Raw genomic sequence first — 44,144 nt, forward strand, 5'->3', positions numbered from 1 at the left:
TTATTCACGAGTGATAGGCTTTGCACGTAATCAGTTGAAAGTAGGTATGATGAATATAGTTTATAACATGAGGCGGTTCGTGACATTAAGTAGGAAAAGTGCGCCTGCAATTTGAAAAAAGTATGAACTATCTCTTTTTGTGGGATAGTAATTAGCACTGTAGAGCCCATAAAATGTGAATTTTGGTGTCAAATAATAAGCAGTCGTATTTACCTTCGATAATTTAAGATCTTGCCTAAAAATATTGAAATTTTGGTAACATTTTTAGAGGTGCCCCCTAGTTAATTACGCATAAAGTAAGCGCATATTACTGCGCTTACTCATCATTGATTAAAAACAATTTGCATTGTGAGGCTGGACCCTACCATACCTAGCCTTTCACACAAACAATTTGCTTTAAGGTATAAACCACTTCGATTAAATCTGACTGAGCAGCCATCACGTTATCAATAGGTTTATAAGCAGCTGGTGTTTCATCAATCACAGCCTCATCTTTACGACACTCAACCCCTTGAGTTGCCACCAAGTGTTCTGCCAGTGAAACTACTTTCTTCGCTTGAGTACGCGACATAACACGTCCAGCACCATGACTACAACTGTTGAAACTTTCAGGATTTCCTTTACCTCTTACGATAAAAGATTTTGCCCCCATACTTCCTGGGATAATACCTAACTGCCCCTCTCTCGCACTCACTGCCCCCTTACGAGTAATCCAGACATCCTTTCCATAGTGATGCTCACGATTTACGTAATTATGATGGCAGTTTACTGCTTCAACATGCGCCTCAAAGGTACGATTCAGTGCTTTTTGTACTGCTTGAATCACACGCTGCATCATGACTTCTCGGTTAATACGAGCATAGTTTTGTGCCCATTCAACACTTTGCATGTAGTCAGTAAATAAATTTGACCCTTCGGGCAAGTAAGCCAAGTCACGATCAGGCAGTTGAATTTGCCAGCGTTCCATTTCTTTTTTAGCAAGCTCAATAAAGTGAGTACCAATTCTGTTACCTACGCCACGGGAACCGCTATGTAACATAAACCAAACACTGTTCTGCTCATCTAAACAGACTTCTATAAAATGGTTTCCTGTACCAAGAGTTCCTAGATGATTTACGTTATTGGTTTGCTTCAAGACCGTATGCTTTTCCTGCAGCTGATCAAACACAGGCGCCAGTGCACGCCACGCATTAGCAACATCTTGCGGAATATCACCCCAGGCACCTTTATCCCGCCCTTTTCTGGCTCTAGCTGAACGCCCATGAGGAACCGCTTGCTCAATTGCACTTCGAATTCCACCAAGGTGTTCAGGTAAATCACTGGCGTTGAGTGATGTCTTACATGCCATCATTCCACAGCCTATATCAACACCAACAGCAGCCGGGATCACACAGTCAACCGTAGGTACCACACTACCTATTGTGGCTCCCTTACCTAAATGGACATCCGGCATTACCGCCAGCCATTTATACACAAAGGGTAACTGAGCTATATTCAATAACTGTTGTTTAGCGGCTTGCTCAAAGGCAACATCACGGGTCCAAGCTTTAATGGGAACACCTTTTTGTCCTTGAACAACTTCATATTTTCTACACATTGGAATGCTATCTCATTTAGTCAAAATCAGGTAAGGTAAACCATATATAACAAAGACCATGCCAAAAATTTTTTTACACTAAATTCAATAGGATAGCAGTTAGCCGCTCAATGGGGACTATCAAAAAAGATAGATAATTATCAAATAAGTGAGTGACATATGCCTACCCATACTACCCACTTCCCATTACTGCATCACCCTGTTATTCGCAAACTCTATGGAGCCTGGCGAAAATACCTTTATGCAATGAATGCACAGTGTGACAGCCAAACTCAGCATAAGGTTTTTGCCCAGCTCATTTCCCAATATCAGCAAACCCACCGCCATTACCATAACATTTACCATCTTGCACATTTAATGACACTTGCGGAACGATTTGCCGATTTAAGTCATGACTTACCAACAATTATGTTGGCCATCTTTTATCATGATAGTGTGTATAAGCGGTTTAGTCGGAGAAATGAATTAGCGAGTGCGAATCAAGCAAAAAATGAGTTATTGGATTTGGGTGTGGCACCAGCACAAGTAGAATGCATTAGCCAGTGGATACTTTCGACAATACATCACCAGCCCTCCTCAAATAGTAAAGACGAGCAATTATTTCTCGACCTGGATTTAGCCATTCTTGCAGCACCTGAAGCGCTTTATCAACGATACCAGCAGCAAGTACGCATGGAGCACCGCTTTATACCTTATCGTTTATATAAACGCCTAAGAAACCAAGTGCTTTCCAAGCTGCTATCACGTTCAACCCTCTACTTTACACCAGCACTACAAGCACGCTGGGAGCAACAGGCCAGAAAAAATATCATGCAGGAAATTAATGGAGAAGTTATAACAGAGTCTAGCTTTAAAGAGTGTGGCGCCTAGCCCAATACACCTGAGTTTCCTCCAAAAAAAAGCTACCTTACGGTAGCTATAAAATGTTGTTGGAAACAATATCTTCGTTGGGCTGATATTTTCAAGCCAACAGCGCTAAGAAGCCGCCTGACGTATATTTTCAAGCGTTTTCTTGCCTACTCTTGGTAGTGAAGTCAATACTTCTTCTGGCGCGGCTGCAATCGCACTTAGTGACGTATAACCTTGATTAAACAATGTTTTAGCATTTGCCAGCGATAACCCCGTAATCACTCGCGTCTCTTCCTTAATAATCAAGTCACTTATCCAGTCTTCTTTGTTTTTAAGCTTTTTTTGCCCCCAGCTATGCCAAAGTGGGTTTTCTTCCATCTTGGCGCTCAAATCTTTAAGCTTTTCTTCATAGCCTAAATTACTCTCAACAACTTCTCGACATGCTAGCAAGAACGCCAAATACTCAGCCTCTTTAACAAAGCCAATATCACTTTTTAACATGCCATTTTCGTCAACACGAAGGGCAAAATCTGCAGCCTTTAACCACTCACCCTCTTTCTTCGAAGTCGACGCTTCAGGCAATTCAGCAATCTGTTTACCATGTTGTTGAAGCACATCTAACGAGGTATATAGTGTTAAGTTAGCAGCAAATACAAAAGTCTCTTCTTTCGTCACACTTAATGGTGCTTCTGGTGACTGATCAAATGTCTCTTGCGTCTCTGTAACCGGCTTAATTTGCTCATCACACTCGCTTGATTTCTCATTAACTGAGTCAGACTGTATTGAGTTATCATCAGGCTCATTCACAAAGGCTTTGGTTTGTGTCTCCTCAGTAAACTCTCTATCTGTTACTGAGTGAGTATTAGCCTGATTATTTTGGGCCTGAAGCGTTGTGTGCTGTTGATCATCGGAATGACCGTTATTATTCGCTTTATCGCTAGCGTTATCCTCACTAGCTTTTCCACTAAACCATGAAAAAAGTTTTTTAAACATTCAGCCTCCGTCATTAAAACGTACTGAAAGTATCTTCAATAATGACTTGGTTATGATTTCCATTTCGAAAAAATGTATTTACTTATCAGCCAAACCACACACTTAATTTAGCTTCATCCAATTCCAAACCAGCAACATACTACTGATACACTTATGGCACTAAATATCAGCAACAATTAATACTTGCTTTTTGTTCATGAATTACACACCGTATAAGTCTTAGCCTCATCATCTTCTTTAATATACCTTGTCAACGGCATATACTGCTTATGGTGGATGACAAGTGTCATAAAATTCAAGTCCCTATTGAAAATTTAATATATTACAGTGAAATATACCCAGTACGAAGTTTTTTTGGGGTGGCCGTCAAGTGATGAAGCCCCAGGCGCTTATATTAATAAGTGACTGAGGTGAAGAGCACCGACAACAAACCCTTAAAATAATTCGTGAAGGGTATAAAGTTACACGGGGTAAGAATTCAATAGTACTCTATGATAAAAAGCCTTGACCAGTTAGAAACCAAAAATCAAACAAAAAAACACTATATTTATGAGACAACTCACACTAAAAAATAGCACTTAAGCATTATAGATATCACAACAATACACAATAAAACATAATGTCACATGGATATATACAGTGATTAATCCTCGTAACCTACAAACTTCGACAAATAACCAAAACCACCTAATTGCTTTACTTGCCGTCTAATCCAGTTGCTGCGCTTAACAACATAGTTGGATGGCCGATCGGCTCTATATATTACCGGGTTCGGTAAAACCGCTGCTAATCGCGCAGCTTGCCAGCCATTCAGTTCACTGGCTTTAATTCGATAGTACTGTTGTGCTGCTTGCTCTACACCGTAGGTACATTCACCAAACTGAGCAATATTCAAATACACCTCTAAAATACGCTTTTTTGGCCAAAGCAACTCAATCAGCATAGTAAAGTAAACTTCTAACGACTTTCTAAACATGTTTTTTGCCGGCCAAAGAAATACATTCTTTGCCACCTGCTGTGAAATAGTGCTACCACCACGTATTTTCCCCGTCTTTAAACGGGTTTGTAACGCGCTTTGCAGAGCTGCAAAGTCTAAGCCCCAGTGTGTTGCAAACTTTTGATCCTCTGCAGCTATTACCGCAATGGCAAGGTGTTTCGATGTTTGAGACCATGGAACCCACTGATAACGAAGAGTTGAGCAAGGAGAGTGAGCAGACAACCGCTGTTGTAACATAAATGACGTTGTTGGTAAGGGTAACCAACGAAAAAGTAAAACCAACAATACCGAAAAGAAAACCCAGATTAGCACTAGACGCTTTATGAAGTGCTTTACACGCTCCATTAAGCCTTGCTTTTTGCGTTTATGCCGAGCTTTTTTAGTCACCATATGTCTTAAACTGTTAAGTCTGGAGTTGACAAAAAATACTCCAAAAGGGTTATTTTCCTGGTTCACCTGCGAGCTGTTGGGCTCACAAAAACATAAATAGTTCCTAGTGGTCCTCGCGCCAAATATACCCAATACGAATGGTTTTTAGGTGCGGCCATCGAGTGACGAAGCCCCATGAGCCTATATTAATAGGTGATTGGGGTGAGGAGTGAAGATAACAAAACCTAGAAATCATTCGTGAAGGGTATAGGATAGCAGCTTCTTTGCTTACAATGCAGTATTATACGAACCAATCACCAGGGCCTGTTAACAGCCTCTAAGATACCCAGATATAAAAAAGTATGAGTTATATCATACTTTTAAAACTTCCGCGAAACCCCAACGATGACGAAGTGACTAACCCTAGAACATATTTTCTCCATATCAGTGGTATAACCTGTCCGCTGAGTCAAAGCTGTTAACTACTGCTATAGGGGATAATACTAAGCTAACTCACTAAACCAATAGAAAGGCCTATAATGAAAAATACGTTAAAACTTACACTTTTAGCTACCGTACTTTGCTTACACATACCTGCACATGCCGATACTGCAAGTCATCAGGCAGCAGCAGAAGAATTACTGAAAGTGATGAAAGTGGAAAACATGTATGAACCTTTGTTCAGCCAATATAAAACAATGTTTACTTCCCAATTAACTCAATATGCTAAAGATCCTGCTACTAAAGCTAAAGTGGAAAAGCATGTTACCCAAATCACATCAATTCTTCAGTCAGAACTTACTTGGAGTGCTATCAAAAAAGATTTCGTTAACATCTATATGAAGCATTACAATGAAAATGAATTAAAAGAAATGACTAAGTTTTATCAAACACCTGTCGGCCAAAAAACTATTAATATCATGCCAACAATTTCCAAAGAGTCTATGCAAATAGCTCAAGAACGTGCGAAAAAACTAACCCCTCAAATTCAAAAAATATCAATGGATCTCATTAAATCATTAAATACTGAAAAAAAGTAACCGCACCACTCGGTTATAAAACTCACGATAAGTTTATACCCTTAAGTCAAAGGGTATAAATTATTTCTCCACCTATCCCTTCATACAATACTTTCGATAAAGGTTTATACTTACCAATGAGTGTTGCAGACCAGGATAAACACTCATGTAAAACACTTGTTCACTTTATGAAACATATTGACAAGTAATGCCTTTAAATCACAGCAATTTCTTGCTACATGACTAAGTTTTTGATAAAAAATGACTTAACCAAGACCGTCTCAAGCCAAGCGACTAGCAACTGTAGTCTTGCAATTTGCTTACCTTGCAACAACATCGGATAGGTATGAAAACGTTAAAACCCTTATTTGAAAAGAACCAAGCATGGGCAGCTCGGGTTACTCAAGAAAGTCCAGATTTTTTTGCTAACTTGTCAGCCCAGCAGTCACCTGAAATTCTGTGGATTGGCTGCTCAGATAGCCGAGTACCTGCTAACCAGATTGTTGATATGGAGCCAGGCCAGCTATTTGTCCACCGCAACATCGCTAATCAAGTAATACAAAGCGATCTTAACTGCTTATCTGTTGTAGAGTATGCCGTCAATATTTTAAAGATTAAGCACATCATTATTTGTGGGCATTACGGCTGTGGCGGTGTAAAAGCTGCTTACGATAATGTACAAGATGGCTTGGTCTCATATTGGCTTGCCCACATTCGAGATATTCACTTGAAGCATCAAGAAAACCTGGCAACGTTTAACAAAGAAGATCAGCTTGCTAAGCTTTATGAACTCAATGTCATTGAGCAGGTCTACAACCTTTGTCGCACACCCGTCATACAAAAAGCCTGGCAACGAAACCAAACGCTTTCCATTCATGGCTGGATTTATAGCCTACAAACTGGCTTATTAACCGATTTATCCGTATGCGTTAACCATGAACATGAGCTAGATCAAGAGTACAATAGTGCAATCGAAGCCTGCTACCGATCTGCAACAAAGTCTTAAACCTCTATGGGATCTACTCTTGAGATACTTTAGGGGTCCCCGGTGCAGTATACCGGTCATACAGTGCATGATAAAAGTCTGTTTGTTTAGCTTGTTGAATCACTTTATTTAAGTATTTTACATCTGACTCAGACACACTGGCTCGACTGAAGATGATAAATAGGGGATTATCATGCACATTATAAGGATGAATATCGACTGAGTCAGTTATCCCCATTTTTTCTACCTGATGCTTAAGAAAAATCACATCATTAATCACACCATCTGTGCGTCGATTAACCAATCGATTTAGATGCTTATCCGTTTCAGCATCAAGGGTAAGTAAATACTTGTACTTTGTATTCTTTTCTATTTGATCGAACTCAGTACCATACCATGCACCCAACAACCCTGTTAGATGCATGTCAAAGTTAGCAATATCACTTAATTTTTGCAGTGGCCAACGCACTACTTCCCCTTTTCTAACCACAATTCTCATCTGTTCCCAACGATACTCTTCGGAGTAATACGCATACTGGCTGCGCTCTTCAACCCATGAAGATGCAGCTGTGAGGTCTACTGAGCCATGCTTAATCTCATATAACACTCTATTCCAGGGAAGTGCCTTAAATATTAATCGACACTTCGCCAGACGAAACACTTCTTTAACAAACTTGATATCAAGTCCAGTGACTTCTTCATTGACATCGTAATACATCAACGGCTCATAGTCGTCGCTCCACCCCATTATAAATTCTTTCTTTTTACAGTTCGCAGAAACACTTAGTGAAGCGACAATACCGACTATCGTTAACACCAGCCATCCAAAACTAAAACAACTATCATTCATTTTAACCGCCCTACAAGTATTTCTTAATTATAATATCGAGTGGCGAATAAATACCGTCTTTTGATTTACCTTTAATAATATCTACTCCCTTTTGTAATAACTTTACTGCTTCTGGGTTTGATTGTTTATTAAAGGAAAAATGGGTTTTCGTTTTAGATACCACATATACAACTTCAAAATCTTTTGAGTTATAACCTAAATTATCTAACACCCAGTAACCAACAATATCATCATAAGACCATACGTGAATACGCCTTTGTGCAAGCATTTTGGCTAAGTTTTGCGGATAGCTTGCGATATAAATCCCTGACTTTGGTATACCCAAGTTAACGATAACTCGTTCACCAATATCATCTCGAACGACACCTATTCGTAAATTGTGTAAATCGGCGACATTAGTAACGTGCAGCTTACTGTCTTTACGAGCAATTAAACTATTATTAACCTCCATAATAGGTCCGACCCACGTAAATAGGTTTTCACGTTCTACAGTTTTACTCATTCCAAAAAGCACAACATTTTTTTCTGACAGTACACGCTTATACCCCCTTGCCCAGGGTAAAACTCTAATTTCAGAGCGTTCAACTTTACAATTAACTGAGGTTGAAGCGGCTATCAAAATGTCAACAACAATACCTTTCAGTACATTTTGCTCAATATAGCTATGTGGAGGGTATTCTTCTGTAATAAAGGTAATATCCTGCAAAGGACAGGAAATTGTCGAAATTGAATAGGTAATTAAAAAAAATATGCCAACAAATCTAATCATTTAAACAAATAATCATACAAAAATTATTTACTTAGCTTGTTTTTATTTTAGTCTTTATTTGATAAGAACACATTGCTACCTCCCTGCAAGAATACATTACATGTATAAACAGTATTTTTTAAACAAGGAGGCAAAGTTGTTTTGTCAATATACCCGTAAGCAAAGAATTTTTAGCAATAATCGCTCCCCTTGGAGTATAAAGATAAGTTTACAAAACACCCTCTGGTAACAGCTGCCCACCATCAACAACCAATGTCTGACCTGTAATAAAACTAGCATCTTTACTCGCAAAAAAAGCAACAGCTCGTGCAATATCATAAGGCGTGCCAAGCTTGCCTGTTGGAATAGCCTGTGCTACAGATTCGATGTAATCATTTCCCTGTTCCAGAAGAGCTTCCGTTATAATATTACCTGGCAATACAGCATTAATCGTTACATTATGTGATACCAACTCCAATGCCGCACTTCTCATAAAACCCAGCATTGCCGCTTTACTGGCTCCGTAATGTGTCCAACCTGGATATCCTGTAAAAGGCCCTGTAATTGATGACATTAATACCACTCTTCCAAATTTTTGCTGCTGTAATAATGGTAAAAACCCCTTAATTGTGAAGAAAACACTTTTCAGATTGGTATTTAAAACAGTATCCCACTCTGACTCCGTTATTTTATCCATCGTATTACTCGGGTAAATACCGGCACAACAGCACAAAACATCAAGCTTGCCATAAGTATTGCAGATATAAGCAACCAGCTCTTGTTGACATTGCTTTTCGGTTAGATCAGCTTGAAAAAATACAACTTGCTTACCCTGCTTTTTATACAACTCAGTTAACTGCTCACCTTGTGTTTGGTCTCGGCCGACAAAAACAACAGTAGCATTTTCAGCAGCAAAGTAATCAACTATTCCCTTGCCAATCCCCTTGGTACCCCCTGTAACAACAACCACTTGATGACTAAACTGACTCATGAGAACTCCCTTTTCTTAAAGTACTACATCGCTATTTATACTTATACTGATGTATTTTTTGGGAGCAGGTCAAGTAATACATTATCGGTAATAAGCTATACCAAACTCCGTACCCGATGAAAATTCTGCTTACTGAGCACTCTTCAAGTTTGAGAAAAAGTAGTGCAAATCACTATTTAACCTATGTTATGCTTGTTCGCCCTGATGGTTTGTACACTGTCAGTACCTATGGCTAGGTGCTTGTGTTGGTGGTTTCGTACCCTTACTTTATTCCGGTAGAAGATAGCCTGAGAGGCTTAGCTATCACTTTTATTTTATAGTGGTAGCATTATCTGCTATAGAATATAGATATAGAGAGTAATAACAGTACCATCTCAGGTTCCATCTCAGTCACTATACTAGATGTATAGTGGGTCAATAGTCACAGACCTTAGGTGTCTGCCTGTAACGAGTGGCGCACCAAAGGATTGAGTCAGATCTGGTATCGTTTCCACTTTACTGGGTAATGTTTAACCAACTAATCTAAAAGCTAACTTATGTCATTACTGATTGAAAAGAACACAGTTGTCAGCTTCCACTATACCCTGACGAATGCAGAGGGTGATGTACTGGATCGTTCAGAGCAAGATGCACCTATGACTTACCTCCATGGTGCAGGAAACATTATCCCAGGGCTTGAAAGCGCACTTGTAGGTAAAACAACAGGTGATCAACTTAAAGTAACAGTAGCCCCTGAAGAAGGATATGGTGAAAAGCACTCTGACCTAATCCAAACTGTTTCCAGAGAACTGTTTGAAGGTGTTGAAGATATCCAGGCTGGCATGCAGTTTCAAGCTCAGTCTCCAGATGGTAACGTTCAGGTCATTCGGGTTGTAGGTGTTGATGGTGATGAGATCACAATTGATGCAAACCACCCTCTGGCAGGTGAGACACTTCACTTTGAAGTAGAAATCACGCAAGTACGTGAAGCTGCTGCTGAAGAGCTAGAGCATGGGCATGCCCACTAGTCGTTAATCTAGCGCTATACCCATTGCTGTGTCTGTAATGGGTATAACCCTGCTCTTCAAGCTTACAACATAATAGCCTAATGACTACCCCTCCTCCCAGTAACAATCTCCAACAACCTTTCACCTTCCCAACTCAAACACTGTAAACCAGACCTACTTATACCGCCCTCTCATCACAAAAAAATAAACCATCATGATATTTGAGGTAAGGCCTGACATGCCACAGCCTGAGTAAAGTACACTTAACCATTTACCACAAAAGCATCAAGAAAATAACTCACAATGAGCTCAACAGCTGTTATGCACTCTTTGGACAAAGTGTGCTTTAAATACGGTTAACCTGTAAAACTCTGCCAAGTGTTTTTTTAAACCTATAAAAAATCACTATTTTTAAAAATAGCCCAATACCAAAATTTTATTACAATTTATACATCTTTTATTCATATTATTTAAATACATCAATCTATTTAGTTAAGGAAGTACTAATTAACAATTAAGCCCATTTCTATTTACAAGTCCATTAGTTACTAAAAAGTATTGAAATTTTGTGATTTTTTTTATACTTTTAGTTTCACGAATAAAAACTCCCTAAACGCGATGTAAAAACCCACTTAATGAAGAAAGTTTTTTAAGAAAGGTAGTACGGTTTTAGTCAACAGTTACTGACTTATTAACTAACTACTATAAACTGTTCTATACAGAGACTCTAGAGACAAGATAATTTACAAACTTCAGAGAGTTTGTTAAAAGTTATTATAGCAAGACATAGATACCTAATTTATTTAACACGAATATAGCTAAACTGTTATTTTTTATAAAATATAAACCCTGATTATGGGAACTCGTTTTTTTATTAAGCAACACTAGCACAACATAATACATTTCAATAAAAACAAACCATATTATTAACACACCATTAATAGAAAATTAAAAATTAGAAAGCAGGAGTTATGCATTTTTTTCTACAACCGCTAATACCCCTCTTTACTCATCAATTAGGGTGTATAAAAAGCCTTAAGCAAAGTGTTTACCCTGTAAACATGAAAGAATTTATTTTTTAGCACAACCCTGCAATTGCCTATTTATACTTACTATTTACCCTTAAAGGTCAATTATGACGTGGTCTGCCAAAAGTATTAATCCTGATCATTTTGTTGTTCCTGCCGATCTTAAAATAAATGCTGAGATTACTTCTATTCAACAACTGGCAAGCGATAAGTACACCACTACATGGATTCTTGACGAGTACGGAAAAATACATTTAGTCAATTACCATGATGGCCAACGAAAACACCCTGCAGACCTCACCTTCTTACATACCATATTACAAGAATCCAGTTATTCATTTTCCCAGATTCTTGCCAAAGATTCCGGCTCAATTTACGCGCTTGATACAAACAACCATATTCACCATTTTCAGTTGGATGACCAAAGCCTTACTTGGCAAGTTGCACAATCAACAACAGGTAATGATTCTCCCAGTAATTTACATCAAGCTATTCAACGCACAGACTTAACCTATACAGACTTATTGACATTTAAATCCAACCCAGCAGAAACCTTTGCTTCAGTCAATGCACTCTGGCAGCGATTAAAATCAGGTGAAACTAGCGTTAGCATTCCTGGAACAGGTAATAGTGTAGATATCTCTAACAATGTTTTAACTGGGCCAGCACCCTTCCCTAACAACGCATCTAAAAGCCTCACTGCTCCTCTAATTAATTACTTTAAAGCACACCTAATTAATATCGATCCCAGTAAACCTTGGTCCTCACATAGCTTCCCCCGTCCCATAAAAACGCTCTCCTATTTTCTGCAACACAAACTGACCGGACGAAAAGGATTATCAAACCTCTATCAAGCGACTAAAACGCTCTATGCAAGTCTTACCAATAAGTCCCATACTGCTGCCAGCAGCGTTAATATCAATACACTATTAAACCAGTTAAGCAGTGATGACCGTCCCAATAACCACCGACTAAATAACACGCAAGTTACTGACGCTAAAGAATTCCTAAGCTCATTATACAGTCACTCTGAGCAGCAGCTGACTCGTTTAGAAAAAAAACTGGGTATCTTAACAGAAGCTGGAACTCTTAACCCAAACTACAAGCCCAACAAAGCAGCACATATCACAGCAGCGTTAAACCCTAGCAGTACAACAGAAAACTTAACACACATTTGGAATAATTATTGGTCAACTTTTACCGATCAGGGTATAGAAAACTCAATAACAAACGTTAAACGCATTGCTCTGTTATTAGTTAGTAAGGAGACTTTTTTAAAAACGCCCTCTTCAAAAAATAACTTCCTGAACAGGGATCAGTATGACAATGTGAGCCTAATTAATGCTGACATTTCTCTCGATTTAAATACGCATCAACAAGTTATCGCCTTACTTAGAGAGGTTCAACTGAGAAAAATTACTGCTGTTGAATTTTCGTCCAGACTAGAATCAATAAAAAATAATTATACGAACAGTCCAATTAAAAAAGTCGCAGATTTAGGTTTTTCTAACTTTGATCGACTTGAAGCGGCCTACGACAGTTTTAAGTACTTTAGTAAAGTGCTAAACAAATCTCACCATGCCGTGAATGTCGCAGCAGGAACATCACTCGAAACAACAGATAGTAAAAGTACTATCGAAAAACTCCACAAGATTGTTAAAGATCTTTCACCAGGAGAGTCTATGTCCCTGGAGCGGAATTATGGCTTTGGCCTAGGCACAAGACTGGTTGTTAAAGGGGTTCCAGATCATCTTGACCCTATTCCTGTGGTAGCTTCAGGTATGGACCGCAGTTACCAACTGATTATTTCCAGAAGCGACAAGGGCTACAACGTCATTGTTGGTCGCGATGGCACTATTCCTCTCTTTTTAGGCTACAGTCGAGGAATGTCACATGAGATTAATGGCGATACAGGTAACAGCGCCTCTACAGAAGGTAGTGATTGGCAAACCAGGATAAGATTACCAGGTGTTTATGGTAAATTTCTCTTCCGGGCCAAGTTCAACAATGAAACAAATCTTGAACTATCAGAAGATGAGTTCGACCAGTTCTATAAACTCCTCACCAAAAAAGATGCAAATCCCCTCGAGTTAATGACCTATGCCCAAAAACTTGAGTTTAAACGTGGCCGAAAGCTGGCTTTCGATGCCGATGTAGGCGCTGGCACCGACCTAAATGTTGATAACAAGACTTTGCTGCCAGTTGACAGTATAAGCCAAATGTTGCGTTTTCGCGGACGTGCTCGAATTATGGTTAATGTGTTATCTGGCACTAAGGAATGGTCAAGCACGACAACGTCAACAGGAGAAAACAGTCATAGTCACTCGAATAACAGTCTTAATGTTGTTAATAAAGCAAAGGCTGAAATAGGTGTTGGCACAGTAATCCGTGGCGGGCCAGAAGCAGACCCTGTTGGTGGTGGAGGTATATCTAAAACAGACATAGCCATTGAAGCAGGTATTGATAATAAGAGTGGCAAAAAATACGACTGGAGCTTTGTTAAAGCAGACTCGGTCGAGCTGGAAAAATGGTCAGAAACAGCAACCAAACTACTTACCCAACGCCAAAGTCAGCTCAATAGTTCATTACACAATCATTTAATACTGCTTGAAAGCGTTCACTCCAGTGATGAAGTGAGTATTCTTATTCCCAAACTGCAAAAGGGAATTGACCAACTGTTAGCAACTGATAATATCGCACCTCAATTACGTAGCCAGCTTAATGAGCTTAATCTACTAATTCAACAGCAAACCCTTGCTGACAAGGGTTATAGCCAACTAAGTAAAGTCAGTTATAGTAAAACATACTCCAATTTAAATCGTATTGATCAACCCTCTTTTTGGCGCCAGCTTTTTCCCAATAGTGAAAGCCATGTACACGGTTTACAGCAGCTAATAAAAGACGATGCAAAGTTTCGTGTTATTGTTGCAGCATTACAGGCTTCTGAAGGAACAGAGTTAAAAATTAAACTGAGCCTAACAGATGACGCTAGAGTTAAACTTCAAGACTTATTACTTAATAATGAGTCACAAATGAATGAAAATTTTGGTGATGAATTAACAAAAATTATCAGCCAAGAAAGCAATTATCGTATTCAGTCGATGGAAGTGGCTGCAGCAACTCAAAATCAAACATCCTTTGATGTATTTGTCGGCGCTAAATATAAAAGTACTGCTTCATTTGGCGTAAAAAGGCAATTAGGCAAAGTAGAATTTAATTATCAAGATGGCGTTCTTACCGGTTATCAACTATCGGGTGATTTAAATGAGTTATCCGCCACCAACTTAACCCGTGCTATCAATAACTTAAATAATAAACGCCATATCGCAGATCCTAAACTCCTGTCTGACTTAACAGAATCATTACAGCAGACAAGGGCTGATCCAGACACACCTTCTCACTCAAAGCTCATGAAAAGTGCTCGAACCATCGGCAAATTCAATATGGGCTTACAATTAGCACAATTACCAGGGGCAATTTACCAAATACAGGACGCCATTAATCGTGGCGATGTCAAAAATGCAGTTAAAGGAGGACTTGCTACAGGCTTTGATACGCTAGACTTGTCTCTTGACCTTATTGCCAATAGCCGACATATGCAGCATTTATCTCAACGGCTAGCTAACTCAGCAGGCAAAGCGGGTGCTTTTACCAGTTTTGTTGGCGCCGGGTTATCTGCTTGGAGTGCTGTTGACTCCTTCAATGAAGCAAGTAGAACTACAGGTCAAGCCAGAGTTGATGCCATCGTCAATGGATCATTAGCTATCGCCAGCAGTTTAGTGGCAATTGCTACAGGTTTAGCATCATTAGTCACTGCTGCTGCGGGACCCATAGGTGCAGCTATTGGACTGGCCATAGGTATCGCCCAAGGAATATATAATGCAGTTCGTGTTACCCAACAATTACGCGAGGCGGGTATCAGCGAGGGTGATTTATGGCGAGCTGGTGCTGCAACATTCTTTGGTTTCCCTGTACCTGAAGATATCCAAAATAAGGCTGTTCGTAATCAGGTTTTCAAAGCGTATCAAGACCAAATGAGTAAGCAATTTGAGCAATTAAGCCGCTCTGGAATTGATAAGTTGGTCTACAGCGAAGGACATGTCGAAACCAGCTATGGTAAATATATTGCTCAAGCAGATCGCCATGACTATCACAACTTATCAAGTGCTGAGTATCAGGAATATTTACGGCATGTACCTAACAATAATGAAGGTCTCGTATTTGGTCACAAGCCTAAAGCAGCATTAGTCATGGAAAAGGCAAACTTGAGCAGTACTGGTACTACCTTATTTATGCTAGGAAAAGGCTACGATGCTGCAAATGGAGATTTAAATCGTAAAAATATTTTTCAAATAAATGGCTGGGGTAGAAAACATTTAACCGGTGGTAATCAAAGTGATTTTTTTGAATTTAATGGATGGCGTCATGGCGAAGGTAATGCAGATGACGGAAAATCAACATTTAACGGCGGCAAGGGTGAAGATACAATCTCATTCCGCAGTTACTTTAGTCATCGTCCCTCACGCTACAGTCATGGTATAACAATTGATTTAGCAAAAGGTACCGGTGATACCCCTGCCACCTATAATTTTCAAATCAGCCAAATTGAACACGTGCTAGGTTCAGAAAAAAATGACCAAATAAAAGGTAATGACTTAAATAATGCACTTACCGGCTTTGAGGGAGATGATATATTAGAAGGTCTGGCTGGCGATGATACACTGGCAGGCGGTAAAGGAAATAACCAGCTTAAAGGTGGTCAAGGCCATGACTCTTACTTAGTTCAAGCTGATGATATTGAAGGTACTGAGTCTGGCAACCTCATTAATAACTATGATAATCACTACCAAAAGAACTGGCAGGAGTTATACGACGATTATTATGCATCAGGAATGCGTCTTAGAGAACGCGGTATTTCCTATCTTGATGATGACTCATTAAATACCCTTGCAACACAGTCACGCTGGCATGCAGATCATCATATCAAAAAACCCAATACTTCATTACCTGTTAACCCTGCTGAAGACTTTATAGTTACCAATATTTATAATCTGGAGCTTATACAGCAAGATAAAAATTTAGTGGTTCAAACTCAGCAATCATCATTACGCTGGCAACAGTTATGGCAACAATTACAACGTGTCAAAAATCAAAACAATGAGCAAGCAAGCTATTATACTGCGTGGCAAAAACTACTTACTCAACGTTTACCCTCCGTAAATATTAGCCAGGCACTGTTAACTGCTATTGATCAAACTATTGAGCAACCTGCAGCAATAGCAGGCCGAGATCCTCATCTTGTAACTATAAAAGCTCAGCTGGGAGATACATCCCAATACCAAGCTATCGCAACGGTTGAGAATTATTATGAAGGACGTGCCTGGCAACATTTATCATTAATGGACTTACAGGGTAATCGTTATTACTTTTCAGCATTGGAGGAAAACAAGCCTCTTACCGTAAATCAAGTACAACTCAGTGATCATCAGGAACTAACAGGGTATAACATTAATTTACGCACAGGTTTGGTAGAACAACAGCTTACTTCTGGAAAACAGGTGAGCAGCTTACTCAGTAGTCAGATTAACTTAGTTCAAGGTAGTAAAGGCAATGATGAAATTCGTGGAAATGAACAAGATAACTGGTTAGTAGGTGGAGCAGGTTTTGACAGAATATTTGGTGGGGCTGGTGATGATATATTAAATGCAGGTGAAAATGGTGGTCGACTCATTGGCGGGAACGGTCGGGATTTATACCAAGTCAATGGAAACCAACAGCAGGTTTTTATCAATAACAAAGCTGACGATGGGCTTTCCGATATACTTGAATTAACCAGTGGTTCTCACTCTTTAACAACGTCATTTTCCAATAAGCACTTAAAACTGCATTATCAAAACACTCAGATTATTTTGCGAGAATGGCGCTTAAATAGTGAAAATCAGCATCTTGCTGTTAAAATCACTGACTCAGAACAAGCATCATTTGGAAACCACTATTATCAAATTAATAATGAAGGCACATTGAGACTAAACTATTTACAGCTAAACACGGCCAATGTTAATTATTCTGTAAACCTGTCAACACATCAGCTAAGCTGGAATAATAATCATCAAACATTTTCATCGTCGATGGGCATGTTAGCCGATCAAGTCTTTATCACTTTAGGTGATGGAAATGATCACATTGTTGTTGATCAACAGCTTACATACTTAACCCTTGGTAAGGGACAAGATACAGTTGAAATGAGTGAAAAAAGCTCTGTTGTGGTAGTCGATAATTCGGCTACTGACAAACAACAAGACGCTATTAAATGGCAGTCACTCCAACAAGAGCAGCTAGAAGGCTACTTAGTCAATGATGATTTAGTGTTATTAAATCAAAGTAAACAACAGACGCTTATTGTTAAAGACTGGGCGGAGAAGGAAAACAATCAGCACATTACAATTACTACAGGAAATGGCGACCAACTGGGTACAAGGCAGCTAGAACAGTTAGTCCAATCAATGAGTCATATGCCTGAAGAGTCATCAGCATATGATACATTGACGAGTATTTACAGCAGGCTCAATACTGACAATATACTTACTGCTAACAGGTAATACTTTACAGGTATCCAAATGACTATTGTTTATTTGGATACCTTTTTCAACACAGAAGTTAACTAGGGCCTGTTAACACTATTTGAATATCACTAAAAATAGCGAAATCAAGGAATGAGCTAATATGGAACTACAACCTACCATTCAGGCTGATCCACTTTTACTACAAATTGTTGAAAACTTTATTCAAAAGGATATGCGCCTTAATATAACAGTCAGCATTAATGGGCTATTAATCAAGGGCCAGGCTATAAGCTTTCAAGATTACTTAAAAGAACTGGAAAATAGTTTTCTAAACCATGTCACTCTCGACCTAAGCGGCAAAGCAGAGACAACGGAAGAGTTTTTTAAATCAGTTAAAGCATCAGCAAGCTATCAACGCCAACATCATATTGCCCCGCATTACCTTCACTTGAACCAAGTTCATTATTTAAGTCAAGTAGATACCGACGTGCCTCGTCTATTAAGAATACCACTTATGGCAATCAACACCTTTGCTATTGGCTAAAAACCACCTCGCGACATAACCTTGAGGAAAATTACATATAAAAATAGTTTGCGATGGTTAGAGTTTGCGCCGAAACATCGAATAGATTAATTTGTTCTTCCTACAGTAGAAGACCACCTTTGGTCTCTACTGCTCATAGTATTGGCATTAATAAATAAGTGCAGGAGAAGGTATACCCTTCACGAATGATTTCTAGGTTTTGTTATCTTCTCTCCTCACCCCAATCACCTATTAATATAGGCTCATGGGACTTCGTCACTCGATAGCCGCACCTAAAAACCATTCGTATTGGGTATATGTCAAACAGTTTGCAGTAAGGAAGCGCTACTCAAGCATCATCTTCTGTAACTATTTCTGTAACAATGTTATTAACCTTATCCTCATCTTGCTCCCCATCAGCTGCTTTTAACTCCGCTGCAATTATTACATACTGGATAATATTATTCTGAATTAACCAGCGCAAAATCCATTCTAAAATTTTTAGACGCAACCTGACGTTCATAGCGATAGATGCTTTTAATGTATTTGTTTGTTGTTGAACCCAGTCACAAAATCCCCCTAAGACATCTGTCGTAATATCCTTACAGCTGATTAACCTGAAACCAGCTTTATCAAGTTTCTGCTTGTAGGCTGCTTCAGGAATAATATTTTCTTCTGGGATCTTACAAATCGCTAAAAAACGATTAAACAGCCAAGCTTGCCAAGGCACATTAAATGGTTGAGTTAGCAATATATCGGTAATCCCTATTAAGCCTTTAGGCTGTAAGACACGGCTTGCATTATCAAAAAAAGCTTGCTTATCTGAAAAAAAATAGATGCAATCTAACGCTACAATTTTATCAATGCTTTTATCTTCCTGTTGTGTCAGCTGCATATAGTTACCAGAGAGCAGCTCTACTTGGGGATAAGCTTGGCAACGTTCACGAGCTAATTGTAAACGCCAAATATTCAAACCACAGGCTTTTATAGCATCAACCTGATACAAGTCAGCCCATACCAGCAACTGGTCAGGAGAACGAAAACCCGCATCAAACAAGTGATCTTTGGGAACAAGTTGGACCTCATCTGCAACAAGCCCAGCAAGATTCATACATGCTTGCACATAGTTATTGACATTTCGCCAATAGCCAAAATTACACCAAGTGAACAAGGGCGCAGATGATGTATTAAGTAACCATTGCTCAGGGGTAAAAAATTCTCCATTTACGCGCTGCTCATTGATCGAGCCACGACATACGCTGATGAAAAAGCCTGCCATCCCCGACATGACAAGCCAAGTCAAAACCACCCCAATTATTAATCCTAAAATAAACATGATGTCCTTATTCTATTTAAACTGGACTATCCATTTTATACACAAGTCATTTGGTGACTGCTCTTGTGCTATTGAATCCTTCTTGCATCAACACAGGTTGCTATACCATCTACATTAAAGGTTTAAGTTATAAATACTATGCCTTTTATAATTTTATCCTATCAAACATAGACTAAAACTGAGTAACCTTTGTTGTATGTAGCTGCAAAGGCCTTTGCGCGACAACCCTGCTAACCCGCTTAACCCCATAGGTTCAAAGGACACACATACGTCTATGTTAGTGTAGCACTCCATCCGCAGATAATTTTTAATTGAACATTGTTTAAAATATGCTATCATTCTGAACACTGTTTAATTGTTTACTTTCACCCTTTAATTGAACACTGTTTAATATGGCAAGGCGTAACCAGCACACTAAAGACGAAATTCAACAGCTTTCACTTCAAGCATTGGAAGCCTTACTTTATGAGCACAATCATGAAGCAATTAGTACGCGCATGGTGGCTAAAGCCATCGGGTATACTGTAGGTACTTTATACACGGTATTTAAACATCAAGCCGATATGCTATTGCATGTCAACGCCAGAACCATGGATCGCATGTTTTTACACTGCCAGAGAGGCATATCAGACTCTAATACCGCTGAACATAACCTAACACTCATGGCTTTAAGCTATCACCAGTTTGCCCTACAAGAGCCAAATCACTGGAATCTGGTCTTTTCACTTAGACTTCCTGAAAATGAACCACTCCCTCAGTGGCAACAAGCCAATATTGACCGAATCTTTCATTTGTTAGAATACGAGCTGGCTCGCTTGTCCCCGGAAACATCCCCGCAATCTATTCAAAAAAATGCCCGTATTTTATGGAGCGGTGTGCATGGAATGACGACACTTAGCCTTAATAATAAGTTATTTATTGAAGGTATCACTGATGTGGAAACGCTATTAACAAACCTTGTTCATCAGCTGGTATTAACCTGGTCAGGAGCATAAGCAATGAGCTCTAACTCTGCGAAACAGACAGCCCTTATAAAAAGTAAACGTTTTTTACCTTTTTTTATTACCCAGTTTCTAGGGGCATTTAACGATAATGTCTTTCGAAACTCTCTTGCTTTGTTAATTGGGTTTCAATTAACTCGTTTCGAAAGCAGCCTACCTTTCGCAGACAACAAAGATATTCTGATCAACCTAGCAGCAGTACTTTTTATTTTGCCATTGTTTATTTTTTCAGCAACGGCAGGTCAACTTGCTGATAAATATGAAAAGTCTCAGTTAATTAGAATTGTTAAGTTTAGTGAAGTTATCATTATGTCGCTCGCCGCGGTGGCTTTTTACTTTAATAGCCTGATTGGTTTGTTAGCTGTACTGTTTTTAATGGGTACCCAATCGAGCTTTTTTGGTCCCGTTAAATACGCCATTATCCCTCAACATTTAAAAGAAACCGAACTGGTTGCTGGCAATGCATGGGTTGAATTAGGTACTTTTATTGCTATTTTACTAGGCACAATTTTAGGCGGCTTACTCACAGAGCTTCCCTCTGCCACCACTTGGATTTCCTGTTTTATTATTGGTCTTGCAACTTTTGGCTATCTAAGTAGCAAACGCATTCCTCCTGCACCATCAAGCGTGCCTGACCTTCATATTAACTGGAATCCAATTACCCAGACATTCCGTACACTCCGCTACGCAAGAGAGACTAGAGCCGTATATTTATCTATTTTAGCAATTAGTTGGTTTTGGTTTTTAGGTATAGCGTATCTAACGCAACTACCAAATTTTACAAGTTTCGTGATCAACGGTAACCCCAACATTTGGACCTGCTTACTTGCCTCGTTTTCAATTGGCATTGCTTTAGGCTCACTTAGCTGTGATCGACTGTCAGGCCACAAAATTGAGTTAGGTATTGTGCCACTTGGCAGTATAGGCTTAACCATCTTTGGTATTGACTTATTTCTGGCTAGCTACGCCCTTCCCCCACATAATCTAGAAGAAATTACCATTATTAGCTTTTTTAGTATTTCAGCTAACTTAAGAGTACTTATTGATTTAGCTCTGATTGGCTTTTTTGGGGGATTATTTATTGTTCCACTATATGCAATGATACAGTCGAGAACTAATGAAGCCTATCGTGCTCGAGTCATTGCCGCAAACAATATTTTAAATGCATTATTTATGTTGGTAAGTGGCATTTGCGCCATCATCTCAATGGGTTTACTTAAACTCAGCATCCCACAGTTTTTCTTAATTTTAGCGCTTTCCAATGGTTTAGTTGCAATTTATGTATTCTCCGTAGTCCCAGAGTTTACTATGCGCTTTTTGATTTACTTGCTCAGTCATTCAATGTACCGCGTCAAATCGCTTAACCTGGATCGAATACCTGAAACAGGACCTGCCGTTATCGTCTGTAACCATGTTAGCTATGTAGACGCTTTACTGATTGCTGGTGCATGTCGTCGGCCTATTCGTTTTGTAATGGACAAACCTATTTACGACTTACCAGTGCTTAACTTCATTTTTAGAGTGGCTAAGGCCATTCCCATCACCGCTAAAGCCAAACATCCTACCAGCTTTAATCATGCTTTTGACCGAATTGCCGAAGAGCTTGAACAAGGCAATGTAGTTTGTATTTTTCCAGAAGGTAAATTAACTAAAACAGGTGAAATTAACCCCTTTAAACGGGGTATTGAAAAAATTCTCAGTCGCACACCTGTTCCTGTGGTTCCTATGGCACTGCAAGGCTTGTGGGGTAGCTTTTTCAGTCATCACGGTGGCCCAGCCATGGCTAAACGACCTAGACGCTTTTGGTCCAAAATCAGACTTGTTACTGGACACCCTATTCCCGCAGAAGAAGCTAGTGCTGAAAAATTATATCAAGAAGTAGCACAGCTTAGAGGAGAGAACGCTTAAGAAACAACAATTGCTACACAAAAAAACCATTAATCATACTAACGAAAACATACTGCAGTCAGTGTACAAAAGCTGTTGTCTTCCACTGAGATTACTAATTATTAACTGCAGTATGTTGCCGAAGACCCTCAAGCACTTTTCGTCCTAAAGGCGTTAACTGCCAAACAGCTCGACTGCGATTAGAGTGAAGAGTGTCTTTCCGAATCAAACCCATTCGCCGTAAATGCAATCGAATCATACGCAGTGAGGTATCCGTAAACTGGAAGCTACTGACCGCATGAGCATCTTCATAAGCTTCATGGATATGGCGAGTATAACGCTCTGCCAAAAACTGAGCTAATGACTCTTTAATCTTATCTTCTGAAGCACTGTTATCTAAATCTATAGCAAATGCATTAAAAACATCCTGCCATATTAACGTTGCTTTAGAAGTAATAAGTTTACAGTTTCCTTCGATATAGATATTGCACGCAAATGAAAGCTCAACAAGTTCCTGCAAGGCATTAATTGAATTTGATTGAGAAGGTGATAAATGCTGAAGAGCATGTTTCACTTCTTGCAAATCCGCTAACTGCTTTCGTAAATCTACCTGCTTCTCTGTTTGGATTTCACTAACATCAGCAGCCCTTATCCACCCAGGTGCAGGTGTTTGCTCTATAAACGCAGGCAAGTGCTGCCTTAAAAGAGAAACTAATGTCTCCGAGGTATCCCAAGAATAATTATTGTGCTTCTGCAAAGACTCTCTAAAAACACGCAAACGCGCAACCCCTTCAGCGGTTACTTCTTTTTTGTTCGCTGCTAATGGTGCTTTTAAATCTCTTACCAGGCATAAAATTGGCTTACGCAGCGTATGTGCATAAGTATATTCTCGGTGAAGATAGCTAATACCACTTCGCGTTAAAGAGCCATAACGGCCCCCAGAAACCAAAACAATATAATCACTCTGGTCAATTGCACGTCGGACATGAGGCCAATTATCCTGATCAGGATTTCTAAACCCAGGAAGAAACTCAGGCCCCACAGGTATGCACCCCAGACAAAGCAAGGCATTGACTAACGCTTGGCGTTCCTCAACCAAGTCACGATATGTGGAGCTAATAAATATTTGATAGCGTTTCAATAACGACATTCCGTCTACAACATACTAACGGCAAAAAAAACCTAAAAAGTCAGCATTTTTGCCAGTGTTAAACAAGTATAGCGATAAAGCCCTGAAAACGTTACTGACTTATTGGCTAAGGTATTAGACCCATAACTACTCCCTTTCATTCATATGAAACTAAAACAGTCAGCTTATTATGCATTTCTGTGCATGATTTTTTCTTTTATTCCTTTATATCATGCCTTGAAGGAACAACATACCACCCCGAATGCAGCCTTCACTTGTTCACTGCAGACCGAAAACCTTGGCTTCAACAGTGTTACAGCTACAAAAAGTGCATACGATCTTTTTTTTATTCCATATAATTATATAAAATGATTGTAACATCATGCTTTTTGCATTAAAGCTACTAGAGTACAATATTGAACAGTCAGGTTATTTTAATAAATTTGTGCCATAACAGAAACAGGAGGATTACGTTACAAAAATATGACAAACCTCATTGAATGATTAAATTTTGATCATCGCTATGTTTGCCAACAAGAGAAATCGGTACAACCGCACTTATTATTACATGCTTCATAATATAAGGCCTGGAAGTGTGAACAGCCACAGCAATCTGTAGAAATTTCCTGGCAAGCTAATTCCCTGAATATTTGTCAAAAAATCAACAACCTAGCCTCTGTAGTCACATTTCCCCTTCATTGTCACTACGTACAAATACTGCTTTAAATCAGTACTTTGAGCATTATGCTTCAGCCAGGTTGATTTTTCAGCATTGATGAGAAGGCGAGAATATAACAGTAACAACCAAAGGTATTTCTATGGATACAACTGCTATCACATCGCTGCTTAACGCAGCAAATAGCTTTATTTCAGGCAACATATTGATCTATGTGCTTATTGGTGCGGGGATATTATTTACACTACGCTCAGGATTTATACAGTTTCGCTTATTTGGCTACGCAGCTAAGTCATTGGTAAAAAGCCGCCAAGTTGATCGCGACCATATTTCATCTTTTCAGGCATTCTGCACCAGCCTTGCGGCACGTGTTGGTACTGGGAATTTAGCGGGTGTGGCCGCAGCATTATCGGTGGGTGGACCTGGCGCCATCTTCTGGATGTGGTTAATTGCTTTACTTGGTATGGCCACTAGCTGTATCGAGAATACATTAGCTCAAATTTATAAAACCAATGATCATGATGGTACCTACCGCGGAGGTCCTGCCTACTATATAGAAAAGGGGCTTGGTCAACGCTGGTTAAGTATTATTTTCTCAATTTGCCTTGTTATTACTTTTGGTTTTGCATTCAACGCGATTCAATCAAAGTCCATTGCAGAAGCAGTTGAAACAGCCTTCAATATTGACCAAAAATACATGGGGCTTGTTATTGCAGTCGTTGCCTCAATGATTATCTTTGGAGGTATTCGCTCTATTGCTCGTTTTGCTGAAGTCGTTGTGCCTTTTATGGCTTTAGCCTACATTGTCGTAGCATTGGGCGTTGTTGCATTTAACGCGGCAGAGCTGCCTAAAGTCTTTTCGTTAATCATCAGCCATGCATTTGGTTTAGAAAGTGCCATTGGTGGCGGAATGGGCTATGCCGTCAAGTCAGCTATCCAGCAAGGCGTCCAGCGTGGATTATTCTCTAATGAGGCTGGCTTGGGTAGTGCCCCCAACGCAGCTGCTACTGCTACCCCGTATCCACACCACCCAGCTACTCAAGGCCTAATCTCCATGGTTGGTGTATTTGTAGATACCATCATTATCTGTAGTGCAACTGCTTTCATCATTTTGCTTTCAGGCCAACTGGATCCTTCTTCTCAAATGGAGGGTATCACGTTAACACAGTCTGCCTTACATACCCACGTTGGTGACTTCGGCCCTATTTTTGTGGCAATAGCTATCTTACTTTTCGCATTTACATCAATCATCACTAATTATTACTACGGTGAAACAAACTTGATGTTAATGAAGCAAAATAAGCTGCTTTTGATGTTTTATCGCTTGCTGGTATTGGCCATCCTCATTGTCGGCCCTGTTGCTGAACTACCTGTCCTGTTCTCTTTTGCGGATGTTTCAATGAGCGCAATGGCACTGGTGAACTTAGTTACTCTTCTCCTGCTATCTGGCATTGTGCTTAAAGTCGTTAAGGACTTTAAAGAGCAAGTAAAAATGGGGGTCGAGCCTGTTTTTGATCGGAAAAAATTCCCATTCCTTGATAAAACAATGGATAAAGATGTATGGGATGATACGAGTAAATAACAAGTATCATTGCATATAAAAAAGTAACGACTGATGTAACTTAACTTTCTGAGGACGGCATATCACCGTCCTCTCCGCCTTCAACATCAAACATATCTTTTTCAAGCCCTGTGCGTCCTTGCTCTTGTAAAATTGCACTTTGTCGTTTGACAACATGTTGTATCAGGGCTTCCTTTCCTGCTTCATCGGTCTCAATAAATGCCAGCCTTAGTAAGTACCGGTTGTGCTGTGCATCAAAACTACAAATCACTACCTCAGCCAGAGTTGTCACATACTTCTCTTCAGGCCTGAGAACAATCTCCAACAATAATTTTGAGCCAACAGGAATACCCTCTTCATGATACAGTGCTATACCACAAGCACTAATATTCACCGACTGCACAGCAAAATTACTCACAACGCCTTGCGCTTGAAGCTGCTCTACTAGCTCCTCAACTTTTTGATTCAGTAGCCAAGCGACCGTTGCAGCCTCCTCACAAACTTTCCTTAAACTTGAGATTGCCTGACCTATTTTAAGATCTAGGTTATGGCTAAACAGCCCGTGGTTTTGTTGTAACGCTTTAGTAGCACCATTTTCTACAAAATCCTGCCACTCTTCTTCAGTAAGCACTCGATAGCGAAATCCTACTCGATCTGTAACTCGAAAATAGCGACGTCTATCCTCACTCATAATGGGCTGACCCTTGTTTAGAATACTTCTTCAGGTCGAAGTCGGAAGTCATCCTGCGAAGAAGGTGCTTCCGGTTTAGAATCTGGTACATCTTCAAAAACTGCAGGTTTTTTTGGGGCTATGCCTGGGTACACTACAATCTCAACCCGCCGGTTCTTAGCTCGATTTTCACGAGTATTATTGGGCACTAAAGGCTGTGTATCCGCAAAGCCTTTCACTTCAATTCTACTTGGAGGAATTCTTCCATCTGCCAACATTTCATGGGCCACCATCACAGCACGTGCTGACGATAATGCCCAGTTAGAAGGAAACTCTGCTGTTTCTATGGGAATGGAATCTGTGTGCCCCTCAACAGAAATAAGCCCTTCAGTTGCTGCTAGCTGGTTACGAATTTTTTCCATGGTCGGAATGAAACTAGGCCTCAAATTAGCCGCTCCAGATCCAAAAGAGCCTTTTTCTTGAATACGAATAACGATGTTACTCCCTCTCGTTTCCACCTCAATACTTCCCTGGTCTACCTCTTCTTTTAGTGAAGCTGTAAGCTTTTCTGCTACAGCTTCACTCTTTTTCTTCATCTCTTCATTTTGTGTCGAAATCTCTTTTTGGTCCTGCCCTGCAGTGGTTAACTTTCGTCCTTGCTTTGCTTCTTTTCCTGGCTCACATTGCTGATCAAGCTGAGGTTTTGGCAAGTCAGTGGTAAACTGCCTTACCATATTTAATGGCGTTGGTTCTGGCTTCCCTGGGCTAAAGTGACGCATGATCACACTGGTTCCTTTAGGTATATCCCTATCCTTAACAACCTTTTGCACCCCAAATGCATTTTTCATTGTGTCTGCAATCTGCTTGTATTTCATGGCATCAATTTCAGAAAACGTCAGCAGCAGCACAAAAAAGCAAAGCAGTAAAGACATTAAATCGGCAAAGGTGGCAAGCCACCCAGGAAGCCCAGGAGGGGGCTCTGGACATTGACACTCTTCCTCATCATCTGTCACGTTATCACCCTAAGCCTCTGCTCCTTCTTCTTGCCCACGCTGTTTAACTGGCAGGTAAGTACGCAACATAGAATCAATAACGCGAGGATTTTGACCTTCTTGAATAGCTAACAACGCATCAATTATCAGTGCTTTGCTAAGTGCTTCCTCATTCCTTCGAATAGTCAGCTTGTCAGCAATTGGTATTGCAATCATGTTAGCAATCACTGCGCCATAAAGTGTTGTCAACAGTGCAACTGCCATGGCTGGGCCTATAGACTTGGGGTCATCCATGTTAGATAACATCTGTACTAGGCCAATAAGCGTGCCAATCATCCCCATTGCAGGCGCAACATCCCCCATAGCTGAAAAAATTTTGGCTCCCGTTTCATGCCTTGTAACGGATAAAGCCAGATCCCTTGAAAGTAGGCGCTTTACTACGACAGGATCATGACCGTCGACCAGAAGCTGTAAGCCATACTTTAGAAAAGGATGACCAACTTCTTTTTCCTCAAGCGCAAGCAACCCAGACTTACGTGCAAGTTCTGAAAGACCAACAACTTCTTCAATCAATGCTGGCAAATCAAGGGGGACAAATTTAAATGATTTTCCAGCAATGCCTATGGCCCCGAAAAACTGCTTGAGATTAAACTTAATTAATACGACAAATAACGTACCAATAATTACAATCAAGATAGAGGGTACATTAATGAATACAAGCGCTGAGCCACCTAATAGAATGGCCGCAAGAACAATGGCAAAGCCACCGAGCAAGCCCGCTAAGGTCGCTAAATCCACTGAACACTCCTAGTGAAAACTGTATATGTCACGATGATATCTATGCTATTGCCCAATACGATTATGCCCGCATAGCAAGTAGTTAAACGTTATGAACTAAGAAGTATGAAACAAGAACGTTCAATCTTTTTATCCCCCCAAAAAGATCGCTTGCAACCGGAAATACTAATTGTTAATAAGCTGCAAAACCCTATTATGGTTGGATGAAAACTAGCCTTGAACTGTGCTTGTAATTCTAGACGGTATTTTCAATACCTGCTCAGCTGAGAACACAGTCATACATCCCCTGGAGTCCATTGACCAAAATCAAACTGTCGGGTACTGTTGCGTGCTTGGTGAATACGACAGGATGACCATCATGCCCCGGAAAAAACAAGCGCTTGACTTCGAGCAATCCCTTCAGGCACTGGAAAAACTTGTCGAACAGCTGGAGTCTGGCGAACTATCACTAGAAGAGTCCTTGCAAACCTTTGAACAAGGCATCAAACTCACTCGACAATGCCAAGAAGCTCTAAAAGAAGCTGAGCAAAAAGTACAGCTTTTAGTTGAGAAAAATAACTCTCTTTCTACACAACCCTTTGCGGAAGAAGATGACGCGTAATAATGTCGTTAAGTAAACTCATCACTCATTATCAGCAACGAATTGAGCAACAGCTTGAAGCGCTTTTAGTTAACCATGCATCTCCAGCTAAAACGCTCCAAAAAGCGATGCGCTATGCCGTTCTGGGTGGTGGAAAGCGGATCCGCCCCGTTTTAGTTTATGCCAGTACAGAAGCTTGTGGTGGAAACATCGAACTTGCAGACCCTGCAGCTTGTGCAGTAGAGCTCATTCATGCCTACTCGCTGGTGCATGATGACCTTCCCGCAATGGATGATGATGACTTGCGTCGGGGACAACCTACCTGCCATAAAGCCTTTGATGAGGCAACCGCAATCTTAACAGGTGATGCTTTACAAAGCTTAGCCTTTCAGGCTGTTATAGATATTCCTAACGACACTGCCAAGCTCTCACCCAGCCAACAGCTCGCCCAGCTAAAAGTACTGACGGTTGCGGCAGGGGCAAATGGCATGGTTGCAGGGCAAGCACTTGATCTTGCGGCTGTTGGCAAGCAACATATGTTATTAGCCGATTTAGAGCAAATCCATCGCCATAAAACCGGTGCTTTAATTAGAGCAAGTGTCCAGCTTGGTGCTATTACCGCCAATGCCACAGCAGAGCAACATCAGGCCCTAACACATTTTGCGGACTGTATTGGACTTGCGTTTCAAGTAAAGGATGACATTCTGGATGTAGAAATGGATACCAGTGTACTTGGCAAACAGCAAGGGGCAGATGCAGCAAAAGATAAACCAACCTACCCAGCGTTATTAGGACTGGAAATTGCCCGACAAAAAGCGCAGGATCTCTACCATGAAGCAGTCAGCGCACTATCTATCTTCGATGATCGCGCAGCACCGCTACGAGAACTCGCCTCGTTTATTATTGAACGACGTCACTAATGTCGCAACAATATGGCTAAGTGTTTTATTAAACACGCAGAAAAGGTATATTGCAGAGGTTTACACCACCATTAACTAAACCGCCAATATAACCATCAATCAAATCAACCCTTAAACCTATGTGCCTAGCTTGAAGAACAAACTAACCAATGACAAGATTAAGCACTATTTGAGTTCGTGATTGCCCATGTTCCACGACATACCACGCAGCAAACCAGAAACACCTCTGCTAGATACTATCAGTTCGCCTGAGCAGTTAAAGCAGCTTCCTGAAGCTAAATTGACTGAGTTAGCTAACGAATTACGACAATATTTACTGTTCTGTGTTGGACAAACCGGTGGACATTTTGGTGCTGGACTTGGTGTTATTGAACTGACCATTGCCCTTCACTATGTTTTTAACACACCCAGTGACCGCTTAGTGTGGGATGTTGGGCACCAAGCTTACCCACATAAAATTCTTACTGAACGCCGTGATTTGATACATACTCTTCGCCAGCAAGGTGGTTTGGCAGGCTTTCCTAAGCGTTCTGAAAGTGAATATGACACTTTCGGTGTTGGTCATTCCAGTACCTCAATTAGTGCAGCATTAGGCATGGCCATTGGCGCCCAACTTCAACAGCAAGAACGCAAGACTGTAGCCATCATTGGTGATGGGGCGATGACTGCAGGCATGGCATTTGAAGCACTTAATCATGCTTCAGATGTTGGCGCTGATATGCTGGTCATTCTTAATGATAACGATATGTCCATTTCAGATAATGTGGGTGGACTATCCAATTATTTTGCCAAAATTCTTGCCAGCAAAATGTACCATTCGGTGCGAGAAGGCAGTAAAAAAGTCTTAAAAAAAATGCCAAAAGCATGGGAATTAGCAAGCCGTACTGAAGAGCATTTTAAAGGCATGGTTGTGCCTGGCACATTATTCGAGGAGTTAGGCTTCAACTATATTGGCCCAATTAATGGCCACGACTTAGATACGTTAGTTCATACCTTAAAGAATATTAAAGAACTTAAAGGTCCTCAGTTTTTGCATGTTGTAACGACCAAAGGTAAAGGCTTTATCCCTGCCGAAGAAGACCCTATTGGCTACCATGCTATCACCAAACTAGAGCCATCCCCTCCAGTTCAGCCTATTGAGCCGCTGATGAAAAAGCCGAAATTTTCTAATATATTCGGGCAATGGCTTTGTGATATGGCGGAAGTGGACTCTAAATTGGTGGGCATCACACCCGCCATGAAAGAAGGCTCTGACCTGATTCAGTTTGCAGAGCAATATCCTGAACGTTACTTCGATGTGGGAATTGCTGAACAGCATGCCGTAACCCTTGCTGCAGGTATTGCCTGCGAGGGAGGTAAACCCGTTGTAGCGATTTACTCCACTTTTTTGCAGCGCGCTTATGATCAGCTAATTCATGATGTCGCAATCCAAAATCTGGATGTATTATTTGCAATAGATCGGGCTGGACTGGTGGGTGAAGATGGCCCGACTCATGCGGGTTGTTATGATATTCCCTTTATGCGCTGTATTCCTAACATGCTGATTATGGCACCAGCCAATGAGGATGAAACCCGAAAAATGTTAAGTACAGGGTTTAAGTATAAAGGCCCTGCTGCAGTTCGTTATCCCAGAGGAACAGGACCAGGGACACCCATAGAGCAGTCCTTGGCTACACTGTCTATTGGCAAAGGTGAAATAACAAAGCAAGGAAAAAATGTCGCTATTCTTGCGTTTGGAACCTTACTTACTGAAGCAGAGGCTGCAGCTGCTGAGCTTGGAGCAACAGTAGCTAACATGCGTTTCATCAAGCCTTTGGATGAAATACTCATCAGTGAACTAAGCAAAAATCACCAGCTACTGGTCACACTTGAAGAAGGCGCCATTATGGGTGGTGCTGGTTCAGCTGTTAATGAGTTCCTGCAAGCAGCTAATATCACAATTCCAGTAATCAATTTAGGTATTCCTGATCGCTACATTGAACATGGTAAACCAAAACACCAGCTGGCTGAGTGTGGGCTAACAAAAGACGGCATTATCAGTGCCGTGGAGGCTAGACTAAAATTGCTATCATTAGGCAATAGCTCAACAGCTTAATTATTCTCCCCCGCCATACTCTTTACTTCACTAAAGAGTATCATTACAAAAAATCACCTTAAAAAGGTAGTCTTGCTAATGGCTACCTTTTACGCTTCACAATACAGTTTATGTAATACCGAAATTATTTCTGTAACTTCATGACTATTGAGCGCATAAAAAATGGTTTGCGCATCTCGGCGCGTTTTAACTAACGACTCTTGACGCAGCCAAGATAAATGCTGTGACAATGTTGATTGCGGCATTGGAAATAATGCATTTAACTGGGAAACAGATAACTCTTTTTCTTGTAAAGCACATAAAATCATCAAACGATGTTTATGACCTATTGCTTTTAAGACCTTTACAGCTCGATCTACGTTACTTTCCGATTTTGCATAATCATTCATTACTACTTTACCATTATTTAACGTGTTAACTGCGCCAACAATGGAGAGCATTTCATACCCACAAGCATAGCGCCTATAAAAGCGAGAATTTTTAAATCACCACCACTTAAATTCGCCAATGCAGGTCCAGGACAAATACCAGAAACGCCCCATCCAATACCAAAAATAATACTGCCCACAACAAGTGATTTATCAATAGTTTTTTTCACTGGCAAAAAAAACTGTTCATCCAGAAGGGGTTTGCTTTTAGGTTTTACCCATACTAAATAACCCATAACGTAAATAAATAATGCGCCAGCCATTACCAGCGCCAAGCTAGGGTCCCAGTCTCCCGAAATATCCAGAAAGTTTAACACTTTTTGAGGGTTAACCATTTGCGCTACGGTTAAGCCTATTCCAAAAAGTACCCCACAACAAAGTGCAACAATTTTATTCAAACCCTGTCCCCTCATAAGTTAAAGGAATACATGCCGAGACAAAAAGACAATGAACCCAGCCGTTGTCATAAATAACAACGTTGCGACTATTGATCTTAAAGAGCCACGACCTATTCCACAGATACCATGACCACTGGTGCAACCAGAACCGATTTGGGTACCTATCCCGACTAAAAAGCCACCAACAAGTACTGCAGCCCAAGACAAAGACAAATCAGATGGCAAAGAAAAGCCTAGCTTTGAAGCAAAAAAGGCACCTAGAACAATCCCTAAAATAAAAAGCCACCGCCAACTTAAATCAGCTTGCTTAAGCTTTACAGCACCATTAACAATGCCAGATATACCTGCAATACGACCATTTAACCAAAGCAACAAAAATGCTGAGAGACCTATGGCTAGACCACCAATAAGTGCTGAATAAGGTGTAAACGATGTCATGATAATCCCTTTTTTAAATCCACATTTTTTAAAATTAATTTGGCAAACACTACGAGAAGCAACCCGTCTTCTCATCAAAAGCATGTGAAGGCTTATTCTTATTGTTTTATCAAACCTTATATTGTATTTCGCAAATATACAATATAAAAATAAGCTATCAGTGCCAGCCAGCATCAGAAAGGAAAAAAAAGCTTTAGCTAACTATGCTAAAGCCTCGATACGATGGGTAAGATGAAAAAGATGGATGAAGCTCTAAGGAAATAAATGCCCTAATTTTCCAGCCTTTACCGCTAAATATCGTTCGTTATGTGGGTTTTGACCAGTCTGTAAGGGAATACGCTCAACAACCTCTACTCCTTGCTGCTCCAGCGCTTGGACTTTTCGGGGGTTATTTGTTAATAAACGAACCTGTGAAACACCCAAATGGCTTAACATGGCTTTACACATATCATACTTGCGCAAGTCAGCTGCAAAGCCTAGGCGCTCATTGGCTTCTACAGTATCAGCGCCACCATCTTGCAGCTCATACGCTTTTATTTTGTTTAGCAAACCAATACCACGACCTTCCTGTCGAAGATAAAGCAACAATCCTCTGCCATTTTCAGCAATGGTTTGTAAAGCAGTCTGCAACTGAGCACCACAATCACATCGCAAACTAAACAGTGCATCACCTGTAAGACACTCTGAATGTACCCTCATTAGCACAGGCTTCTCAGATGAAATATCTCCCATTGATAAGGCGACATGCTCTTTTCCTGTATGCTCATCTGCAAAACCATGGAGTGTAAATATGCCAAATGGTGTGGGTAATTGGGATGCAGCAACAAATGATACGGTCACACAAGACTCCTAGCTAATTCTTACTGCCTGCAAGCTACAACAACTCATTAAAAGCCTTTAGTTTCAACTGGAACGTGGCTGCATTATGCTGCTCGGTAGTATACTCCTCTTATTGGGTATACAAGCACTCTGGGTAGCCAAAAATACTCTACAGTTTCTGTGTATACTTACAGGAAAGAAACGATAATAAAGCGAGACCTTTATTTTTCCTCAAGATACATAATGCCATCTTGTTTTATCATTTTCACTTTGTTTAAAAAGTTTGTGCCCAGTAGTATTTCACGTGGAGAATCACCTTCAATCACCGCCGCTTCAAGGTTATAGTGAGCAATACCTTGCACCTCAACCTTATGTAACATGACGTTAAATGTTCTTACTGTACCACCCGCAGTGGATGCTGCCGAAAGTGTTCCATGTTTTATGTAGTTAATATTCAGCTTTTTCGCATGTTCAGAGTTCATTGCAATTAAGCTTGCCCCTGTATCAACCAGCATACGAATGGGCATACCATTAATAGTTCCGTGAGTATAATAGCTTCCATGGTTATCTTTAAGAATGGAAATACGCTTTTTAACGGGTGCACTAAATCCTTCTGAGTAATCTCTAGAAAGTGGGAACACTTTTTGAACACCGTCAATTTCAAGGGTCGCAGAAGCTGTATCTGCTGAGATTAAACGAACCCCCTGCTTAGCCGGCTTACCTACTTTCAATAAGTGGCGCTGGCCATTAATATTTACAACTGCAGCACCATTATTAAATAAGCCAATAACCTGAACATGAGGAGCAGCCTCTGCTGTAAGCCAGATAAAAAAAACAAAACTGCTAAGCACTTGCCTCAAGACGCGAACCATAACAACTCCTGACTGCACTACCTTTTTGATTATAGTTGACTGTTACCACTCAGCACGACGCCTGAAAATATGATTACCCAAAAAGCAAAACCAATAGCTGAGCTGTACACAATCCCATTACCCCAGCCATTACATCATCTAGCATGATGCCTAACCCTCCGTGAACATGCTTATCGACCCAGCGAATAGGCCATGGCTTAATGATGTCAAATATTCTAAATAAAATGACGCCTATCAAAACCCAAAACCAGTGGCTGGGTATCGCAAATAAGGTTATCCATAATCCAACAAACTCATCCCAAACAATTCCTGGGTGATCATGCACCCCCAGTTTGGCTGAAGCGATTCCACATAGCCAAATACCCAATACCGCAGCCAATAAAACAACAACTGCATAGCTAGCCAAAGGTAATCCCTGAAACAGCCACCAGAAAGGCAACGCCGCTATTGTACCAACAGTGCCAGGCGCTTTTGGTGATAAACCACTGCCCAGACCAAATGCCAGCCAGAGTCTTGGATCACGTCCTAATGTTGTAGGAGTAACCGCTTTCATATCTCTGTAACTCCTTAATGCAGATTTATACCTTTGCCTTTAGAGGCTGTCGCAAAACTACTGCGCTTGCAAATACTGCGTTAAAAATCGGCTCAAAGTACTCATTTATTAAGTATAAACTCCGCCTTTTCGCCGATTTTTGCCTTGTCTTTGCTTCGCTCATAACCTTTTGCGACACCCTCTTTAATTAAGAGAGAAGCGTTAATTGAAATGTTGATAACCCTGCTGGGAAATGCTCACAGGCTGGCCTGATGTTGTGAAAACACCTGGTGTCTCGATGATTTGCCCGATACGCGATACTGGGCAGAGGGGTGATAAGGAATGAGTGATATCTCCAGCGAGATGTGGAGGCGCAGTAAAGCAAAGCTCATAGTCATCCCCGCCTGTAAGCATTATTTGTTGCTGCTTTTCAAGCTCTGGCAACAGCTGTTGTAAAGCCTGAGAGGCAGGTAAAGATGAGAAGTCTAACTGAGCCCCTACCTGGCTCATTGTTAATATATGGCCTAAGTCAGCCAGTAGCCCATCGGAAATATCAATTGCACACCGACAACCCAGCGCTACAGCTTTTTGCGCCTCAACCACCCTGGGCGTTGGGAAATAATAACGATTCCACAATGTTCGCAGGTTTTCGTCAGTAGGCTTTTCCTCTAAGCCCTGTTGCAGATAGGGTAACCAGGCTGCCGCATCACCCAATGTACCTGTAACCCAGATGTCATCTCCGGGTTTCGCACACTGTCGGGATAACCATTTTTCTTTTTTAACTAAACCATGAACTTGAAGCGTAATGGTTAGTGGGCCTCGCGTAGTGTCCCCACCAATCAGTGAAATGCCCACTTTCTGGGCCAACGTTTGCAAACCTTCAGCAAAGCCTGCTAGCCAGTCAGAATTCGCTTCAGGTAGCGTCAAACCCAAGGTAAACCAAGCAGGTTCTGCCCCCATAGCCGCCAGGTCACTTACTGTAACAGCCAAAGCTCGATAACCGATCAACTCAGGTGAAGCCACTGCAGGAAAGTGAACATCAGCAACCAGTGTATCCATTGAAACCACCAGCTGATACCCTTCAGGCACAGACATAACGGCACAATCATCACCAATCCCTAACTGAGGAGACCATGGCCCGGCATTTGCCAAGCCTGGTTGCTGAAAATATCGCGCAATCAAGCCAAACTCAGATAACACCCGTTACTTGCCTCGCAGTGCACGCATTTCTTCCATTCGCGCTCTAGCAGCTACCTTATCCAAAATACCATTGACATAACGGTGGCTTTCTTCAGCACCATAGCGCTTTGCAAGTTCAATGGATTCGTTGATGACGACCTTGTAGGGCACATCTAAACGAAACATTAACTCAAACGTTCCTATCCTTAGTGTTGTCAGCTCAATAGGATCTAACTCGTCAAAATTTCTATCCAAAAAAGGCTCAAATCCATCCTGAACTACTTTTAAATTACATGGTATTCCATGCAGCAGCTCAGAAAAATAGCCAAGATCAACTTTCGACATATCATAGTCAGTACGGAACTGCGCATCGATATCTGTCAAACTGGCCCCCGCCATATGCCATTGATATAAGGCTTGTAGCGCGTATTGACGAGCCCTTCTCCGCTCAGAAGGTTTTGGCTTGGCCGCATTGTTTGGATTAGAAACTGTATCGTTCACTTAAGACCCCAGCTGATTAAGTAAGCTAACCATCTCGAATGCAGTCATTGCTGCTTCTTCACCTTTATTACCAGCCTTGGTTCCAGATCGCTCGATAGCCTGTTCAATACTATCAACGGTTAACACGCCAAATGTCACTGGCAGTTCTGCCTCTAGTGACACAACTCCCAGTCCTTTTGCACATTCCCCGGCAACATAATCAAAGTGTGGTGTACCACCACGAATAACTGCTCCTAGTGCAATTATGGCATCATATTTACCTGAGTTGGCAGCTTTCTTCACAACCAAAGGCATCTCAAAAGCACCAGGGCAGCGAATAACAGTAATATGATCTTTCGCAACCCCATGACGCAGGAGGGCATCCAAAGCACCTTGCAACAAGCTTTCTACAACAAAGGCGTTCCAGCGTGTTACAACAATTGCATATCTCCCATCGTTAGGTGTTAACACCCCTTCGAGGGTTGTTATGTCTGACATAGTTTCCTCGTAAACAAAGACGACGTATATCGCTTAACCAATGATGTCACACTCTATCCATTCGTTTTTGATAGATTAAGTGCAACTAATATATTCCACAATTTCCAAGTCAAACCCAGAAATTGCACTAAATTTTATGGGTGAGCTCATTAGGCGCATTTTAGTTACACCCAATAGGCGTAAAATCTGTGAGCCTGTGCCTACAGTCAAATAGGCGCCACTACTATTAAATGCAGGATTTCTTGGCCCTTTTTTATCTGGATAAAAGAAGCGTTGCATACTTCCAGCAAAGTCAATGGTTTGCTCAGAGTCTAAAAGAACAACAACCCCTCTACCCTCTTCTGCAACTACTTTCAACGCTCTTTGAAACGTCCAACGTGGGGACTCAGCTTTTTGGGCCCCTAGCAAATCCCGGAAAGCATCCGCTACATGAACACGCACTAAAACAGGTTCATCGGTACTCACATCACCTTTGACCAAGGCAAGGTGAGTTTGATCTTGAACCGTATCGTGGAAAACCACCAACTCAAACTCGCCAAACTCAGTAAGCACTGGCTGTCGTTGTGTCTCGACAACGGTCTTTTCATGTAAAATTCGATACTGGATTAGCTCAGCGATCGTACCAATTTTCAGCTGGTGCTTTTCTGCAAAAAGCTCCAGGTCAGGGCGACGCGCCATAGTACCATCTTCGTTCATAATTTCCACAATCACTGCTGCTGGAGTCAGTCCTGCTAGCCGGGCCAAATCACAACCCGCTTCAGTATGACCTGCACGACTGAGCACACCCCCAGGTTGGGCGCGCAATGGGAAAATATGCCCAGGCTGAACGATATCCTCTGGCTTAGCATTTGGGTCAACGGCCACTTGAATTGTTCTAGCCCGATCAGCTGCTGAAATACCTGTTGTTACTCCCTCAGCGGCTTCAATGGATACTGTAAAATGGGTCCCAAAAGGTGTTTTATTGGCTGGTACCATAGGCGTCAAGCCCAGGTAGTCACAGCGTTCAGTCGTCATAGGTAAACAAACCAAACCGCGTGCATGGGTTACCATAAAGTTGACTGCTTCGGGTGTCACTAAATCAGCCGCCATAATTAAATCACCTTCATTTTCCCGGTCTTCATCATCCATCAAGATGATCATTTTTCCTAATCGAAGATCTTCAAGAAGCTCAGGGATGGTATTTAATTTCATGGCTACTCCTAAACAGTCACGGCACTATTATTGAGTTTTTACTGAAGTATTGAGTTTTTATTTAATACTGAGTTTTTAGTTAATTTTATCGTTACAAATTACATTAAACAGGGCCAGCGAAAATAAGCGCTTTACGATAATTTTTTTGCCAGCTATCGCTTTCTTGGCGTTAAAAAACCATGTTCAGCTAAAAAATCAGAAGTGATTGAAGATGATGGCGTATCCGGCTCTGCAGCTTTATCGCCTAACAGTAAACGTTCAAGGTGTCTGGCAATAATATCAACTTCAAGGTTTACCTTATGTCCTAATCGATAGTACTGAATAATCGTTTCGTTAATGGTGTGGGGTACAATATTGAGTTCAAACCAACTGCCGTTTACTCGATTCACCGTTAAACTTGTACCATCAACGGTGATTGAGCCTTTTGCAGCAATATATTTTGCCAATCCTTTAGGCGCTACAATGCCTAAACGCCAAGAACGACCTTCCACCTTCAATGTATTGACTTCACCTACTCCATCAACATGACCACTGACGATATGTCCACCAAGATGGGAAGTTGGCATTAATGCTTGTTCAAGATTAACCTTTTTGCCCACTTGCCAGAATGCTACTGTCGTGCAATCCAACGTTTCTTTAGAGACGTCCGCCCAAAAACCTTTGTCAGTAATTTTCGTTACAGTTAAACAAACACCATTGGTAGCAATACTATCCCCTAGAGCCACAACACTCATATCAAATGAGCCAGCCTCAATTTGAAGGGAAACATCATGGTTGTGTGGTTGAACCTTAAGAATTTGGCCAACTGCTTGAACAATACCTGTGAACATAAAATTGCCTATCAGAACCGCCAGCTATTTTTAGTGGGGTATCAAAAACACCACGCATATACTGCACTCAGCTTATCAAACAGCGCTATTAACCAGGTTATTCATAAGCAGGGTATGCAATCAACCGCCAATCATCGCCCACTTGTCGCCAATCAGCAATCTTAAGTTTGACTTTATCAAGCATGGAATTCCAGTGGGGGGTATAGAAAACAGGTCGTGTTTGACTCCCCATTAATACAGGTGCGGTATAAATGACCAGCTCATCAATTAATTGCTCTGCCAAAAATGCACCCGCCAGCCTCGCTCCTGCTTCAAGCAAAACATCATTAATTTCTGCTTGTGCGAGTTTTTTCAGCACTGCGGTCAGGTTAATCTTCTCTGAGCTGTCATGTTCCATTTCCCAAAGCTCAATACCTTTCTCTCTCAAAGCGCGTTGTTGATCAATCGCAACTCCTGGGGAGTGCACAATAATAACTTTTCCTTTGGTATGAAGCAGCCTTGCCGTCAAGGGAATTCGCAACTGACTATCAAGAAGCACACGCACAGGGGGGAATTTTTGCTCAGTAATTTCGGGTAACTGTTCCTTAGTCAGGCGCACATTAAGTGCTGGATCATCAGCCAGCACAGTACCAATACCTGTAATGACTGCAGCACTCTTTGCTCTAAGTTTATGCACATCAACTCTGGCAGCTGGGCCTGTTATCCACTGGCTTTCACCATTTTCCATGGCGGTAGCACCATCTAAACTCATAGCCGCTTTACAACGTACATAAGGCAAACCCTCACACATACGTTTTATAAAACCTGCATTAAGTGCTTTTGCATCTGCTTCAAGCAAACCACAGATGACATCTATACCCGCCGCTTGTAAATACTCTATCCCTTTTCCTGCCACTAAGGGGTTTGGGTCTTCCATTGCAATAACAACCCGTCTAACACCGGCAGTAATCAGAACATCACTGCAAGGCGGTGTCCTCCCATGATGACTACAAGGCTCTAAAGTAACATAAACGGTAGCGCCTTTAGCCGCGCCAGCAGGAAGACAATTAAGTGCTTCAAGCTCAGCATGAGGCTCCCCAGCCCGTTTATGCCAACCTGATGCAATAATCTGCTCATTAATGGTAATTACACAACCTACACGGGGATTGGGATGCGTAGAGTAAGTACCTTTAGCCGCCAGCTGAAGGGCTTTCGCCATCATGGCCTGATCAAGGGCAGAGACTATCGACATAACTTACTGTTCTGAAGATTTCAAATGATCAGTTGAATGCTGAGGCTCTTTTTCCAAACGGTCAATTTCTTCACGAAACTCATTAAGATCTTTAAAGCGCCGATAAACCGATGCAAAGCGAATATAAGCTACTTCATCCAGCTTTTGTAACTCGCGCATCACCAGCTCTCCTACAATCAGAGACTCTACCTCCCGATCACCGCAGGCACGTAGATTATGCATAATGCGATTGATGGCTTCTTCAATCTTTTCAACACTTACAGGACGCTTTTCCAACGAACGCAGCATACCTGCACGAAGTTTATCTTCATCAAAAGGCTCACGACTACCATCTTGCTTTATTAGTCTTGGCATGACTAACTCAGCCGTTTCATAAGTCGTGAAACGCTCAGTACATGATAGACATTCACGACGACGCCTGACCTGTATACCGTCGGCAACGAGTCGTGAATCAATGACTTTGGTGTCTTTAGCACCACAAAAAGGACAATGCATGGCTTAACTAAATCCCTGAAACACTATAAAGAGCAAGTCAAGCGCAATCGACAAACCATGGTAATAGATTTATTTGATGTAGACTGCTGTAATCATAGTACAGATATATTTAACTAACACAAGTTTATTGTCGTAATTTTCTATCCAGCCTAATCCTTTCGGCATATTGTCACTTTTCTATGTCACGTTATTTCAATTACCGATGCTTTTTTAAAAGGAGCAGGCAACAATGGCAAAATCACTTGATCAATGGTTTACTGAATACAGTGCAAGTCACCAACACCCGTTAAACAAAAGAATTCACTTTATTGCTGTACCCACTATTTATGCCACTGTTATTGCTTTACTGTGGTCAATCCCCTTACCTGAAATACTCACTCCTTTTGCCTGGGCTAACATAGGTACTCTATCCGTACTCTTGATCATCGCTTTTTATTGCACATTATCAGCTAAACTCAGTATTATCATGCTGTGTTTTTCCGGAATTATACTTTTAGTGTGTTATTGGCTAACATTGAATAGCCCTTGGCCTCTATGGCTGGTAGCCCTGTCACTCTTTATCTTCATGTGGATACTTCAGTTTATTGGCCATGCTGTTGAAGGTAAAAAACCTTCTTTTTTTAAAGATCTACAGTTTCTATTAATTGGACCAGCCTGGGTTATGGCCTATTTATTTAAAGGGCTAAAGTAAAAAAACTAACTGCAATGATCATTAACTTCAGCCTGGTATAACTTAGTTTCTTTTATTGCTTATACCCTGATATTACCACCCCAGTCGTATCGTGAATAAAGACGCCTGGGGTATAATAATGATCTGCTAACTTGCTGACACTACTGTACTGTCAGTTAAAACATCAAAGGAAAAATACTTTTTAAAAACTGCATTTACTCCCCCTAACTGGTCAACGGGTGTTTGTACCTTAGTGCCCCGACTATTTGTTTTTATTAACGTTGTGTCATGCAGTGTTATACGCCCATCGACCAAAGCTTTTGAACACAGCAAATTGCGTTTAAATTTTGAGGCGAAAGAAGTTTGATGGTAATGACAACGTTCAGTAAAGTCGCTCAGTGCTACAGGAGAAGAGTGAAAGCGATAGCGTGGTAACCACTGTAGTTGAGTGTACATTTCAAGCACCCAAAAGCCTTCCTTTTGCTGTAAACGATAACAGCCTGAGATATCCGTATGCTCCTTACCCATTAGCAAAGGCAAAGGTGAACGAAAACTGTCCCCAAAACCTACATCCACAAGCCAGGGTTGCTCTAAATTAACTAACAACGCAAGATGATCAAAAGGTGGTGTAAACTCATTTTGTTTTTCATCATACACTTCAGCTGCTACCAGACTGACGCGGTACCCCAGCTCGCTTAACAACCATCCAAACAAACCATTTAATTCAAAACAAAAGCCGCCACGCTGCTGCAAGACTATTTTTTGGTATAACCATGGTAACTTCAGCTCTATCGGTTGACTATAGATAACATTCAGGTTTTCAAACGGCACTTGCTGTAAATGTGCCTGATGTAACTTTCGCAAAAACGTTAATGTAGGTTGCTCCTTTGTACACCCTATACGTCGTAAGTAATTTGAGCTGTCCATATTCTCGTCCTTTTGTTTTAACCTGTGGCTCTTTTCCTAAAAACGTAAATATCAACTACTTTGCCATCCACTTCACCAGCTTGCCTTAGCTTTTGCTCTATTTCAAACCCTAACCGATTGGCTACAGCAATACTGGCTGTATTGTCTGCATGACAGTGAATTTCGATTGTACGTAGCTTTAGCTGAGAAAAGCAGTAATGAACGAGTTTTTCAGCACAACGATGAATAATGCCTTGACCAGTAAAATCTGCATCTAGCCAGTAACCTAATGTGGCTACTCTTTGTTGCCAGTTAATGGTATTTAAACTGACAGAACCAATTAGCTGGTGATTAAAATAAACACCTCCTAACCATATTGTATGAAAGCGCCAACTTTTATCCGCCACGCGGCTCAGTAGCCCCTTCACAAAAGCTTCTGTTAGATGAATATCATGCCACCAAAAGAGTCTTGGCAGATTTTTAACAGCTAACTGATGAAATTGTTGAGCATCCTGTGGCTTTAATGTTTCAAGAGTTAGATGCTTATCCACCTTTAATATAAACACTCATTTTGACCTATTTCTTGTTGCATAGTCTTTGTCATTCCCCCTTCGCCAATGAGTTTTACTCTCCTAGGGTAGCTGAGATTTGTCAAGCACAAGTCCTACAGTAGTAGACTTCCCCTCAAGCTTCATCACTTGACAGCCGCCCCTAAAATCCTTCGCTGAAGGTATAGCAATCAGCCAATATACAGCCCATAGTTAAAATTATTTATTTAGTACAAACATACAAATATTCTTGGTTTCAACTAATAAGTGCAATTCTTAATTAGCGAGTAAATCGACTCGCCACCCTAAAAACATTTCATTCGGTGATTTGAAATTCCTTGTTGCCCTCGGGCGTTCATTCAAACGATCCATTACAAACTGAATATCTTCATCACTCACTTTATTAAAATCCGTGTCCTTTGGAAAATACTGTCGTATCAAGCCATTCGTATTTTCATTCGTGCCACGTTCCCAGGATGCGTACGG

39 protein-coding genes and 1 pseudogene are annotated in these 44,144 nt (G+C 40.9%); 13 read left to right on the forward strand and 27 right to left on the reverse strand.

What is annotated here, in order from left to right; translation table 11 throughout:
• Positions 1 to 370: 370 nt before the first annotated feature.
• Positions 371 to 1,597, reverse strand: coding sequence for an RtcB family protein (locus F607_RS0109815; protein WP_027707954.1), 1,227 nt, complete (start codon positions 1,595 to 1,597; stop codon positions 371 to 373).
• A 159-nt stretch (positions 1,598 to 1,756) separates the two neighbouring features.
• Here F607_RS0109815 and F607_RS0109820 point away from each other — a divergent pair, with 159 nt between their 5' ends.
• Positions 1,757 to 2,467 (forward strand): HD domain-containing protein, encoded by a 711-nt coding sequence (locus F607_RS0109820; protein ID WP_027707955.1) that lies wholly within the window; start codon positions 1,757 to 1,759, stop codon positions 2,465 to 2,467.
• Between the two features lie 105 nt (positions 2,468 to 2,572).
• On the opposite strand, the gene F607_RS0109825 is transcribed toward F607_RS0109820, so the two are convergent.
• Both F607_RS0109825 and mtgA read right to left on the reverse strand, forming a co-directional pair.
• Complete coding sequence (locus tag F607_RS0109825; protein WP_027707956.1) at positions 2,573 to 3,439, reverse strand: helix-hairpin-helix domain-containing protein; 867 nt, start codon at positions 3,437 to 3,439, stop codon at positions 2,573 to 2,575.
• A 643-nt stretch (positions 3,440 to 4,082) separates the two neighbouring features.
• Entirely contained in the window at positions 4,083 to 4,826 is a 744-nt protein-coding gene (gene mtgA / locus F607_RS0109830) for a monofunctional biosynthetic peptidoglycan transglycosylase (protein ID WP_230400386.1), read from the reverse strand.
• A 518-nt stretch (positions 4,827 to 5,344) separates the two neighbouring features.
• Between mtgA and F607_RS0109835 the strand changes: the two genes are divergently transcribed.
• Together F607_RS0109835 and can are read left to right on the forward strand one after the other, a co-directional pair.
• Positions 5,345 to 5,845: a DUF2059 domain-containing protein gene (locus F607_RS0109835; protein ID WP_027707958.1), complete on the forward strand. Its 501-nt coding sequence runs from the start codon at positions 5,345 to 5,347 to the stop codon at positions 5,843 to 5,845.
• Between the two features lie 325 nt (positions 5,846 to 6,170).
• On the forward strand, positions 6,171 to 6,830 hold the full coding sequence (gene can, locus F607_RS0109845) for a carbonate dehydratase (RefSeq protein WP_027707959.1): 660 nt from the start codon (positions 6,171 to 6,173) through the stop codon (positions 6,828 to 6,830).
• Positions 6,831 to 6,843: 13 nt separating this feature from the next.
• Here can and F607_RS0109850 read toward each other — a convergent pair whose 3' ends face one another.
• The 3 genes from F607_RS0109850 to fabG all read right to left on the reverse strand — a co-directional run bounded on the left by F607_RS0109850 (position 6,844) and on the right by fabG (position 9,398).
• The gene (locus F607_RS0109850; RefSeq protein WP_027707960.1) at positions 6,844 to 7,659 is read right to left on the reverse strand and encodes a substrate-binding periplasmic protein; all 816 of its coding nucleotides are present in this window, start codon (positions 7,657 to 7,659) and stop codon (positions 6,844 to 6,846) included.
• 10 nt (positions 7,660 to 7,669) lie between these two features.
• Positions 7,670 to 8,428 carry a substrate-binding periplasmic protein gene (locus F607_RS0109855; RefSeq protein WP_027707961.1) on the reverse strand — a complete coding sequence of 253 codons (759 nt, stop codon included), beginning with the start codon at positions 8,426 to 8,428 and terminating at the stop codon, positions 7,670 to 7,672.
• A 208-nt stretch (positions 8,429 to 8,636) separates the two neighbouring features.
• A complete protein-coding gene (fabG, locus tag F607_RS0109860) occupies positions 8,637 to 9,398 on the reverse strand; it encodes a 3-oxoacyl-ACP reductase FabG (protein ID WP_027707962.1) in 762 nt (253 codons plus the stop codon).
• A gap of 536 nt (positions 9,399 to 9,934) precedes the next feature.
• On the opposite strand from fabG, the gene F607_RS0109865 reads away from it, so the two are divergent.
• The 3 genes from F607_RS0109865 to F607_RS0109875 all read left to right on the forward strand — a co-directional run bounded on the left by F607_RS0109865 (position 9,935) and on the right by F607_RS0109875 (position 18,519).
• A complete protein-coding gene (locus tag F607_RS0109865; protein WP_027707963.1) occupies positions 9,935 to 10,405 on the forward strand; it encodes an FKBP-type peptidyl-prolyl cis-trans isomerase in 471 nt (156 codons plus the stop codon).
• A 1,114-nt stretch (positions 10,406 to 11,519) separates the two neighbouring features.
• Positions 11,520 to 18,011: an AvrE-family type 3 secretion system effector gene (locus tag F607_RS0109870; protein ID WP_027707964.1), complete on the forward strand. Its 6,492-nt coding sequence runs from the start codon at positions 11,520 to 11,522 to the stop codon at positions 18,009 to 18,011.
• Between the two features lie 124 nt (positions 18,012 to 18,135).
• Positions 18,136 to 18,519, forward strand: a complete 384-nt coding sequence (locus F607_RS0109875) for a hypothetical protein (protein ID WP_027707965.1) — start codon at positions 18,136 to 18,138, stop codon at positions 18,517 to 18,519.
• A gap of 328 nt (positions 18,520 to 18,847) precedes the next feature.
• Here F607_RS0109875 and F607_RS0109880 read toward each other — a convergent pair whose 3' ends face one another.
• The gene (locus F607_RS0109880) at positions 18,848 to 19,834 is read right to left on the reverse strand and encodes an SAM-dependent methyltransferase (RefSeq protein WP_027707966.1); all 987 of its coding nucleotides are present in this window, start codon (positions 19,832 to 19,834) and stop codon (positions 18,848 to 18,850) included.
• Positions 19,835 to 20,226: 392 nt separating this feature from the next.
• Here F607_RS0109880 and F607_RS0109885 point away from each other — a divergent pair, with 392 nt between their 5' ends.
• A complete protein-coding gene (locus F607_RS0109885) occupies positions 20,227 to 20,829 on the forward strand; it encodes a TetR/AcrR family transcriptional regulator (RefSeq protein ID WP_027707967.1) in 603 nt (200 codons plus the stop codon).
• A gap of 3 nt (positions 20,830 to 20,832) precedes the next feature.
• Entirely contained in the window at positions 20,833 to 22,743 is a 1,911-nt protein-coding gene (locus F607_RS0109890; protein WP_027707968.1) for an MFS transporter, read from the forward strand.
• Between the two features lie 94 nt (positions 22,744 to 22,837).
• On the opposite strand, the gene F607_RS32740 is transcribed toward F607_RS0109890, so the two are convergent.
• Complete coding sequence (locus F607_RS32740; protein WP_051311256.1) at positions 22,838 to 23,872, reverse strand: DUF4062 domain-containing protein; 1,035 nt, start codon at positions 23,870 to 23,872, stop codon at positions 22,838 to 22,840.
• A 797-nt stretch (positions 23,873 to 24,669) separates the two neighbouring features.
• On the opposite strand from F607_RS32740, the gene F607_RS0109905 reads away from it, so the two are divergent.
• The gene (locus F607_RS0109905; protein WP_211233621.1) at positions 24,670 to 26,109 is read left to right on the forward strand and encodes an alanine/glycine:cation symporter family protein; all 1,440 of its coding nucleotides are present in this window, start codon (positions 24,670 to 24,672) and stop codon (positions 26,107 to 26,109) included.
• 40 nt (positions 26,110 to 26,149) lie between these two features.
• Here F607_RS0109905 and F607_RS0109910 read toward each other — a convergent pair whose 3' ends face one another.
• The 3 genes from F607_RS0109910 to pomA are packed head-to-tail and all read right to left on the reverse strand — an operon-like array spanning position 26,150 to position 28,548.
• Entirely contained in the window at positions 26,150 to 26,779 is a 630-nt protein-coding gene (locus F607_RS0109910) for a PilZ domain-containing protein (RefSeq protein WP_027707971.1), read from the reverse strand.
• Between the two features lie 17 nt (positions 26,780 to 26,796).
• Positions 26,797 to 27,771 (reverse strand): MotB family protein, encoded by a 975-nt coding sequence (locus F607_RS29030; RefSeq protein ID WP_051311258.1) that lies wholly within the window; start codon positions 27,769 to 27,771, stop codon positions 26,797 to 26,799.
• 9 nt (positions 27,772 to 27,780) lie between these two features.
• Positions 27,781 to 28,548: a flagellar motor protein PomA gene (pomA, locus tag F607_RS0109920; protein ID WP_027707972.1), complete on the reverse strand. Its 768-nt coding sequence runs from the start codon at positions 28,546 to 28,548 to the stop codon at positions 27,781 to 27,783.
• A 358-nt stretch (positions 28,549 to 28,906) separates the two neighbouring features.
• Here pomA and F607_RS0109930 point away from each other — a divergent pair, with 358 nt between their 5' ends.
• From F607_RS0109930 to dxs, 3 genes are all read left to right on the forward strand, one after another.
• On the forward strand, positions 28,907 to 29,149 hold the full coding sequence (locus F607_RS0109930; protein WP_027707973.1) for an exodeoxyribonuclease VII small subunit: 243 nt from the start codon (positions 28,907 to 28,909) through the stop codon (positions 29,147 to 29,149).
• A 2-nt stretch (positions 29,150 to 29,151) separates the two neighbouring features.
• Positions 29,152 to 30,048, forward strand: coding sequence for a polyprenyl synthetase family protein (locus F607_RS0109935; protein ID WP_027707974.1), 897 nt, complete (start codon positions 29,152 to 29,154; stop codon positions 30,046 to 30,048).
• A 187-nt stretch (positions 30,049 to 30,235) separates the two neighbouring features.
• Positions 30,236 to 32,143 (forward strand): 1-deoxy-D-xylulose-5-phosphate synthase, encoded by a 1,908-nt coding sequence (dxs, locus tag F607_RS0109940; protein WP_157365416.1) that lies wholly within the window; start codon positions 30,236 to 30,238, stop codon positions 32,141 to 32,143.
• 89 nt (positions 32,144 to 32,232) lie between these two features.
• On the opposite strand, the gene F607_RS0109945 is transcribed toward dxs, so the two are convergent.
• From F607_RS0109945 to nrdR, 13 genes are all read right to left on the reverse strand, one after another.
• Positions 32,233 to 32,583 (reverse strand): ArsR/SmtB family transcription factor, encoded by a 351-nt coding sequence (locus tag F607_RS0109945; protein ID WP_230400387.1) that lies wholly within the window; start codon positions 32,581 to 32,583, stop codon positions 32,233 to 32,235.
• Positions 32,550 to 32,969, reverse strand: coding sequence for a YeeE/YedE family protein (locus F607_RS29035; protein WP_157365417.1), 420 nt, complete (start codon positions 32,967 to 32,969; stop codon positions 32,550 to 32,552). Before F607_RS29035 ends, F607_RS0109945 begins: the two co-directional genes overlap by 34 nt.
• 18 nt (positions 32,970 to 32,987) lie before the next feature.
• Positions 32,988 to 33,581 (reverse strand): YeeE/YedE family protein, encoded by a 594-nt coding sequence (locus F607_RS0109955; protein WP_338112617.1) that lies wholly within the window; start codon positions 33,579 to 33,581, stop codon positions 32,988 to 32,990.
• A gap of 78 nt (positions 33,582 to 33,659) precedes the next feature.
• Positions 33,660 to 34,247: a GTP cyclohydrolase II gene (ribA, locus tag F607_RS0109960; RefSeq protein ID WP_027707978.1), complete on the reverse strand. Its 588-nt coding sequence runs from the start codon at positions 34,245 to 34,247 to the stop codon at positions 33,660 to 33,662.
• Between the two features lie 200 nt (positions 34,248 to 34,447).
• Positions 34,448 to 35,098, reverse strand: coding sequence for a retropepsin-like aspartic protease family protein (locus tag F607_RS0109965; protein ID WP_038290889.1), 651 nt, complete (start codon positions 35,096 to 35,098; stop codon positions 34,448 to 34,450).
• Positions 35,099 to 35,171: 73 nt separating this feature from the next.
• On the reverse strand, positions 35,172 to 35,651 hold the full coding sequence (locus F607_RS0109970; RefSeq protein ID WP_027707980.1) for a phosphatidylglycerophosphatase A family protein: 480 nt from the start codon (positions 35,649 to 35,651) through the stop codon (positions 35,172 to 35,174).
• Positions 35,652 to 35,852: 201 nt separating this feature from the next.
• Entirely contained in the window at positions 35,853 to 36,830 is a 978-nt protein-coding gene (gene thiL, locus F607_RS0109975) for a thiamine-phosphate kinase (protein ID WP_027707981.1), read from the reverse strand.
• 3 nt (positions 36,831 to 36,833) lie between these two features.
• A complete protein-coding gene (nusB, locus tag F607_RS0109980) occupies positions 36,834 to 37,310 on the reverse strand; it encodes a transcription antitermination factor NusB (protein WP_027707982.1) in 477 nt (158 codons plus the stop codon).
• Positions 37,311 to 37,787, reverse strand: coding sequence for a 6,7-dimethyl-8-ribityllumazine synthase (gene ribH, locus F607_RS0109985; protein WP_027707983.1), 477 nt, complete (start codon positions 37,785 to 37,787; stop codon positions 37,311 to 37,313).
• Positions 37,788 to 37,862: 75 nt separating this feature from the next.
• A complete protein-coding gene (ribBA, locus tag F607_RS0109990; RefSeq protein WP_027707984.1) occupies positions 37,863 to 38,978 on the reverse strand; it encodes a bifunctional 3,4-dihydroxy-2-butanone-4-phosphate synthase/GTP cyclohydrolase II in 1,116 nt (371 codons plus the stop codon).
• A gap of 152 nt (positions 38,979 to 39,130) precedes the next feature.
• Positions 39,131 to 39,808 carry a riboflavin synthase gene (locus F607_RS0109995; protein ID WP_027707985.1) on the reverse strand — a complete coding sequence of 226 codons (678 nt, stop codon included), beginning with the start codon at positions 39,806 to 39,808 and terminating at the stop codon, positions 39,131 to 39,133.
• Between the two features lie 97 nt (positions 39,809 to 39,905).
• Positions 39,906 to 41,039: a bifunctional diaminohydroxyphosphoribosylaminopyrimidine deaminase/5-amino-6-(5-phosphoribosylamino)uracil reductase RibD gene (gene ribD / locus F607_RS0110000; RefSeq protein ID WP_038290893.1), complete on the reverse strand. Its 1,134-nt coding sequence runs from the start codon at positions 41,037 to 41,039 to the stop codon at positions 39,906 to 39,908.
• Positions 41,040 to 41,042: 3 nt separating this feature from the next.
• Entirely contained in the window at positions 41,043 to 41,534 is a 492-nt protein-coding gene (nrdR, locus tag F607_RS0110005) for a transcriptional regulator NrdR (RefSeq protein ID WP_027707987.1), read from the reverse strand.
• Positions 41,535 to 41,763: 229 nt separating this feature from the next.
• Between nrdR and F607_RS0110015 the strand changes: the two genes are divergently transcribed.
• Positions 41,764 to 42,225 (forward strand): Mpo1 family 2-hydroxy fatty acid dioxygenase, encoded by a 462-nt coding sequence (locus F607_RS0110015; protein WP_027707988.1) that lies wholly within the window; start codon positions 41,764 to 41,766, stop codon positions 42,223 to 42,225.
• 126 nt (positions 42,226 to 42,351) lie between these two features.
• Here F607_RS0110015 and F607_RS0110020 read toward each other — a convergent pair whose 3' ends face one another.
• The 3 genes and pseudogenes from F607_RS0110020 to F607_RS34595 all read right to left on the reverse strand — a co-directional run.
• The gene (locus tag F607_RS0110020) at positions 42,352 to 43,131 is read right to left on the reverse strand and encodes an arylamine N-acetyltransferase family protein (protein ID WP_027707989.1); all 780 of its coding nucleotides are present in this window, start codon (positions 43,129 to 43,131) and stop codon (positions 42,352 to 42,354) included.
• Between the two features lie 17 nt (positions 43,132 to 43,148).
• Positions 43,149 to 43,676: a GNAT family N-acetyltransferase gene (locus tag F607_RS0110025; protein ID WP_027707990.1), complete on the reverse strand. Its 528-nt coding sequence runs from the start codon at positions 43,674 to 43,676 to the stop codon at positions 43,149 to 43,151.
• 258 nt (positions 43,677 to 43,934) lie between these two features.
• Positions 43,935 to 44,144 (reverse strand): annotated as a pseudogene (locus F607_RS34595) (IS30 family transposase); the annotation flags it as partial.

Origin of the sequence: Zooshikella ganghwensis DSM 15267, from assembly GCF_000428585.1 — a bacterium.
Lineage (GTDB): Bacteria > Pseudomonadota > Gammaproteobacteria > Pseudomonadales > Zooshikellaceae > Zooshikella > Zooshikella ganghwensis.

Coding starts and splice junctions, on each gene's coding strand:
- F607_RS0109815 (WP_027707954.1), bottom strand. CDS start 1,597: ATGTGTAGAAAATATGAAGTTGTTCAAGGACAAAAAGGTGTTCCCATT.
- F607_RS0109820 (WP_027707955.1), top strand. CDS start 1,757: ATGCCTACCCATACTACCCACTTCCCATTACTGCATCACCCTGTTATT.
- F607_RS0109825 (WP_027707956.1), bottom strand. CDS start 3,439: ATGTTTAAAAAACTTTTTTCATGGTTTAGTGGAAAAGCTAGTGAGGAT.
- mtgA (WP_230400386.1), bottom strand. CDS start 4,826: ATGGTGACTAAAAAAGCTCGGCATAAACGCAAAAAGCAAGGCTTAATG.
- F607_RS0109835 (WP_027707958.1), top strand. CDS start 5,345: ATGAAAAATACGTTAAAACTTACACTTTTAGCTACCGTACTTTGCTTA.
- can (WP_027707959.1), top strand. CDS start 6,171: ATGAAAACGTTAAAACCCTTATTTGAAAAGAACCAAGCATGGGCAGCT.
- F607_RS0109850 (WP_027707960.1), bottom strand. CDS start 7,659: ATGAATGATAGTTGTTTTAGTTTTGGATGGCTGGTGTTAACGATAGTC.
- F607_RS0109855 (WP_027707961.1), bottom strand. CDS start 8,428: ATGATTAGATTTGTTGGCATATTTTTTTTAATTACCTATTCAATTTCG.
- fabG (WP_027707962.1), bottom strand. CDS start 9,398: ATGAGTCAGTTTAGTCATCAAGTGGTTGTTGTTACAGGGGGTACCAAG.
- F607_RS0109865 (WP_027707963.1), top strand. CDS start 9,935: ATGTCATTACTGATTGAAAAGAACACAGTTGTCAGCTTCCACTATACC.
- F607_RS0109870 (WP_027707964.1), top strand. CDS start 11,520: ATGACGTGGTCTGCCAAAAGTATTAATCCTGATCATTTTGTTGTTCCT.
- F607_RS0109875 (WP_027707965.1), top strand. CDS start 18,136: ATGGAACTACAACCTACCATTCAGGCTGATCCACTTTTACTACAAATT.
- F607_RS0109880 (WP_027707966.1), bottom strand. CDS start 19,834: ATGTTTATTTTAGGATTAATAATTGGGGTGGTTTTGACTTGGCTTGTC.
- F607_RS0109885 (WP_027707967.1), top strand. CDS start 20,227: ATGGCAAGGCGTAACCAGCACACTAAAGACGAAATTCAACAGCTTTCA.
- F607_RS0109890 (WP_027707968.1), top strand. CDS start 20,833: ATGAGCTCTAACTCTGCGAAACAGACAGCCCTTATAAAAAGTAAACGT.
- F607_RS32740 (WP_051311256.1), bottom strand. CDS start 23,872: ATGTCGTTATTGAAACGCTATCAAATATTTATTAGCTCCACATATCGT.
- F607_RS0109905 (WP_211233621.1), top strand. CDS start 24,670: ATGGATACAACTGCTATCACATCGCTGCTTAACGCAGCAAATAGCTTT.
- F607_RS0109910 (WP_027707971.1), bottom strand. CDS start 26,779: ATGAGTGAGGATAGACGTCGCTATTTTCGAGTTACAGATCGAGTAGGA.
- F607_RS0109930 (WP_027707973.1), top strand. CDS start 28,907: ATGCCCCGGAAAAAACAAGCGCTTGACTTCGAGCAATCCCTTCAGGCA.
- F607_RS0109935 (WP_027707974.1), top strand. CDS start 29,152: ATGTCGTTAAGTAAACTCATCACTCATTATCAGCAACGAATTGAGCAA.
- dxs (WP_157365416.1), top strand. CDS start 30,236: ATGTTCCACGACATACCACGCAGCAAACCAGAAACACCTCTGCTAGAT.
- F607_RS0109945 (WP_230400387.1), bottom strand. CDS start 32,583: ATGCTCTCCATTGTTGGCGCAGTTAACACGTTAAATAATGGTAAAGTA.
- F607_RS0109955 (WP_338112617.1), bottom strand. CDS start 33,581: ATGCTGGCTGGCACTGATAGCTTATTTTTATATTGTATATTTGCGAAA.
- F607_RS0109965 (WP_038290889.1), bottom strand. CDS start 35,098: ATGGTTCGCGTCTTGAGGCAAGTGCTTAGCAGTTTTGTTTTTTTTATC.
- F607_RS0109970 (WP_027707980.1), bottom strand. CDS start 35,651: ATGAAAGCGGTTACTCCTACAACATTAGGACGTGATCCAAGACTCTGG.
- ribH (WP_027707983.1), bottom strand. CDS start 37,787: ATGTCAGACATAACAACCCTCGAAGGGGTGTTAACACCTAACGATGGG.
- ribBA (WP_027707984.1), bottom strand. CDS start 38,978: ATGAAATTAAATACCATCCCTGAGCTTCTTGAAGATCTTCGATTAGGA.
- F607_RS0109995 (WP_027707985.1), bottom strand. CDS start 39,808: ATGTTCACAGGTATTGTTCAAGCAGTTGGCCAAATTCTTAAGGTTCAA.
- ribD (WP_038290893.1), bottom strand. CDS start 41,039: ATGTCGATAGTCTCTGCCCTTGATCAGGCCATGATGGCGAAAGCCCTT.
- nrdR (WP_027707987.1), bottom strand. CDS start 41,534: ATGCATTGTCCTTTTTGTGGTGCTAAAGACACCAAAGTCATTGATTCA.
- F607_RS0110015 (WP_027707988.1), top strand. CDS start 41,764: ATGGCAAAATCACTTGATCAATGGTTTACTGAATACAGTGCAAGTCAC.
- F607_RS0110020 (WP_027707989.1), bottom strand. CDS start 43,131: ATGGACAGCTCAAATTACTTACGACGTATAGGGTGTACAAAGGAGCAA.